The organism is Cohnella sp. (assembly GCF_041641335.1).
Classification (GTDB): Bacteria; Bacillota; Bacilli; order Paenibacillales; family Paenibacillaceae; genus Cohnella.
This window is the reverse complement of the sequence record NZ_JBEPYQ010000045.1, coordinates 1-49,658: the sequence shown is the minus strand read 5'-3', so window position 1 is coordinate 49,658 and position 49,658 is coordinate 1. Positions and strand designations below refer to the sequence as shown.

The window sequence follows — 49,658 nt, the reverse complement described above, 5'->3', positions numbered from 1 at the left end:
ACTCAGGGATCCTTCGTCAGGGGAAGAATCCGAAGGAAGGGCTGCACACTTCCAAACGACTGGAACAATTGCATCGCAATCGTCACCGCCGCATTAAAGACCTGTTCCACAAGGCGAGTTATCGGATCGTTCAACTGGCTGCTGCGCAGAACATTGGCGTCATCATCATCGGACACAATGAAGGATGGAAGCAGGAGGCGGATTTGGGCCAACGAAACAACCAATCCTTCTGCCATATTCCCCATCACCTGCTCAAATCCATGATCCGATATAAAGCTGCTGACCGGGGGATTAAGGTTCAATTCACGGAAGAAGCGTACACCTCGAAAGCCAGTTTTTTGGATCATGATCCGCTTCCTTCCCATGGACCCGATGAGCCTAAACAACCCCTCTTCTCTGGCAGACGGGTCCATCGCGGCTTGTATAGGAGCTCAAAGGGATGGATCAATGCCGATGTGAACGGGGCGGCGAACATTTTGCGCAAAGTAATCCCAAATGTTACGGCAGATGGGATAGCGGGGTTGGACGGTACCCAGTCCGTCAACGTGTCAACTCCACTGGTGTTAAGCATTCGGTAGGGTGTACGAATGAGACACCAGAAACCCCCACTTCAACCGGAGCGTCAGCGATGGTAAGTGGCGGGAGTATTCATCCGTCAGCACCTGGAGCTTGCACCGCCTGCTCGGCCCCCTTCGCTGGACGTCGTGGGACGCCGAGGCCGGCGAGCACCGCATGCACGAACAGCCGCAGCCGCAAGTTCATTCGCTTCTGGAACTGCCCGGCGAAGCGGCGCGCAGAGGGTATGCCGCGGTGGAAGTATGCCACTTTCATTTCCCGTCCGTCGAAGCTTCTTATCTGGCGCAGCTGCGCCAAGCCTTCGCCGAAGCCGGCGTGTCCCTCGATACGCTGCTGCTCGACTACGGAGACCCGTCGACGACCGACGGGATCCGGCAAGCCGCCGACGCCAAATTGTTCCTTGAATGGATCGACATCGCCTCGCAATGCGGCGCGAAGCGAATTCGCATCGTCGCGGGAGAAGCGCAACCAACCGACGAGCAAGCGATCCTCAGATCCGCGCAAGCGCTGCGGGAGCTGGCCGAGTATGCGTCCGCCCGGGGAGTGCAAGTCGTTACGGAAAACTTCAAGACGTTGACCTCCACCGGCGAGAGCAGCGTTAAGCTGCTGGACTCGGCGGGCGACGGCGTCGGCATGATTACCGACTTCGGCAACTACAAGGGCAAAGCCAAGTACGGCGAGATCGCGATGACCGCGCCGCGCAGTTCGTCCGTGCATGTCAAACCCGCCTACGACGAGGACGGCCTACCCGACGAAGCCGAACTGATTCGCTGCCTCGATGCCGTCCGGGAGACGGGCTACGATGGGGCGTTCGTCCTGATCTACGACGGTCCCGGAGACATGTGGGAAGGGCTCGAGCGGGTGAAGCGAATCGTCGCGCCATACGTATAAAAGGAATAAGAGCCCCTGCGCCGAACGTTTCCGGCGCGAGGGCTCTTCCTTATTCGACGACGATCTTGACTGCGCTCGTCTGGCCCGGATAGGATTGGTTGACCAGTCCCGTCGTCCAGGCTTTCGCTTCTTTGCCCACGAGCGAGTCGTCGATCTCGAGAGCGGTCTTGCCGTCCTCGGCCAACAGCTTCCCGTCCGCGGTCAAGCTGACCCAATAAGCTTCGGGATCGTCCGTGTTGCCGTTTTTCTTGTTTTCGTTTACGATCAACACCCGTTTTCCGTCGACGGACTCGATTTTGCCTACGACGGCAGGCTCGCCCTCGCAGCATTCCCGAACGGAGATTTCCACCGGAAACGCTTCGCCGGCCAATTCGAACAGACTCTCCTTGAAAGCTTCGATCCGCTCCTCCGTCGGCGCTCTCTCGAACTCCCCGTAAGGACGGACTTCCATATGGACGGCATCCTCGGTCGAATAGACGAATTGCAGCTCCAGAGCATGCTTCTCTCGCAATTCTTCCCATTGTCCGGTCAGCCGGTCCTGGATCGCTTGCAAACCTGTCGATGAGGGCGACGGAACGGCTGAAGGCATCGACGAGGGCGCAGCAACTGGAGAGGGGGACGGCGAGACAGATGGCGAAATGGACGGAGCAGCCGCGGGACCGACGTTCGAGGCTCGAGCCCCGCAACCGCTAATCAGCGCGGCCAGCAGCAAAATGACGATTTTTTTCATAGGGCAATGACCTCCGCGGTTCGTGAATCCTTTTCCAATTCAAACGGAAAACAGGATGCAAAGGTTGCACCCTGTTCGGCAGAGAACGATGTTATTTCGAGGCTTGGACGGATGAGAGCTTTCGTTCTCCCCCCGCATAGAAGACAATAGCGCTTACCGAGACGACCGCCATCGTCAGGAACAGCACCGTGCCGTTATAGCCGCTCAACAGCATGCCGCCGACCCATGGACCGAGAAAATGACCCAGGCTGGAAAACGATTGAGCTCCGTAATAAGCCCCTCTCATGCCGTCCGGGGCGATCCGGTCCGTAAGCATGTTCCCCGCGGGGAACGTCAGCATTTCTCCGAAAGTGAACACGATCATCGAGAGAATAAACGTTGCCCAGCTGCCGGACAAGCCGAATCCGACGTTGCCGAGCGCATAGAAGACGATTCCGACCGCCAACACCGTTAACGGCTTCAGCTTGTCCGCCCATTTGGAAAAAGGGACCTGCAAGGCAACGACCGTCAATGCGTTAACGCTCATCATGACCGCGAACAAGGCGACCCCGTCGGCAAATTTGTCCCCGACGTACTGGGACAGCGTTACCGTCATCTGCGAATAGCCGATCGCGATTACGACACCCCCGAGCAAATAATAACGCAGCACGACATCTCGCATGACGACGTTCCACACTGACGCGAACGTATTGACCGCTTTATTTTCCCCTTCGATTGTGCGAATTCCGAACTTGTTCAGCAGCAAATACAAGGACAACGTATACGCCCAGTAGATGCAGCCCGTAATGAAAAAGGGAAGCGTGCTATCGAGAGCCGCGAACAGCGCTCCGAGCAGAGGTCCCACGGCAACCCCGATATTAATGGCGAGATAGCGCAGGGAAAACACCTTAAACCGCTTCTCCTTGTCTGTCAAATCCGCCATCAGCGCCTGGGAGACCGGTTCGTAGAAAGAACGGCACAAGCCGTTGAGCAAGCTTAGCAGGAAAAACAGAGCCACGCGGTCGGTCATCGCGAATCCCAGAAACACGACTCCCCATCCCGCCAGCGCTCCGAGCAATATTTTCCTTCTACCGAACAGATCGGACAAGGCGCCGCCGACGAAGCCGCCCGCCATGCCCGCCAACGATCCCGCCCCGATGATGGCCCCAATCATCACCGCGCCGACGTCCGTATGCTTCGCCAAATAAATCGCTAGAAAAGGCAGACTCATCGAAGAGGCCAGACGGGCGAGAATCGTGCCCAGCAGCAGGGAATGAACGATGGGATGGTAGGCCCGGCCGAATTCCGTCAAGCTTGTCTTCCATTTGTATCTCATCGTCTGCCACCCCATGCTGCATTCGTATTGCACTTTTTTGTTCCATACTGCGAAACACAGTTTCAAAATAAAAGTCATTTAGAATGCTATTATCCTACCTAACTTTCAAGGCTATTGCTACTTTTATTTTTTGCAGGATAATAAGAAAAAGTTAAACCGTATTTATATCGCGTCTTTTGATAAAATCAGCTCGATCCGCCTGGCTTCCCCGGCAAGATCGAAGCGGATAAAAGCTAACCGCCCCTTGATCAGCTTGACTTCCGCGTCTTCCGCGCAGCTCTCGACCGCGTAGCCCGCCAGGTCTTCCCAATAAACCAATCCGTAGGGGATCGGCTTCCATTGGCCGACATCGAAAACGATGCGAATCCGCTCTTCCGCTCTCTCGAACTCGCGGACGAACACGGGAGGGAGACGCTCCTCCCGGAAATCGTCGGCCATGTTTCCCTTGCCGACATAGCTTAGCAGCCGGTGCGGCCTGCACTCCCCCTCGACGAAGGCAAGCTGGCACTCGCGGTCGTAGTAGAGGAACGTCGTCGGCCAAGGCCCCACCCCCGTGCCGCCTAGCGTCAGCGTATACTCGTTCGTCTTAGGTCGAACCTTCGTGTCGTGCGTCAGCATATAAGCGGGCGCGGTAGCCTCGTTGCGTTCGCGGTACAGCTCGACGGCCTTGGGCAGCGTCGCAAGCGTGATCGGATAGCCGGAAATATAGGCGAAGAACAAGTCGAGCATGCCCGCGCACGCTTCGACGTCGGCGGCCGGAAACACGGAGAACCGCTCGGTGAACTCCATCTCGTGAGCCTCTTGCTGCTGAAGGAAATACACCCGCTCGTTGTGGTCCGTATTGTACAAATAGTCGTCGAACAGGTTTTTCCAATAATCGATGTTGTCCGCCGCGCACAATCCGGCCCGCAGCACGTCGTTCGGATCGGTAGAATAGACGACGGGACTTCCCGAATGATAGGTCGCGTTAAGATCCCGCGCCGTCCATTCGCACGCGACGATCTTCCCCCGGCCGGGATGAGGCGCCTTGAACCGGCTGCCGTCCACGTACCAGGAGCCCCAAGGGACGCCTTTGTGCGTAATGCCGTCCCACCAGACCTGTTCCCAGCAGTAGCCCCACATCCCCTGAAAATCGAGCTCTTCCAGCGCTTCAATGACCTCGTTGTAGATTTTGCCGCGAGCGGCGATCTTGGTCCTCGCCCACGGGAACGCCTCCTCGACGATGCGCCAATCCCGTTCCAGCGCCTGCTTAAACTTCTCCTTGGAAGCCCCGCAATCCTCGATGAAAAACGGGGTTTGCAGGATGACGTCGTCCCCGTAACGGTCGTGCCACTCGCGAATCCTCCCGGCAAGCACGGGCACCGAGCCGCCGTTCACGATCCAGGTGACCGGCACGCCGTGTTTGTGCGCGATTGCAGCCGTCCGGTCGACGCCTTCGACGGCCGTTCCTTTGCCCCATGGCGTATCGTAATGCGAAGCGTAGCTAACGAAGGTGTAAATCAGGTTTTCCGGCTTCATGGCCGAGCGCTCCTCTCGCTGCGCGACGAACTATTTCCTGTTCTCCGCCCACCAGGCGTCGATCTGACTCTGCAGCTCGGCTTGAACCTTTTCGATGCCGGCCGCTTTCAGCTTGCCGTTTCTTTCCTCGAGCAGCTTGGCCGGGTTTTTGACCGCGCCGGTGTAGATCGACTTGTACTCCGTCACGACCGCCGTCATCTGCGTCAGCTCGTTTTTCACGTTCGAGTCGTCGAAGACGAAGCCCATGAGCGGAAAACGTTTCGCCTCGTTATTGAACTTCTCCCAGCTTTCGTACAGGTCGTCCGGCTGGCCGGGCTTCAAGTAATTGATGAGCTGGTTGCCGATGACCCAGAACAAGGCGGTGCGGCCGTATCCGGAATCGGCGATCGGCTCGATCCGATTTTCTCCAACCTTGACGTAATGCTTGCCTTCGATGCCGTTGACGAGCAGGTTCACCACATATGGATCGGTGTGCAAAGCATTGAGCACCATCATCGCGCGTTCCGGATCTTTGGACGTTCTCGAGATGGAGAACATCGAGCCTGCCGCCAAGTCCGTCGTTACGATCGGTTCTTCTATGACTTGCGACACGTAGTCGAACTGATCATTCGAGCCGTTCTTGAATTCGATATCGGCTCCGGGCTTCCACGTGGCATTCTGCATCCAGATTTTCCCTTGCTTTTGCAGGTCGCTGACGAGCGTCGTGCTCGTGCCGGCGTCAGAATTGATATACCCTTTTTCGTAGAGAGCCCGGAACAGCTCCACTTCTTCCACGTTAATGGCCGCGATCTCGGGGTCCAGCACCGACTTCACCGTCATCTCGCTCGTCGCCGTATAGTCGAGCAGGAACATCGGCTGCTTGGCCAGCGTCGGCCCGATCGGGCGGTAGTTGCTGCGCGTCTCGTACATCATGAAGCCCGGGGTGTAGTTGCCCGAGCCCCCGTCGACGTAATACGGGATGAAGTCGGGTTCTTCGTTCTTTATTTTCTGCAGCCACGGCTCCAGATCGGCCGTCTTGCGAATCGTCTCGATCGGAATTTGATATTTGTCCACGACGTCCTTGCGGAAAGTGTACGCTTTGCCCTGCGTAATCTCTTTGTTGGTCGGCACGGCGTACAGCTTGCCTTTCATGCGCGGAGCTTCCAGATAGAGCGGATTCAGCCGTTCCTTGATGCCCTGGCCGTGCTTTTCCAGCAGATCGTCCAGCTCCAGGAACGCGCCTTTCGAGACGTTGCCGAAGAAATTCAACCAGGACGCGGTGAACACGAGATCCATTTTCTCGCCGGTGTTCATCATCAGCTCGGTACGGTTCTTGTAATCGCTGGAGGCGATCGGCATCAGCTTGACCGTGGCGTTGATCTTCTCCTTGAAAAATTCGTTCAGCTTCTCCTCGACCAGAGCATCGTCCGCCTGCGGCGTACCGAAGTAGACGATCGACACCTCGTACGGCTCCAGCTTCTGCGCGGACGGCTCCGAGGACGCCTCGGAAGACGACTTCGGAGAAGCGCTGCCCGAGGCCGAATCGCTTGCCGACGGGGAAGCCGCCTCTTTGCTTCCGCCCGCGCAGGCTTGAAGGACGAGCATCATGACCAGAATAACTGCGAGCAACACCTCATGCGACTTTCTTTGTCTCATTGCGCGTAACCCTCCTGATAGGTTCATTATATAGAACGTCTTCCGGCCCCGATAGAGACGAGGCCTTCGGCCGTTGCTACCGAAGCTTGGCGTCATCCTTTCACGGCGCCGATCGTCAGCCCTTTGACGAAATATTTCTGGAAGAACGGGTAGACGACCAAAATCGGTCCCATGCCGACGACGGCCATCGCCATCTGCAGCGACTCGTTCGGCAGATGGCGGAGCAGCTCGGGATTTTGCGCCGCAAGCTGCACGTTGTCGCGCAAATATTGGATGTCGTTCAAGACGCGGATCATCAGCGATTGAACGGGATACTTATCCTCCGACCGAATGAACAGCAGCGCGTTGAACCAATCGTTCCAATACAGAATCGTGCCGAACAAGGCCATCGTCGCCAAAACCGGAAGCGACAAGGGCAGGACGATACGGGTGAAAATAAGCATTTCTCCGGCCCCGTCGATTCTCGCCGATTCGATCAGAGCGGGATGGATCGTCGTCTGGAAGAACGTCCTCATAATGATGACGTTAAACGGCACGATGAGCAGGGGCAGGATCAAGGCCATGTAGGAATCAAGCAAGCCGAGCCCCTGGGTGAACACCATGTATTTGCTGACGATTCCTCCGTTGAACAGCATCGTGAAAAACAGAATGAACGTCAGCGCCTTGCGAAGCGGGTAGTCCTGCCGGGATATCGGGTAGGCGTACAGCGCCATCATGAGCACGCTCGCCGCCGTTCCCCCTGCCGTGATTCCGAAGCTGACGGCGTAGGCCCTGGCAATCGTCGCGAAATCCTTGAACAAGCTCTCGTAGGCAATCAAGGACCACTTCTCCGGCATGAAGCTGTAGCCCCTGCTCAGCAAAGAGTCGTTATGGGTGAAGGAAACGAGGAATACGAGCAGCACGGGCAGGACGCAAGCCAGGGACAGAAGGAGGAACCCTCCGTTCAAGACGGCGTTCGTGAGCGGGGAGATCGTATTCTCGCGGCGGGCGGGTCGGAGCATCCTCATCTTGTTCTCACCTCGAGTCGCATTCTAGAATAGGGACTGCTCTTTATTGATTTTGCGAACCGCGGAGTTCGTCATCAGCACCATCGCGAAGCCGAGCACGGATTGGACGAGCGCCGCGGCGGAAGACATCCCGATATCGTTCAGTTCCCTCAGCACGCGGAAGACGTAGGTGTCAACGGTGTCGGTCACGGGATAGAGCGCCCCGGAATTGAGCGGCACCTGATAGAACAGTCCGAAGTCGGAATTGAACACCTGTCCCATATTGAGGATCGTAATGATAATGATGACCGGTTGAATCGTCGGCAGCGTGATGTGGAAAATCTGCCGCCGCTTGGAAGCCCCGTCGATCACCGCGGCCTCGTAATATTCGGGATCGATGCCGGCGATCGCGGCGATATAGATAACGGCGCCGATCCCGACGCTTCTCCAGGCGTTGACCAGGGTCAGAATGTAAGGCCAATAGCCTTTCTCCGCGTACCAGTAAACCTTCTCCTCGCCCAGCCAATCGATGATCGAGTTGTTCAGAAACCCCTTGTCCGGATTAAGAAAAGCGTAAACCAAATAGCTGACGACCACGGTGGACAAAAAATAGGGCATAATCAAAAACGTCTGATAGCTCTTGGCCAGCCAGCGCCTTCGAATCTCGTTGATGGCGACGGCGATCCCGACGGACAGCAGCAGGTTGACGACCATAAAGACGAGGCTGTACGCTACGGTATTCCGGGTGATTCTCCACAGCGAGCCCGACGTAAACAGAAACGTGAAATTGTCGAAGCCGACCCACGGGCTTCCCCAGATGCCGTCGATATAATTGATGTTCTTGAAAGCGATAAACACGCCGAACATCGGCAAATAGTTGTTCAGGAGCAGCACGACGAGAGGGGGGACGACCATGATCGTCAAGTACCGGTATTTCCACAGCAGCTTCATTCTCCCGCTCAAGGGATTCACTTCCTTTCCGTTGCTCCCAGTATAGAAGGACGCCCCGTTCAAGACGATGATCTATTTCCGGCTGAGTGTGACGTAAACTGAGACGGTTCCGCATCCGGCAAAAAGGAAGAGACCCCCGCCTCGGCGAGAGCCTCTTCCTTCTTGCGTCCATTCGTTTACTTAAGTTCCTCGAAGCCGCCATCCCGCTCCGCCCCCGGCAGGTTAAGGATCGCCCGGACGCCTCCGCCTTCCCGCCGTTCGTACCGCAGCCCGTACCCTTCTCCGAAATGCAGCCGCACCCGCTGGTGGACGTTGCGGATGCCGTAGCCCTTCTCGCCCTCCTCGCCCCTCGCGATCCGGTTCAGCCGTTCGACGTCTACCGGAACAAAGCCGTTGTCCGCCACGATCATCCGGATTTCCCCGTCCTGCCGGCGGACGGAGATCGCGACTTCCCCTTCTCCGTCCATGCCGCTCACGCCGTGGAAAATCGCGTTCTCGACGAGCGGCTGCAAAATCACCTTGGGCGTCAAATACGATCGCACGCCCTCTTCGACGTCCCAGCGAACCTCGAACGCATTCGGGTACCGCATCGTCTGCAGCCGGCTGTACGCCCCGACATGCTCGAGCTCTTCGCCGATCGTAATGATCGTCTTTCCTTTGCTCAGCCCGATTCTCAGCAGCTTCGACAAATCCTTGACCCTATTTCCAACGTCTTCGTTGCCGTTCTCCAACGCGTACCAGTAGATGGAATCCAGCGTATTGTACAGCAAATGCGGCGTAATCTGGGAGTGAAGCGTGGCTAGCTCGTTCTCCTTCTGCTTGAGCTCCATCAGATAGTTTTCCTCGAACAGATGGTCCAGCCTCCGGGTCATTTTCAGGAAAGCCCCGTACAAAATGCCGAATTCGTCCGAGCGGAGCAGCTCCCCTCCGCCGATATCCAGCTTTTTGCCCGGCTCGTAGATCTTCGTGATCGAGACGAGACGGGCGAGCGGCTTGACGATCATGCGCACCAGAACCAGCACGAAGATAAGCACGAACGCTAAATAAATGGCGGACAGAACCATGATCAGCCATTGAAACACCGTCTGGTTGCCCGTGATCGAATCGGCCGGCATTTGGTACACGAGCAGCGTATCGAACGCAGCCCTGCGCGAGAACGCGAACAGCCAGCGCTTGCCTTCCCGGGTGTCGAAGAAGTACCCTTCCGCCTCCTTCTCCAGCCGCTCGGGGATTTCGTTCATCAGCGGCTCCGAAAAGCCGGTGCTCATCAACAGCTCATTCAGTTCGTTATACAGGAAAGTGCCCGCGCGATCGGGCAGCCGCACCGACACGAGGTCGCGGGTCAGCAGCACCTTCAAATTCGATACGACCAGGAAACCGACGATCTCGTCGTATTTCTGCGGATTCAGGATGCTTCTCGTAAAGCGCACGTCGGTCGTCCCGTCGCTTTCTTGAAGGAGCCGGAACGTTCCGGCTCCCTTCGACTCCGCCGCGTGATCGATCCAGTCGGGAACCGCCCGGCCGTCCGGATCGAGATACTTGAAGCCCCTCTGCTTCCCGGAGAGGTCGATCGGCGTGTCGACTCCTTTGAGATTCCGCATATACAGCGAATAATCGGTTCCGTCCGAGGACCAGCCTTCCAGAATTTTGTCCGCTTCCCGGATGTCTCCGAGCGTCTCGATATCCGACCAGAACGACAGACCCTCCACGCCGAATAAATGATTGTTTAAAAAAGTCGTCGACTTGCCGTTGACCGCCGCCAGCGTCTTCTCGATCGTCATATGGTTTTGCCTGACGAGCTGCAGCGTCGTCCTGCCCCACTCGTCCTTCATCGAGTCCGAAGCCTTGTAGGCCGAGATCCACCCGACGACCAGGAAGGGACCGACGATGAACAGAAGGAACGCCAGCGTCACTTTGTATTTAAGCTTCAGCCCGCTCCCCCCTGACCTTCCTTGCGATATTCGGCGGGGCTGACGCCCGCGTAACGCTTGAACATTCTGCCGAAATGCTCAGGGGATTCGTATCCGACCTCGTAGGCCACTTCGTATCGTTTTTTATCCGTCGTCGCGAGCAGGTGCTTGGCTTCTTCGATTCGGAGCTCGGTGACGTAATCCCATAGATTCTTGTTCATTTCCTGTTTGAACAGATAGCCGAGATAAGCCGAGCTGAAATGCACTGCGCTGGCGATATCCTGAATTTTAAGCGCCGGATTGCGAAAGTTCGCGCGGACGTATCCCGTGATTTTCGCCAGAATCGTCCTGTCCCGCTCTTTGACCAGCAGCCTGACGCGCTCGGCCGTTTCCTGAATGTATTTCTCCAGCCGGCTCAGCCGGCGCTTGCCGGACGTCTCCCGAAAGTAAACGTCCGGATCGAACCGCTGCAGCGATATGCCGTTCGCGTGTCCGTATTCGAGCATTAAGCCGTACAACCGGTAGACCAGCATGCCGAAGTAGCTGTTGAACAGCTCCTCCGAATCCTCCAGCTCCGACAACGGACGGACGATCGACTCCGTCTCCACCGGCAAAGGCCGTTCCAGACCGATCTTCAGCCCCTGAACGTACTCGTCCACCTTGGCGACCCAATCCACGATGCCGAGCGTTTCCTGAGATTGGACGTCCTCATAGTAGAATACCGTGTTGGCCGGATGAAAGCTTCTCCGCTCCGCCGCCCTGCCCGCTTCCTCCATCAGCTTGGGAAGCATGAGCAGATTCGCGTGCAGCGTGCTCATTCCGACCGTCGTTTCCACGTTCAAATACTGCTTAAGGTTCGTATGGATCATCTGCCCGATCAGATGCAGCTGCGACTTGACGTCGAGGCGTTGGCCGGACAGCTCTTGTTCGCTTAATTGAATGATGGCGATGAGCTCGTTGCCAAACCCGTTAAAAATCAACCCGTTCCAGTCCGCCAAGCTTTCCTCCATAATATTGATGGAGGCGTACTTCAACAGCTTGCGGTCCTGCAGCGCAATTTCCCGGCGGCTGAATCCGGCGCGGCTAAGATCGAGGCGGATGGACACGACTCCGAAATATCCGCCTTCCGCCTGGCTGCCGAGCTTGGCGATCAGGTCCTCGTAATCCTTCTTCGTCAAATCTCCTTCCGTCACCAGCTCCAGCAGCAGCTCGTTGCGGCTGACCCCGGATCCTTCCTCCCGATCCCGCTGGAGCTGCGACAGCTCCAGGGACTTGCGGCCGATCTCCTCTTTCTCGCGCAGCACCCGGCCGACGATGCTCAGCAGATCTTCCTTCTCGACCGGCTTCACCAAGTAATCCTTGGCCCCCAGGCTGAGCGATCTCTTGGCAAAATCGAACTTCTCATGGGCCGAGATAACGATGACGGGAAGACCGGGCTGCTCCATATAGACGGTCTCCATCAGCTCGATCCCGTTCATCCGGCTCATCTGAATGTCCGTAATGACCAGGTCGAAAGCGTCCATTCGCAAATAATCGATCGCCTCGAACCCGTTCAACGCGGTCTCCACGGAAGCAATATTCAGATCCGAAGAGAGCAGGAAGCTTCTGATTCCCGCGCTCGCCCGCGGCTCGTCGTCCACGACCAATATTTTGTACATTTCGCGTCCCCCGCTTCGCGATAGCATGGATGTCCCATCACCAGCTTAAAGCATCGGACGGACTTTGGCGATGATCTATCGTAAAGGGAGTGTGACGTTTTCCAGCCCCTCGCGAACGACCGGCTCTTCCCGTTTCTTCTTCATCCCGCTTCCTCCCCTACGAAAAAAGCACCCGACAAAGCCACACGCATGGTGTTGGACTTTGTGAGGTGCTTCCTCGACTAGTCGGCTCCTTAATAGACCGAGAGATTATCGAACTCCGCGTTCACCGTGTCTCCCACCAGACAGGCTTCGCCCGTTAGGATGATCTTGATGTCGGTATTCCAGGTTACCGGCGTGCTTGCGCGCTCGACGCCGTCGATATAGAATTTCACGGTGCTGCCGTCATGAACCATTTTCATCCGGTGATTGCCGCGATCGCCGTCGTTCCATACCAGACTATCGCTGCCTCCGTCCTTGTTAAATACCCACCTGTTAAACTCGCCGCTCTGGGCAAAATGGATGTATTGCGATGGGCCGGCATATAGCCAGACGGCGCTGCGGTATCCGGTACCCGATCCGTCGAGCGCCACCCGGTCGACCTCCACGGTCAGCGGCTTTTCGGGAGTCGCCCGGAAAGTCGGGACGCTGCGAAGCGACTTGCCGGCCCAGGTCGCGATATCGGTCGTACCGGAGAGCTTCAGCTTGCCGTCCGCTACGGAAGCCGTTAACGCTGAGGCCGATGTGGAACGAAGCCCCTGATTGACGACCGTCCACTTGCTCGTATCCACCGCATTACCGGAAAAATCGTCCTGCATGGAGGTCGAAAGCGGGCTGGCAAACGCCTCCCGGGAATTGCCGATTTCGCCGACCGCGTTCTCCGCGGACACGACATAATAATAGCGCGTAGAAGGATTCACGTCGTCGTCTGTATAAGACGTCCCGGTCAAGCCGGCCGCGATCACCGTGTAGGGGCCGCCTGCGGTTGTGCTCCGTTTAACGGAATAACCCGTTGCGCCCACCGAGGGCAGCCAGTTCAGCACGATCTTGTCCTCTTCGCCCGATGCGGTCAAGCCCGCCGCCTCGAAACGAACCACCGCGTAGCTGTACACATCGGGATCTACGTTGCTGGTTGCCTTGATAATCGCCTGCCGCATCGCCGGCATGGTTGACGGAGCCTGATACACGCCGCCGTTGCTGATCGTTCCATATGCCGGACCGCCCAGAATCGACCACTTCACGCCGCCGATTCCGTTCAAGACGCAGGCCTTGAACTTGATTTTTTCTCCCCATGTCACCGACTGGTCCGCAGACAGGATCTCAATCTGCGGCTGGTCCGAAACCGTCGTATACACGGCGACGCTGTTCGCGGGAAGCAGATCGTCGTTGAACTGACTCCCAACCTGCTCCCATCGCTTATCGGCGGGAATGAGGTTCGCATTTGCCGAAGGCTTCAGATCCTCGGAATAGATATGGCGATTCACCCTTTTGTTGACCGCGGACGTAAAGTTGATCGTCACATTCTTATCTACAGTCTTGCTGCTGTTCACGACAAATACGGAATAGTTCCCGTCCGGCAAGCGCACCGAAGTGACATGAAGATCCGGATCGGCGGACTGCGTGGACAGCACTTCGGAGTGAGCTTCGATAAACCGCGAGAACAGGCCAAATGCATAGTAGGACGGGTTCGGCGTTGCCGTGATCGGCATCCAGCGATACAGCCCGTAAGCGTTATTGTCCAGAAAATCAAGCGGCTCCGGCAATCGCTGATCCGCGAAACGCCAATACAGGAGCGCCGACGCATGGTTCCGCATGCCCGACACCATCAGATCCGCTACGCTTACGCCGTATTGATAGGTCTTCCGGCTAACAGGGTCCGCGATGCCCGCAAACTCCGTGATCATGAAAGGCTTCCCGGTCGGATTCACGAACCCCAGCCGGTCCGACAACCAGTTCGGCAGCGTGGCGTAATCCTGTCCGTAGGCGTGTCCGTCATAAATATCGAGCACGCCGTTCATCTGCTGGACCGCGTACTGGATCCAGTTCGCGGCTCCGGACTCGTCGGGCCCGATCAGTTTGACCTGCGAGCGGATGCCGTCGGACGTAAGCCGGTTGTGGATCGCCTGGTACATATCCCGGTAATAGTTCGGCTTGCTTACGTTCGCGGGCGTTGCGAAGCTCGCGAGGTTGGGCTCGTTGTAAGACATGACATACTTGATGTTGTCATACCCCTTGGTATGGATCAGGTGCTGCAGCGAAGCCGATACCCACTCGCCCCACTCGGCCAGATCGGTCGGAGCGCTGAGCTCAGGCCTCGGCAGTCCCGGAAATCCGAGCCAGCTCTGGTTCTCCTCCGTCATGACAAGGCCCGCGATCAGCATCACGTCGATATTCTGCGACTTCAGGTAGTCCAGCACCTCGTATACCGCCTGCATCTTGGCGCTGTTCGTCTGCATGCCCGCCCAGTTGATGACGGCTGGATCGCTGTTGTCGTTCGCGGGCTCCATCCAGTCCATCTGGTACCAAACGCGTACAATATCGGGCTTCAGCTTGGCGATCCGGTGCTTCTCCAATTCCCACCAGTTGTCGTTAAACCCGTCTCCCAGGCTTTCTTCCATGAGCGCAAACGGATCGTATTCGGCGCCGATTCCGAGAAAATCCGGATTGATGACGTCCGCCTGGTCAACGGTAATTGAAGCGGCAACCGCCTGCGCCTTGGATTGCTCCGGCATAACGTACGTCAGCGACACAAGTAGCAGCGTGCACAGCAGAATCCGAACCGACTTCAAGCTCTTTTGCATAAATCTCGCTCCCTTCGAAAATGTAAATTTCATTCGCACTCCCTTGTTATGCAGAACGAATCGATGCCTGACTTGCCGTTCACCACCTCCTTCCAGGATGCAGCCGACCGGGGAAACACCTTCATCGTACCGCCAGCGATAGATAACGGAACTTGTTGATTTGTTGCTACAACACTACCAAGCCTTTGCTGCTATCCCGATACTCCTGCGGCGAACGTCCGGTCTTCTTCCGGAACAGGCGCGTAAAATACGGGGCCGATTCCAGACCCACCTCCGCCGCGATCTCGTGAATTTTTTTGTCCGTTGTCTTCAGCAGCAGCTTCGCTTTCCTGATCCGGGTTTCGTTGATATATTCGAGCAATCCCTTACCGGTGATCTGCTTATAGATTCTGGAAAAATAAGGAGGGCTCAGGCACACAAACTCCGCGAATTTGGTCAGGGACAGCTCCTCATGCAGATACTGATCGATATAACGGTGTACCTTCACGATCAATTCGTGTCCGTGCTCCGTCTGCATACGACTGTTGCGGTCCGCAATCCGGACTCCAAGGCTGCCGAAATAGTCGATCGTTTCCCGCCACCCGGCGTGTAGATCCGGTTTGTACAGCTTCTCGGTCTGAAACCCTTCTCCGACTGCGTCAATCAGTTCGCGCTTGTTCATGTAGGTCAGGAAGAACGCGGAAAGGTGCAAAAACAGCTCCAGACCGAGCCACCTGCCCGATTCTCCCGCGAATAGCGGCTCCTCCGTCTGGAACAACTTGTTGTATAAGCTCAAAAACCCCGCGGCGTCCCCATTATCCATATAGGCTTCCAGTAGATCCAGCTTATAGACGGTGGAGCGGACGCGTCCGGTCTCCATCATCAGCTGGCTGGATTTATGTCCCTCCCGGGGAATGCTGACCCGCATATTTCAACCTCCTTGCAGCTCCGGCTGTTCCGGCATCTTCATCCAACAGTCTAGCTTGCGCCCCTATCTTTCGACCTCTCCTGCTTGAACGATCGATATCATCTTAACGGTTTTACGGGTAAACCGACATGAACGATTTCAATATCCAGTTGAAAAAAAGAACTTCATATTTTTCAAATTCATATGCATATCGTTCAAGTTGAATCTGGGGGGCGGACCGTATAATTTTCTGGAATGACGAGGGGGAGATGATCGATGAGAACACTGCGCTTCACAGCTTTCATGATCGTACTGTGCATGCTGCTGCCCGCCTGCACGAGTTCAGACATGAGCAAATCTGAAACTAAGGAGGCCATTGAAGTCATGCCATCGAACAACCAACCGGCCGATGAGAGCATCGATACCGGCGGACTCACTCCGCTCACGATCGATGCCGGCATCGAGGTGTATCCTTTTAAGCCGGAGATGCTGGGCTCCAACGTGGGGATCTGGACCCATTCGACTTATTATCCGACATTGGATCCGAGACTGCTGAACATGGTAAAAGAAGCAGGGCTGAACGTACTGCGCTATCCGGCTGGCGGCGAAGCCGACATCACCGGTTTCGACCGGACCGACACCAGCGAGTGGCATCGCGGCGAAGCCCCCTACACCAGAACGATGAGGGCGGATCATCTCGACGCTTTCATACGCCTGTGCAAGGAAGCCGGCGCGGAACCGCTTATCGGCGTCAATGCCAAGATCGATAATCCCGAGATGGCGGCTGACATCGTCAGATACTTGAACAAGGAGCATGACTACAAGGTCAAGTATTTCGAAATCGGGAATGAACCGCAGTATTGGAAAACCTCCAGCGGAATCGACTATGCCGATCGATTGGCAAGGTATGCGCAAGCGATGAAGGCTGTCGACCCCTCGATCACGATCATCACGGCAGGTCCAGCACTGCCGGTATCCATTAAAGAATGGCTTACCCCCGTACTGGAGCACGCAGGAAATGAAGTGGATGTCGTGAATTTGCATTATTATCCGTTATACGACGGGGTGAAAGACCCCAATCACGGGCAGTATCCCTCGATTGAGAATTTGCTCACCTTCGACTACGGCGAGGATGCCAGCATCTGGGATCAGGTCGGTTCCATCAAATACGTAGACCGCTTCGTAAAGTCAAATCCCGATAGTTTGGTTCATCTCAGAGACCGGTATACGCCGGATGCCTTGATCGGATTGACAGAGATCTCGCCCGTCGCCGGCGGCAACGCAGAGCCCGGCGTGTCCGATACGATGGCCAATGCGTTATGGTTCGGCGATGTTATCGGACGCATGGCTTACAACGGGGTTGATCTGCTGACTCAATTCCTGCTGCTGTCGGAACCGCAAAAATATGCAATGGCGGATAACCGCTTCAACATCCGTCCCGTCTGGTATACTTACGTGATGTATAATCGCTTCTTCGGCGATCAGCTTGTCCAGACCGCATCTGGCGACGACCAGAACTTGACGATCTGGGCCAGTACAAGGGAAGGCGAGAACAAGCTATACGTCATGGTGATAAATAAGAATACAAAAGAGGCCAAGCAGGCCACCCTTAAGTTCAACGATTTCACTCCTGCTTCAACTGCAAAAAGGTGGGAGATGACCAGCTCATCGGCAAGCGGAAAAGCGGCGGGCATTAATGGAGTTTCCGCAGACTCGCAACTAAATCTGCCGAATATCGAAGGCGTCGAAGTCCAACAAGTCGGCCCAACCTTCCACTACACGTTCCCGCCGCATTCGATTACGAGCTTCGAATTTACGAAACAATGACAGGTGCTTGATCAAGAAAGAGCAGTCCCCCGCGTCTTGGCAGACATGGGGACTGCTCTTCTTGCTGTTTCGGTTCGTTATCGGGTCCAGTCGCTTCTATTAACCCACAATTCCCGTGCGTTCAATGCTCTCTACGAACAGACGCTGCACGAAGAAATACATGATAATCAGCGGCAGAATCGCCAGCATCAATCCGGTGCTGACGAGCATCGCATGATAGAACGGATCGTTCGCTTCATCGTAGCCGAGTCCCATGCCTTGCGTCACATACCTGCCGACCTCGGAGCTCAGGCTAAGAAGCTCATTGGACAAAATTTGCATGCCGGGAAGATAGCTGGATACGAAGAACGTATCATTCCATTGCCACACGAAGCTGAACAACGCCACCGTGACGATAGCCGGGACCGCGCTAGGCAGGATGATGCCGGTGAAGGTCTTAAAGACGCTCGCTCCGTCTACGAAGGCCGCTTCCTCCAAGTCCTTCGGCATATTCATGAAGAACTGCCGGAAGATATAAATATATAAGCCGGACTTCAACCCATTCGCAGTAATGCCTGTCAGGATAAAAGGCCAATAGGTGTTTAACAGGTTCAACCCTTTTTCGGCGCCGAATAGCTGCATGATTCCAAGAAAATCAAAGCTCTGAAACGACAAATACATGGGCAAGACAATCGTTTGCGGCGGGATTAGAATCGTTGCGACAACGCCGGCGAAGAGCAGGCTGCTCTTTTTGGATTGCCATTTGGCAAACCCGTATCCGGCCAGCGAACAGGCGACCAGCTGCAAGATCATCGTTATGGCCGAGAGACCGAACGTATTGAGCAGCGTCTGCCAATAATCCATGATTCCGATTACGTGCGCAACGTTATCCAGCGTGAATTTCTCCGGCACCAGCAAGACGACGGGATTATAAATATCGTCTTTATGTTTAACCGCCGTTATGGCTTTAAGCAAGATCGGATAGATGACGACGAAGATCAATCCGATCAGCAAAACCGCGCGGGTTATCGACCAGGCAGAGTGTTTGCCTTTTGCGATCAACGCTTGGGAGTTCATGTGTCCATCCTCCGATAAAGAGTCAGTTATTATAAAACACCTTGCGGGAAATCAGCTTCATGCTTGCAGCAAGAATAAGGGCAATCAGCAAGAAGTAAATCCAGGACATCGCCGAGCTGAGACCGAAATTAATGCTTTCGAAGCCAATTTTCTTGATCAACTCCGTCACTTCGTTATTCATGAAGGAATCGATGATCGAGTAGACGACGACGATCGGGATGAGCGGGCTCACGAGCGGAAACGTAATCTTCCAGAAGATCTCGTATCCGGTTGCCCCTTCGATTTTCGAAGCTTCATAGAGAGAATGAGGGATAGACTGCAAACCCGCCAGGAAAATCAAGATTTGCACGCCCGACTTGCTAATGATCGCATAAATGCGATCGACGGCTTCGGTCAAATACTCGACGAATCGGGCCGGGAACCCGCTTTCCATCATCATCAGCTCGAGATTCACGCTTTGCAGCAGCTGAAAGCCGTCGGACTCTTGACCCCCGGACATGAGACTCGACATCATGCTGTTGCTTTCGATATCGGCTATGATATTAGAGGCCAGAATGACGGGAAGAAAGAACACGGCGCGAGCGAAAGCACGGCCGTGAAACTTCTGATTGAGCAACGTCGAGAGGAATAAGCTAAAAATAATAATCAACGGCACATTCACGACCATATCGACCGCCGCTTCGGTGATTAACCGATTGAATGACTCATGAACCGTAAATGCATAATTGAAATTATCAAACCCAACCCCCGTCAAGGTGTACCCGTTGTTCGTGACGTCCAGCTTATGAAAGCTGAATTGCAGCGAGGTGATCAAGGGGGTGACGAAGAAAAACAAAAACCCGATGAACCATGGCATGATAAACAAGATCGCCAGGTTGCGTTTCTTCTGTTCGAAAGTCAGCGGTTTTCGCTTATTCATGCCCTTTCACCTCCTGCGTAGTAGCCGCGCGCTTGGACCGTAATCCCGTCCACCTGCACATCATAGTCATTGTAGTTCACGATGATTGTCGTACCGTCCTCATATTCGCTCTTGCGAACGCCGTGTATGACGACCTCGTGCTTCGTCATCGCAAGATTCGCGACAGGCTTTAACGCGGCGTTCGCTTCGTGGTAAGCGGCGACCGCTTCATGGAGCCAGGTCTTGTAGTGTACAGAGAACAATCCGTTGTAATCCGTCTCTTTCACGAGAATGTTATCCCCGAAGATCCAGGCAAAATGAAGATTCGAGCCGTATTCGATATTTTTTAACACATAATCGCGGAGATCCGTGGTTTGCACCAGGTTATAGGGAGCGCCTGCGTAGTCGATGTATCCGTGCAGTACCATCTGATAGAACGGCACGTCTTCGTCCGTAATATTGCATCCGCTGTCCGACATGGGCGCATTCACGATATCATCCGCATACGCGAACAGGTAAGCATGACCTCCGTCCACCATCAGCTCCGTATCCGTCATCGCATTTTTGATTTTCCGCGCTTGATCCGCGACAACCCTCTCCGTTTGCGTTCGATCGACTTGCGAGCCTTTGCGGTAATCCCCATACAGGATGTCCCCCAGATCGGCCAAGCTCAGTCCGGATATCGGAAGCTTGCCATACTCGGCGAGGAAGCGATCAACGACCGCAGGAACGACTTGCGGCGCAAGCAGATGATAGGCTTGCTCCGTCCGGTCGCGCATTCCTAGTGCAGGATTGTACGGGTGGACGGCCGACGGCGTACGGTTCAGATTGCGAACGGCCGCTTTCGCCGGACTATAGGTAAAGGAACTTTGCGCATACAATCGGAGCAACGATACGTCGGGATAGAGCGTGATCCCGTGGTCCTCGGCATATCGATTCAGCTTCTCCAAGCCTTTCATTCCTCCGAGGGACTTCTCCGGAGACACCTTCGATGGCAGCGCATGTTCGATGCCTCCGTTAAACCAGCCCGAATAACGGAGTTTAATCGGGGTTACCCCGCCCTCTATCAGTTGTTCCAAGATCGTTTGCGCCTGTTCGAACGTTGTTAATGGACGCATCGTTTCGTAAGGAATTCCAAGGAAATGCTTCTTCGTCGGTATGGCTCCTATCAGATCCAGATAGAACGGCCTGGGCTCATCCGCATTTTTCTTGGCGAGGTTGCCCTGCTCAACCAAATAGCGGCGATACTCTGCCGCCATTCCGCTGTAATCGGCTTGATCGCCGCTAAGAAACTTGTAACGGACGACAAAGTCGGACGCGGTCCTTTCATCTTGATAGACGGGAATTTCGCGAAATTTCGCTCCGGACTCCACGCGAACATTTTCTTGCGACAGTACCTTAAACTCGGAATAGACGTTATTGAACGAGCTTAGAATCCCGCTGGAAGCCGCACGAATCCGCGCAACCGCTTCACCGCTCTCGATGATCGCAAGCGCGGCTTCATTATTTTTCCGTATCCCGAATACCGGCATGCGAATCTTTTCCTTCACCGTATAGCTGCGCTTCTCTTTAACCGCGAGATCCTCGCCGTACACAGGTTGCGAATAGGGCACGGCGCCGCTCTTCGGACGATTCATATAGATCAAGCTGCCGGAACCGTCCGGCACGAACAAGTAACCTTCATCCTCCGGTCCCCCGGCACCGAAGTATTCAAGCACCGAGACTTGCAGCAGAGGCGTTGTCTCGGAATACTCCAATTGATCGCCGGGAACCCGAACTACAAGCGATTCGCCGTCCAGTACGTACTCGATCGCCACGGTGAATCGGTCGGCGTCCACCGGGGGAACGTCGACATGGTTGTCCGAGTTGTCCTTCGCCAAATCCTCTTCCGTGTACCCGGACAACTCGAACGCATCGAGCACCTTGTTCAGCACCGTACCGTTCAGCGTTGTATCTATACGAGCGTATACGTTCGTCTCGGGATCCAGCATAAACGTGTTGATGAAATAGCGGCGATAGGCTTGCCCCGCTTTCTCCTTGATTCGATCCAAGCGCTCTTGGCTGATTTTCTGCGGTATGCGATCGACCTTCGCTGTCGGCTTGCCCAGATGATAAGCGACGCGCAATCCGCCGTCGATGATTTCCGAAGAGAAGTTGCCATGGGCGACACTATCCGCCGATGCCGTGAACTTCGTCGGCTGTTTCCCCGTGTTGATGTAGCTGATGGCAATCGGCGAACGCATGGCGTGCTTGTTCGCGGGAGTCGCTTGGCTGTCCTCTTCCAGCCCCGGCGGATTGGAATACCAGACATATCCCGTTCTTTCGTTGCGTACGGCGATTCCCGTGGTCGCTTCGTCCATGTACAAGGACAGCTTACCGTTCGTGACAATGCCCGTCATTCCATCCAGATCGGCTTGGGGCTTGGAGTAGCTCGCTCCCTTGCCGAGCATGATCTCGTTAGCCGCCGTAACCGGGATTGCCGTCTTTTGGGGCTGGAAGCCCCAGATGACGGTTGCAACAGAGCCAAGGAGGATCACAGCGACACCGATGAAGATGACACTTTTTTTCACCTGTTACTCCTCCTAGTTACGGAATAATAATTCCTGATAGATCGTGTAGAAGAAAGCGTACATCTGCTGGACGAGACTGAAGAACAGCAAGCCCAGAAAGAGCAGAAAACCCATACAAACGAGAGTCAGGAAGATCGTGGCCAGCGTCTTCTTCACCGTAAATTGATGGACGGTCATCGTCCCGACGAATAATAGAAAAGCGGACCAAACCATCGCCAGCGAGTTGAAGAATACATAAAAAACGCTCTCTTCCAACGTAACCAAATTGCTCAGGATCGTGTTCGGGAGATAGATGATGAATATCGGCGCCAAAGCGTATGCGCTCACCATCATGATCTCGGTGAATTTTCCTTCCCCGTCCATTAATGTCGTAAGCGCCCAATTGGCTATACACCACAATAGGAACGGCAGCAGTAAATACACAAGCTGATTCAGACTGTTAAACGTCGCCGGATTGGAAGAATTCACAATAAAACCGCCATACTGCTCCTGGATCACGATGCTGATGAATACGAGACAGAATAAGATGGCCGCTATTTTCAAGTTGCCTTTCCCGTCGTATTTCAAATCCCAGTAACCGGAGAAGGGCCGTACGATCAGGCGAAACGGAAACAACAGAAGCTCCTTAGACATGCTGCGCTTTCCCCCTTCTCTTTCTAACTGCCTGGAAGACGACGAAGCCCGCGACAAGCATAATCCCCATCGTCAACAGATTCCCCAATTGATCGCGCAGCACATCCTTGCGATATCTTTGGAACGCTTTGGAATAGTACGCGCGATCCTTGCCCAGCTTCGCATAGGACGCCGCCTCTTTATTCAAGCCTTGGCGCAGCAACGCTTTACTGATGCCAATATAGGCAATGTCGTAATTGGCGTCGTAATCGATTACTTTTCTCCACCGTTCGGCGGATTCAACATCGTTGCCCTGGAAATGGAGCCTCACCGCCTCGTTGATCAGCGCCCCGATCGGAGTAGTCTTGAATGCGGTCAAGCGATTCGTCCCTCTATCGAGCACGACCAGATGATCGCCCAAATGATCGATCGCCGTCGGCAAAGAGAATGTCCCTGCCTGGTCGCCCATCTTGCCGAAGACATAGAGCAAGTTCCCATCCCAGTCATAAGTGAAAATCTTGCCCCTCTTGCCGTCCAACGCGCTGTACATCCCGCTGTCCGTAACCGCAATATCCGCGAACAAAGACGGTCCTCTCACTTCCCCGATGTTCGCGTAGGCAATATCCCCCATCGGAATCCAATATCCTTGTCGCCGCAATACATCGATCCCGGTCGGATTCAGACGCCGGATCGGCGTCTGCGAGTTCGCATCCGAATTCGTCGTGTAAATGAACCCCCGCTCGTCGATGTCGGCGCTCGTATATTCCGTCGGTACGAACAGCTTCATCCGATTCCGCTGCTCCTGTGTCGCTGCTATCTTCCAGAAGTAATCGATCGGATTGAACCGCACCTTGTTGGCGCCGACGAAGCCGGAGAAGTGTCCATCCGCGTCAAATTCCATGATCCCGTCGAACGTCCCCTGCGATACAACGTACACGCGCTCCGCTTTATCCACCACGACCTTCGCCGGACGGAAGACGAATTTGTCGACGAGGATCTCCGATTGAGGGGCATCGATAATCTTCACGAGTTGATCGTCGGCATCCAGCTGTACGACTCGGGCATTGTTCATATCGGCGATATATTTTTCCCGAGCTTCGGTTACGAAGATGCCGTAAGGCGCACTGAAGGTGCCCCGAACCTCTCCATCGCGAAATTCCGCGATCTCCCGAACGAATTCGTATCGGTCATTCAATACGACAATCCGGTTGTTGCCCGTATCTGCGATGTAGATGTGACGATCTGCCGATATATACAGATCGCGCGGCTGGTTAAAGCTGTCGATTCCGATCGAGTAACCGTCGACGATTCGATCCGGATAATAAGCGACTGGCGACGGGACTGTCTCTCCCCAGAAGGAGTAGTTATATCCTTCATACGGCGCTGCATGTGCTGCATGAGCCGACGGAGTCATTGAGGCCAATAGGGACAGCGTCATAACGACTGAGAATGCGAGCTTGAGCATGCCGGAATGTCCTTTCATGTCTTCACTCCTTCATCCCAGAGCTGGCCATCGTCTCAATGATGTTGCTCTGAGAAATCATAAAGACTGTGATCGGTACCGACATCATGAGCAAGGCAACGAAAGCTCCCGGACCAGCCCGCACGATGCCGCCCGCGAGAATCTGGCTCAATGCGTAGTTCATCGTCTTCAGCTCTTCGCTGTAGATGAATGAACCTCCATCGGTACCCCACAGCGCTTGGAACAGCAAAATGACGAGCGTCAGCCAAGCCGGTTTAACGAGCGGCATGACGATTTGCCAGAAGATTCGATATTCGCTCGCTCCGTCGATCTTCGCCGCTTCCAGCAACGCTTCGGGAATTTGCTCCATGAACTGCTTCATGAGATAGAGGCCCAATGAGGCTGCGAGCGCGGGAACAATGATCGCCGCGTACGTATCGATCCAACCTAACCACGACATGATGACATAATTCGGAACGGCCGTAACGTGCGGCGAGAACATCAAGGACAGGACAACGATCGTAAACAGCGCTCTCGAGCCCGGAAACTTGTGCTTGGCCAGAGGATAAGCGGCAGCGGAAGCCAGAATCACGTGACCGACCGTGCCAATTGCGGTAATGAACAGTGTATTAAACACATATCGCGAGAACGGCACCCACGAATCCGCCATCAGGTTGAACAGATCGAAGAAATTATCCATCGTCGGATTCCGCACGAAAAATTTCGGCGGGAACAAAAACAATTCGTCTAACGGTTTGAAAGCATTGTTGATCGTATAAATGAGAGGAATCGCCATGAAGGCGCCGAAAAAGCCCAGGAAAAGGAATAAAACAAGATCGCCCGTCCAAGAACGATTCAAGCGTTTCTTTGCAGTTGCCGACATCGCGCTCACTTGCTACTCCCCCACTTTCCTTAACAGTTTCTGCACGATCATATTCGATCCGACCATAATCACGAACAGGATCGTTGCGATGGCAGAAGCATAGCCCATTTCGAACCGGATCGAACCGTAATCCATCAGATGGGTAACGACGGTGTGCGCGGCATAATTGACGCTCGGGAAGCCGGCCAGAGCGACCGACACCTCCGCGATCGCGAACGATGAGGTAATCTGGATCACCGCACCGAACAGCAGCTGCGGACGCATGGCCGGCAGCGTGATATGCCAGAGCTCCTGCCAACGGTTGCGAACGCCGTCCACGGCGCCGGCTTCGAATAAAGTGCGATCGATCGATTGCAAACCGGCGATAAACGCCAGGAAGCTGACACCCAGGCTTAACCAGAGTTGGACGATCATGACGATCCACAGCACGTAGCGTTCATCCTGCAGCCACTGGATCGGCTCCAGGATAAATCCGAGCTTCGTCAAAAATCCGTTCACGTAGCCGTAGCTGTCGCCCGAGAACATGATCAACCAGATGAAGAAAATGTTGCCCGAGATCGAAGGCGCGTAGAAGATGAGCGTCATTAAGGTGCGCAGCTTCGCCGGCAGTTCATTAACCAGCCATGCAAAAACGAAACAAGCGATATAACTGACCGGACCTGTAATGAATGCGAACAGAAACGTATTCTTGATCGCGATGAAGAAAACTTCATCTTCGAGAAACAGGCGGGTGTAATTGCTCCAGCCCACCCATTTGGGAAACTCGAGCAAATTGAAATAAGTGAAACTAACGACTAGCGAGAGCGCCACAGGCAATACCGTAAAGAGAAAGAAAAGCAGCATATACGGTCCCATCAATGCGTAGGAATGCCGGTAATTCCATATGCTTCTGAGCAGGGGAGACAATCGCGTACTCTGTTTCTGTACGCGCGCCACCCGATTAACGGTTGTCTGCTGCACGCGTCGACACCTCCGTCCCTTCCGTTAAGCCAAATTCCCTGCGCTTGATCTGAATTTCGTTATGGATGACCAGTACGTGGTCATGCAGCGCTTCACGCGGATTCTCGCCCAGGTTGACTACCTTGCGGAAGGCGTTATCCAGATGCCGTCCGGTAAAATAACCTCCCGGCACCTCCGGCAAGCCGCGCACCCACTGCCACTGTTCCTCGAGGTTGCGATAATCCTTCACCGGCCATGGCAGCTCTCGCAGCGCTTCAATATTGGCTGTCGGATACCGAGCGGCCGCTCCCATCAAACTCTCCATCTCGCGCCCGAACCGAACCTGCGTATCCTTGTCCGTCCACCATTTCATGAATTCCCACGCGGCTTCTTTATTTTTCGCATGCTGCAGCATCATCACCGAAGTACCCGAGCTCGCTGCCTCGCGCCGGACTTGTCCATCCTCCGCAAGGGTGCCCGGAACAACGGCAAAGTCCCACAGGCCGCGGATTTCCGGCGCTGCAACGGTTAACAGATTGTACATGCTGTACGGGGCGATTCCGATCGGCATCTCTCCCAGCCGGAAGCGGTTCATGAAATCGTAGGTCAGCGGGAACTTATAGCTCGTGTAGAAATCTGTCCAGCGCCCGAACGCCTGCATCGAGATTTCGCTATCGAGGTCGCTCCTCTCCCCGTCATTCGCATAATACTGGCCGCCCGTCTGGAACAAGAGCATCGAGAATGTATCGTTCGGCACCATGGTGGCAGCCTGGTCCTGGATCGGCAAACCGAATTGCATGTAACGCTTTTGCAGCTCGGGGATCATCTCGTATACGTCGTCCCAGGTGTCGGGTATCTCTAATCCCAGCTCTTCAAGCACATCTTTCCGATAGAACAGCATGCTGAACAACTGTTGTTCGGGAAGCGCATAGACGCCTCCGTTGAACCGGAACGGAACCATGGCGCTATCCCGGAATCGTCCGGCTACTTCCTCGTAGTCCGGAAATTGGCTTAAGTCATATGCAGCGTTGCGCATCGCATAGTTGACCGGGTCGGAGATGCCGATCTCCATCGCGACGTCAGGCCCTTGTCCTGCCAAGGTAGCGGACAACAGCGAACCTATGTTGACGAGCTTCAGATCTACATGGATGCCCGTTTGCGCCGTGAACGTGTCGTCGATCATCTCCTTCATGACTTGAGCTTGGTCGCGCCCGGTACCGATCCAGACGGTCACCGACTGCTGATCGGCTTCTTCCGCATTGCCGATCGTATTGTAATCCTCGATGAAGGAATAGAAGAACTTGCCTATCTCGTGTCTCATGCCTGCGACAACCGAGTGGTTTGCCTTCGGCAGCTTGACATCCGGCGCAGCGACAATCATGTAATCCAATTGGAGGGGCATCTCGCGAACCGCCAACAACCAAGTCCCCAGAGACCCGATATTGATCTTGAACTGATCGAGACGTCCGGCGATCGTATGCGGCTGCTTCACCATATGATCCAGTTGACGAGACATGGTATAGAGGATCGCCGTCTTATCGCTCTTCTCTCCAGTAATCGCGCGAAGCTCTTCCGCCGCGGAGTACAAGATGTCTCGTTGCATCTCGAACGTCTCGATCAAGTTCGGTATTCGACGTTCCAATTGGTAATCGCGGAACGCATCCGGCGTCGCCGACGTAATCATCAAGATTTGACGATAAGCGGAATTCAAGGTCAATACGCTCGATTCCACGGTATTGATGAGCGGCGATATTTCGCCAAGGCTCGCTTCCAGCCGAATCGTATGTTTCCCTTTCGTCAGAGGGAACAGGAAGGGTTCGCCCCTCTCGCCAAGCACGTCCAACTGATAATCGGCGTCATAGTAAAATTTCAGATTCTCCATTTCCTTGAACGGTATTCGTCCATCCAGATACAGCTTCCGACTCGAATATACGCCGCGCATCAAGCTTTGCTTGACCTTCAGCGCGATCTTGTACAATCCGTCCTCAGGCACATCCATTTCCCATTCGAGCCACTGTCCCGGCATCCGCCAATTCAATCCGCCGATCGCATTCATCCGAATCTTGGAAACGCTATAGGGCTCCAGCGATGGAGACGTATGATCCGGGATCGGATACAACGTCGGCGAGGACTTATATAAAGCATGCTCCCCTTGCACCTTAATCAGAACATCAGACGGAGAAGAGAAGCGGCCATAGCCTGCTTTCACATCTGCGTAGGCGGGAATGTCCGGAGACTGGTACACTTGCAAATAATCGATCGCCATCGGTTCTCGCATGGCTACCAGCGTGAGCGTGTTCGTACCTTGCGGAAAATAGAATAAAAACGGTTCATCCGAGAGACCGTTAGCATCTTTGAGCAGCGTCTCCTGCCAGGTATGGAACTCGATCTGGCTTGGACGCAATTCATTATCGCGATTATCCCGTTCGAACTCGGCCGCGTTGTTCATCCATACACGATCAAAAATGAGGGATTCGGCTCCTTGAAAAGGAATTTCACCATTGATCTTAAGCGCCCTCTCAATCGCCGAGCTTTTGCCTGGCACCGTATAATACCGTATGCCGATCTGATATAACCCGGCTTCCTTCACCTCGAAGGTCCAGGTTACTTGTCCCGTCTCCTGAGTCGTTAAGGCAATGCTCGAATCGTCGCCAAGTTTATCAACAACCGATACCTCTCCTTCCGCCGAGCTATAATGTTCCGCTTCAATGCGAATGGATCGATCGGGACGCTGCGCAGCCTTGTGTCTGTTGAGAAAGTTGTGATAGCTGTTCTCCGTGAAAGTCTGCAGGCTCTCCAACTGTACCGGATTGCCCGACGGACCGTCGGCCGCATGATCGCTGGAGAACCACCAGACGAGCAAGGCGACAAGTGCGATCCCGATTATAAATCCACGGAATCTGGACAAAACACCCCTCATCGTGCAAACCACCTTCATTCAGCATGTAATCGTCAAGGGCGAAGGAAAACCGGCAACAGAGCACCCCCTGTTGCCGGTCCGTCATTATTTCTTGAAAGCTTCGTCCAAACCGGTTTGCATGATCTGGCGCTGGGACTCGGCAACCGTCGCAGGCGCAATCCCTTCCAATAGAAGCTGATCCAAGAAGTTATAGACATTCCAACCGGGAATATATTCGGCATAGCTCAGGACATAATGGGTCGGCTCCATAAGCTGCCTTGCTTCGGCAATATCTTCTTCGTAAGCGAAGAACTTCTCCAGCGTGTTCTGAGCGGGATAATCCTCAGGAATTTTCAAATCGTCGGGAAGCTCATACATCTTCTGGAGCAGGTACAGCACTTTATCCGGATCTTGCACGCCTACAGGCACAGTCCACAATTGCGGAGGAGAAGACATCGTCTTCGGCCCGTTACCGGACGGCCCTACCGGGAAGTGGACAAAGCCGAAGTCAACGGCCCCTGTTAGTCGCAAGCTGGCAATATCATCCGAATTAGCGGCGGCGATCAGAATCTCTCCCGCATTAAAGTGAGTCTTCATAGATTCGTTATTCACGTCATTGATCAGAGAGTAAGGAAGAAGCTCTTGCAGGAAAGTAGTCGCTTCAATCGTCTTCGGATCGGACATCATTTCCTTCTTGGCTTCATAATCTACGTAGTTTCCGCCATTGGAAGCGATGATGATGTTGCCTGCGAACAGCTTCGTACCGCCGAATCCGTGAATTCCCGCTTGCTTATCCGTCGCTTTCTGCACGATTTCACGGAACGTATCCCAATTCCACTTGCCTTCTTTTACATATTCGTGCAGGTCCTTGATTCCATATTCCTGGAGCAGCGTTCTGTTATAGACAAGCCCGATGAAATCCACCCTGGGCGCATGGTAGGCATAGAGATGGCCGTCGATGGTTGCAAACCCTTTCAACAGCGGATCAAAAGCATCGCCTGCGGGGCCGTTCGTATCGATATGCTTATCGAGCGGTTCGATGACATTGCCGGTTATCCAACCCGGGAAGGCCCAGCGGGAATCGATATATACCGCGTCGCCGAGAGGCTCATTCGCCAGTACGGACGACGGCAAGTTATTATACATATTGCCTCGGGTTTCCACGACGTTTTCGATTTTCACATTGTACTTCTTCTCGAGCTCGGGAATTTTCACATCCCGCATATACGTTTGTTCCGGAGTTTCCTCACTGAAGGGATCCACTTGATGTACGTATTTAACGGTGCGGCCACCAAGATCGAACTCCATTTCCCATTGCTGCGCTGCCGGCGGCTCATCTTCTTCCGTTGCTTTCGGCGGTTCGCTGGCCGCCTGTTCGCCGCCGTTATTCCCGTCGCCCCCGCTTTGTGCCGACGGGCTTGCTTCAGGCTTGTTGTTGTTGTCCCCAGACCCGCCGCTGCATGCCGCTGCGACGAGCATCATGGCAATAAGCAACAGAAGCGTCAAACGACTCTTAGCTAAGCTCATAGATAATCCCCCTGGAATCGTATTAGGCCTTACCCTCGTAAGAATCTTATCGCGCTGTCTCGGAGGCCTAAATGATGAATCCTTAGATTTGCTTGAAATTTATTGATTCGGCGCTTATTCGGGGTTGAAGGATTTACAGGCCTTATTGAAAAAAATGGCGAAAGCAAGATTGAGGTTCAAGCAGAATGACAAATCGAATCTTTCATTGCTATACTTGAACCAGAATCGACTGTGAAATCATTGCTTTCAAGGGGGAGGAGGGAGAATGTACAAGGTCATCATCGTTGAAGACGAAATGTTGGTTCGCATAGGGTTGAAGAGTTCCGTGGATTGGGTGAAATTCAATATGGAGGTTGCAGCCGATCTTGCGAATGGTCAAGCTGCATGGGATTACTGCATGCAAGAAGGTTTTCCGGATTTAATCATTACGGACATTAGAATGCCCTTTATGGATGGGATTGAGCTCATTCGAAATATCCGCAAGCATAATAAATCGACCCGTATCGTCGTGCTGTCTTGTCTGGAAGAGTTTGAGCTTGTGAGACAAGCTATGGCTCTTGGCGTCTCCAATTACATCCTTAAGCTGACGATGACGGAGGAGGAAATCTCCGCTGTACTGGACGCTATGCGCATGGAGCTGGATGCGCAGACCGCTTCTTCCCATCCTCCGGATCGCCTGCAACGAAAAACTCAAATCAATATGGAACTCATTAAGGAAAAGTACATGAAGGATTTTTTGTTGTACGGGATCTATTCGGCCGAAGAGTTCGAACAATTCGCGATTCAGAGCAAAATTCGGCTCTCGCCGGTCCGAATGGTCGTCTGCACGATGGAAATAGATCGCTATTTCGAGCTGAAGCAGAAATTCCAGGACGAAAACGGGCATCTGGTTAAAGTGTCTCTCTTAAATATTTTGCAAGAGATGACCGCTTCCAAGAGACGCGGCGAAGTTACGCACCTGGATGAAACCCACTACCTGCTTCTGTTCAGCTTTGACGATTTCATTTCCGAACAGGCCATTATACAAGAAGTTCATTCCACCCTTACGGCAATGCAAGAAATCATTTACGCCTTGTTCAAGGGATCTGTATCCTTCGGGATCAGCGGCGTTCAGAGCGGCTACCGCGCCTTGCGGAAGCTCTATTTTGAATCCAGACGCGCCTTGGAACGGAAGTTCTTTATTGGACCCGGAGGCCTGCATGCCAGCCACGACCCTGTAGATTTAAGCCAAATATACGAGCAGGCGGAACGGATTCGCAACTATCGGCCCATGCGGGATATGCTGAGCTCGTTGAAGGAAAATGAATATGACGAATATATTGACACCCTTGTAAGCGCATTCCCTCGAAGCCATAAAACCACTCGAATTATTTTGTATCAATTTATTCAATGGATTAATACGAACTTGTACGCCCGTCTCCAAAACGAGAAAACGCTGTTGTTCAACATTACGGAATCCCTGGAGCGCTGCGAGACCCTGCCGGAAATGCTGGAACAAGTCCAGGAGTACCTGGGCAGCGTTGTGGAACAGTCGAAAACAAGCCTTCATATGAGCGGAGAAATCTCTAAAGCGATTCAGTTCATCAAGCAAAACTATGATCAAAATATCAGCTTGCAGCAAGTCGCGGATTATGTAGGCCTGAGCTTCGGTTATTTGAGCAACTTATTTAAGAAAGAACTGCAGATTACTTTCATCGAGTACTTGAATTGTTATAGAATCGAACAGGCCAAGGAGCTGCTAACGCGCACCCATATGAAATCGTATGATGTTGCGGTTCAAGTAGGGTTCTCCCCGGAGTACACGTACTTCAGCAAAGTATTCAAAAAAGTGACGGGATTGAATCCCAATGAATATCGTAGACTGGCGCTGGCTGGGACGAGAGGCGAGAAATGAAGCTTACAGGTCGATTTCAGCAATTAGGCACGCAGTTAATCATTTTCTATATGGTCATTAGTTTAGTCGTGTTGTCCGGTTCCTCTTATTTCATCTATTCGTTCATGCTGGGCCACATTAAGGAAAATAACGAGACCCTCTTGCTGCAGCAGTTCCAGCAGCTGGATCATAATATAGACGGCATCATCGAGGATGTGGATTCTTTGTCCAAACTGTTCCTGATGGATGCCGGCGTTCAGCGATTTCTCAATTATCAGCCAGAGGATGGCGAGTTCGAATATTTGCAAATGAAGAATGACTTGCATAAGGTCATCGAGTCGTACGTCAGCAACTATGATTTCCTGGATTCTCTCTACATCATAGGAGACGTCCAAGGGGCGGTCGGCGGAACGAACCGAACGACACTGGTTCATACCGCAGGAAATTGGCTGGAGAATTTCGTCTCATCCGGCTTCTATTTGAATGCGCTTCAACGATTTCCCGAAATGGTAGTCCAGGGCGGAATTCATAAGACGTACTTCAATCCCTACATCCCGGCAAGCAGCGACAGCACGGTGTTAAGCATGATTCGCGGGGTTAGACCTCTCTACTCCTCCGAAACGAATGCGGTTCTTGTTCTGAACGTGGACGAGCCGTATTTATCCTCGTTGTATTCCACGGCTTTGCAAGAAAATGAAGGTAAAATGTATATTGTCGATCGCGAAGGAATTGTCATCTCCAGCAGCGTAAAGAGCGATATCGGAACAACCAGTCCCTACTATTCGCGCCAAATCGATGATCGGAAATACGGCAGTTACGACGGGGGTGGGAATGCTCCCGTGCAAGTCGTCTTTTTCAAGCTCAGGTATGCCGATTGGTATATGATGAAAGAAATTCCACTGAATCAGTTCTCGGAGCAAATCAACTCCGCCCAGACCCGGTTGGTGTTCGTCATTGTGATTAGCCTGATCGTCATCTTCATCGTCACCTATTTCTGGCTTAAGAAGATGATCGGACCTCTTCGCGTCCTGGCCCACAAGATGATGGACGTTAGCCGGGGAGAACTGGGCGTTACGTTCACCAAAATTCCCAATAACGAGTTCGGCATGGTCATACGTCGATTTAATGAGATGTCCTTAAGTATTGTGGAACTGCTGAGAAATACGAATGAAATGCAAGAGAAACGGCGGGAGCTCGAGATCGAAGCCTTGCAAAATCAGATCAACCCGCACTTCTTGTATAATACGTTGAATATGATCCGCTGGATGGCCGCGAGTATTAAAGCGGACCAGATTGTAAACAGCGTTGTAGCGCTTGGGAATATTTTGCGCCCTGCTTTTATAAGCAAGGATTCGATGTGTACTTTGCGGGATGAGCTTAGTTATCTGGAGAACTATATCCAAATTATTAATTGGCGGTTCAGGAATAGCGTCAATTTCATCATTGAAGTGGATGAAGCTTATTTGGATCATAGAGTCCCTAGATTCATCTTGCAGCCCATCATTGAAAATTCTATCAAATTCGGCATGCAGGATGAGGAGCGGGAGATTCTGATTCACATTGAAGTGTTCGAGGAAGCGGAACATCTGATCCTCATGGTGACGGACTCGGGCATAGGCATTGATCCCGTGAAGATCGAACAATTAAACAACCGGATGAAACACGGGGATGCGCATGCTGACTTGCAGAGCTCCGGAAACGGGATTGGCTTGTATAACGTTAATAAGCGCATTCAATTAAACTATGGATCTCCATACGGGCTCCGACTGGTTGCGCAACCAGAGGGGACCCGGGTGATCGTGCAGCTCCCGAAGCAAAGCTGATTCGTTATGGATTCCGCATTTTGTTCAAGTTATTCCGTAAAATGTTCATACTGGCGAGCTGTCTGTTGAACTTATCATCAAGTAGACAAGATTCATTAGTCTGGAGGGGCCACATGAAGGAGAAGAAGATCTTCAAGCAGGCGGTCGCGATGCTAGTCCTCTTGTCCATGGTGTCAGCGGCATGCTCGAGCGAAGGAATGACGAAGAATCATCAGTCAAGCCGCGAAGAAGCGGTTACGCTGAAATTGCTGGTCATTGAAACCGGGATCAAGTGGAATGTCTACCCGGATCATGCAGTGGCCCAAGAGATCGCGAAGAAAGTAGGGGTAAAGCTCGAATTCGTCGAGTCCGACGACGCCAATTTCAATGTTCTGCTTGCTGGCGGCGACTTGCCCGACATCATCAGGGCAGAACCGGCTAAATATGGGAAGCAGTTAATTGAAGGCGGCCTGATCGTTCCTATGGACGATCTGCTTCAAGACTATGGTCATGATATTATGACCAATGTTCCAACTGTGATTGAATATAGCCGGGAATCTTGGAGCGAAGGACGGAATAAGCTGTTCTTCTTGCCGCCGCAGGTTCAATCCGAGCCAAGTCGGACCTATCCGCCGCTGACAGTCGGTCCGACGATGCGTTGGGATTACTACAAGGAGATCGGGGCGCCGGAATTCAATACGCCCGACCAACTGCTGGATGTCCTGGAGCAAATCATTCATAACCATCCGGAGACGGAAGACGGGAAGAAAATATACGGCGTCTCCATGTGGCAGGATTGGGGACTGTTCCCTTACACAGTGCCTTTTGCATGGTATACCATGCAAGCAACCAACAATAGTGAACTCATGGCCAGAAAGCTGGGTGAAACCCAGTATCGCAACATCCTGACGGACGAGAATTCGACCTATTGGGTCGCCGCAGACTTTTACAACAAGGCCAATCGAAGAGGGCTGCTGGACCCCGACGCGCTGACAATGAAGCATAACGATTATCTGGCCAAAGCATCTGCAGGACAGATCCTGGTAGGCCCTGCTACTTGGGCGATGGGGGATTTCAATTCCAATCACGCAAAGGATGGCAAAGGATATATTGTGCTGCCAACGGGCAAGCGAGCATGGAGCGGAGGCGTGAACCCGTTAGGCTGGTCGGGGAAAAGCTACGCCATATCCAAAGCGTCTAGGCATCCTGAAAAGGCCATGGAGTTGCTGAACTATCTGTATTCGTATGAAGGAGCAAGAACCATGTACAGCGGCGTAGAAGGCGTTCATTGGGAGATGGCAAGCGGAAAGCCGCAGATTAAGGAAGAAACCTACGAGCTGCGTAAGGCCGGAAGCGTCGAGTGGGAGAAAACAGGGCTCGCCATGGATCTGAACCTGATTGGACTTGGCGGGGCTGTGCGGGATCCGAAGACGAACACGCCGCTTGATCTGTTCATGACGAATGAAGCTCTGGCCAGGAGCAACTCGGAGCTGGAACAGGATTTCAGCGATTTTTACGGCGGGCTGCATCCGGGCGACGTATTAAGCAAGCGGGTCGCCGCCGGGGAACTGGAAGATTCCAATACGACGAATAAAGGACTGACAACGGAGCAGCTGCTTCTGGAAGCAAAGGTCGGGCTGCCTGCCATTCCGAAAGGACTCATGAAAATCGAAGCGGAAGTGAAGGAGCTCGCAACCCGATACGGCGTGTTATTGATTCTTGCAGAAACGGACAATGCGTTTAATCAAGTCAAAGCGGAGGCGCTCAAGGCGTTCAAGGATGCCGGCGTTGATCAAATTACGGAGTTCTATACGAGGGACTACGCTGCCCGACGAGAAGCGGTAGGAGCTATGCCTGCTAAACTGAACGAATAAGCAGCCGGCCGAATGGTTGATCAAAGGGAGACAGGAATGAAGGGGACGTTAGACAGGTGACTGACGTACGACGACGCCAAGATAATACGGAACCGGGCTCAGCGAATGAGCCTCAGCATTTGCACGACCAGCCTTCCGTCCCCGGCAAGCTTCTTCTCCCGGCTGCGAAGCTGGGACGAGCCGTCCCCGTCGAGAAAGATGCCGTCCGCCAGATTTCCCTCCCCGATCCGCTCGACGATCGCCTCGCGAAAAGCGGCCAGCGTTCCTCTCGTCGCACTCACGACAAGATACAGATTCCCCTCCGCATCGTAGACGGCCGCCGACCGCAAGCTGGCTTGATCGAGCAGAGGCGCCGCCTCTTCGGTCGCCTGTCGCTGCCAGTCTTCGTCCCGGCCCAAGCTCATGCTGATCCCCCCTTGCGCCCAGAAATTCGTACGATCCGTCACCTCGATCTCCCGGGCTTGGCGGACGATCTGCACGCTTAACCGATCCACAGCGCCGTCCCACACCAGCGTCCCTCTTGCATATTTCGCGTTGGAGCCGCCGGACCCGTAATGCCCCGATTCGCCGTGTACCGGCTCGTCGTTCACGACAGCTACGCTAAGCAAGGCATCTTCGTAGAAGAAGCCTCCGTTGATTCCGTAATAAGGTGCCGCCGAGACGTTGTTGCGGACGGTCAGAGGCTCCACGTTGGACGGCCTCGTCCGCAAGTAGTGCAATTCCATCCCGTTGGAGGCCGTCGCCGTCCCGTACTCGTACTCCCGGGGCATGTCCGCTTCATCGTTGCGCGTTCCTCCCATGCTCCCAGCCATGAACAAGACGGCCATGACGATGGCCGCCAGCCCCAACGCCGCGATTCCGGCGATTCCGATTTTGATTTTCTTTGCGGTTTGCATGATGATCTATACCCTCGTTTGTGCGAATTGTCGGTTGTATTGGCAGGAGTTCGATGGCGTTGGCAGCATCTGCAATCCGGCTTACTCCCCTGTCACGCGTATGTTGTCAAAAATGTCTTTAAGCTTAAAAGAAACGCAAGGCAGCTTGTCCGAGGAAACTCGATCGTCTTCTTCGTACAACTCCTTCAGATCGTACCGCTCGCCGTCCAGCCGATATTGCTCCAACGTCCGCGCTTCGGGATCGACAAGCCAGTATTCCGGCACCTGGTGCTTGGCATAAGCCGCCGCCTTCACGACTTTGTCCCGCTTGCGCGTACTTGGGGAGAGAATCTCGACGACCAGATCGGGCGCCCCCTCCACTCCATGCTTCTTGACGATTTCCAATCGGTTGCGATGAATCATGATAATGTCCGGCTGAAGCACCGTGGTTCTGCTTAAGATGACATCAAACGGAGCGTAATAGATTTCATACTCCGAGCGGCAGCTTTGCAAAACCAGGAATAACTCCCTGCTCACCCCCTGATGAATCGCCATTGGCCCCGGAGACATCATCTCCAATACGCCGTCGATGATCTCGTACCGATTGCCGTCATCCGGCATCGCCGCATAGTCGTCGTACGTCACCGGCTCCTCGCGAACGACCGGCTCTTCGTCCCGTTTCTTCTTCATCCCGCTCCCCCAATCCATTAAGTCGGCAACCCCAACCGATCAACTTCGTTAAAAATCTCTCCCAGCACAAAGGAGACGCACGGCAGCTTATCCGAGGAAACCCGATCTTCTTCTTCGTATGTCTGCGCCAATTCGTAACGCTCGCCGTCCAGCCGATATTGCTCCAACGTCCGCGCTTCGGGATCGACAAGCCAATATTCCGGCACCTGGTGCTTAGCATAAGCCGCCGCCTTCACGACTTTGTCCCGTTTGCGCGTACTTGGGGAAAGAATCTCCACGACCAGATCGGGCGCCCCCTCCACTCCATGCTTCTTGACGATTTCCAATCGACTGCGATGAATCATGATAATATCCGGTTGAAGCACAGTGGTTCTGCTCAGGATGACATCAAAAGGAGCCAAAAACATGACATACTCCGAGCGGCAGCTCTGTAAAAACAGAAATAGTTCTCCGCTCACCCCCTGATGAACCGTCATCGGCCCCGGAGACATCATCTCCAATACGCCGTCGATGATCTCGTACCGATTGCCGTCATCCGGCATCGCCGCATAGTCCTCGTACGTCACTGGCCCCTCGCGAACAATCGGATCTTCGTCCCGTTTCTTCTTCATCGCGCTTGCGCTCCTTCCCCACTAGTTAAGTCGGAAAATGCAATCCATCAACCTCGTTAAAGATCTCTCCCAGCACAAAAGAAACGCAAGGCAGATTGTCCGAAGAAACCCGATCTTCTTCTTCGTACGTCTGCGCCAATTCGTAATGCTCGCCGTCCAGCCGATATTGCTCCAACGTCCGCGCTTCGGGATCGACAAGCCAGTATTCCGATACTTGATGCTTGGCGTAAGCAGCCGCCTTCACGACTTTGTCCCGTTTGCGCGTGCTTGGGGAAAGAATCTCGACGACCAGATCCGGTGCTCCCTCGACTCCGTGCGGCTTCACAATCTCGATTCGGCTGCGATGAATCATTAAGATGTCCGGTTGGAGTACGGTAGTTCTGCTTAGGATGACATCAAAAGGAGCCGCAAAGATGACATACTCTGAGCGGCAGCTCTGCATAAACAGAAACTTCAACTCTCCGCTCACCGCCTGATGAATCGTCATCGGCCCCGGAGACATCATCTCCAATACGCCGTCGATGATCTCGTACCGATTGCCGTCGTCCGGCATCGCCGCATAGTCGTCGTACGTCACCGGCCCCTCGCGAACGACCGGCTCTTCGTTCCGTTTCTTCTTCATCGCGCTTCCTCCCCCGCTACGACAAAAGCACCCGACAAAGCCACACGTATTGTGTTGGACTTTGTGAGGTGCTTCCTCGACTACTGTTCCTTTTATTATGTTAAAAATGCAGGAATTTGTCAAATCCTGCAGCCTCCGCTATCCGTACACCCGAATCTCCGCCAACTCCGCCCGTTCGCCGCCGTTGGTGGAGCGCACGACGAGGCGAACGCGGTCTGTCTCGGCCGCTTCGTCCAAGCGGTGGACTCGCTTGCGCTTGCGGTTGTCCCGGCCAACGGCAACCGTCTGCCAGCGGTCGTCGACCCACGCCTCCAGCTCGTAATCTTTGACCAGCTCCGGAATGACGGGGAAAGGCGTCTCATGATGGTGCAAGTTGATTAGATCCTCGTTCACGTCGTCGTTAAACGTCAGGTGAATCTCCGACACCCGCGTCCGCCTCGACAGCGCGACTTCGAGCCACTCTTCCCGGCCCGCCTCCATTCGCTCCGACACCCACATGTGCGGGCCGCCGTAGGGGCGCGCATAGCCGTCGATCGCCTTGTCTGCCGAATACGCTCCCGTATCGACAGAGAAGCAGAACGGCTGACGAACGAGCCGCCGCATATTCCATTCTACGACCGGTTGGTCCGGCCGATGGTCTTCGAGATCCGGGGAGACGTCCGGCAGCGTCTTGCGTTCGAACGCCAGCACGCCCGTCAGCGGAACGACCGACTTGAACAGGCTGACAACCTCGTTCGCCCGCACGATCACGAAGACATTCGCGGCTTCGTCCAAGCCCGTCTGAGCGAACGGGATATCGATCCATTGCCGCTCGCCGGAGAGAACCGGCACGACTACCCGCTCCAGCAGAGCGGCCGGCACGTAGTTTTCCGGACGTCCCGTCCCCCACAGCTCGACCGTCAGCTCCGTATTTTCCATAGCCGACAGCAGCAGCTCGATCCGGCCCTTCGGTCCGTCGACCGGGAACAGTAGTCCGACGTCGATGCCTAGCGGGTATGCCTCCGAAGGCCGGTCCAGCCGAATCCGCTTCAGGGCGCTCGAAGCGCTCGCCCTTCCTCCCAGCGCCGCATCGCCGGCGTCCTCGTTCTTAAGCCCGATGATGGAGCTGTCGCTCCTGAGCATCGTCTGCTGAAGCTCGGCCAGATGCCGCTCCCTCAGCTCCCGCGGTGTAATCCCCTTTCGCACGGATAGCGCCGCGCCAACTCCTGCCGCTTCCCCCATGACCGCGCACGTCGCCATTACCCGGGTCGTGCCGAAGGCGACGTGGGTCGCGCTGACATTTCTTCCGGCGAACAGCAGGTTGCTCACGTTCTTGGAATACAGGCTCCCAAACGGAATATGGTAGATGCCGTCCGGGTGGAGATGCTTCGAACCGCTCTCCGAAGCGTACATCCCTTGCGGCGGATGCAAGTCGATCGACCAGCCGCCGAAGGCGACTCGGTCTTCGAACGGCCGCTGCGCCAGCACATCGTTCTGCGTCAGCACCGTATCGCCGATAAACCGGCGATACTCGCGTTTGCCCGGAAGCGAGCCGACCCACTCCAGCGTCATCGTCTCCGCGTCGAAAGTCCCGGAATTTTTGATATAATCCCAAATTCCATAGATGACGGACCACAGCTCGTCGCGGATGCGCTCGTTCTCGTGCACCGTGTCCAGCTCGCCGCCCCACTCGATCCACCAGTAATGGCAGCCCGAATCGCCGCTGCGAATGACCCGCTTAATCGGAATCGACGTCGTCGTAATGTCCTTGGCGAACGACGGGGGAACGAAGCGGACCGGCTTGCCCGTATCCTTCGTATAGAACAGCAGCGTGCTGCCGAGCGTAATGTCGTCCGCGATCTCCGGCGCCCAATCTTCGCCGTATTCGTGGCGCGCCTCCCGTCCGAGTCGATAGACCGCCCCCGCCAGGAAGCCGACCAAGCCGTCGCCCGTGCAATCGAGAAACGCCTCGCTTTCGAAGCGGATCAGCCGCTCCGAGCCCATCATCCACCCGGTCGCGCTGCGGATGACGCGGTTGTCCCTATCACCGTCCGCTTCGACCTCGCGCACGTCCGTGTTCATGTACAGCGTCACGTTAGGTTCGGCCCGTACGGCTTCAAGGAGCGTCAAATCCCACAGGTACGGATTGCCCTCCGGATTCCGATATTGATTTTCGACAAACAGTTCTCCCATAATGCCCGTCTCGCGAGCGTACCGGTTTACGCCGTGGCTTGTCGCCCCGCATACCCAGACGCGCACCTCCGAGCTGGAGTTGCCCCCGAGCACGGGGCGATTGTGGACGAGCGATACCGTCATGCCTTGCCTGGCCGCCGCTATAGCCGCGCTGATTCCGGCCAACCCGCCGCCGACGACCGTAATGTCCGTTTTCACCGTTTCGCGTTTCATTGGAATACCTCCGTCTCGTAAACCCTCGTTTCTCCAACCTCGTACCGTTTCTCCCGTTTCTCCAACCTCGTATCGTTTCTCCCGTTTCTCCAACCTCGTACCGTTTCTCCGTTTCGCCAATTCCCGTACCCTCAGCCCTTAACGGCCGAGCTCGCGATGCCCTGGATAATATATTTCTGGCCGAGCAGGAAGATCGCGATCATCGGCACGATCGCCGCGGACGAAGCCGCCATCATCCCGTTGTAGTCGACGTTGTTTTCGAGAATGAAATTTTGCAGGCCAAGCGGAATCGTGTACAGCTTCGGGCTCGTCAGGAACACGAGCGCATTCTCGTAATCGTTCCAGTGCCACGAGAAATCGATGATCGCGAACGTGGCCAGCGCCGGCTTGGCCAAAGGCAGAATCAACCGGAAGAAAATCTTGAAATGCCCTGCGCCGTCCAGGAACGCCGACTCCGTAATCTCCCGCGGCACGCCCATGAAAAACTGCCGAAGCATAAACACTCCGAAGATCGAGAACATGCCCGGCAAAATGAGCGCCCAGTGCGTGTTGTAGATGTTCATCCAGTTGAACATGATGAATTTCGGCACGAAGATGACCTGCGGCGGTATCATCATCATCGACAGATACACAAGGAACAGCGCGTTGCGGCCCTTGAACTCGACTCTGGCAAACCCGTAAGCCGCGAAGGCGGACAGGAACACGGCGCCTGCCGTGCTGATCAGCGATACTTTCAGCGAATTCATATAATAGGGAACGAAGTTATAGTTGCCCGTCCAGATTCGCTTGTGATTGCTCCAATCCAGCTTCGAGGGAAGCCAGCGGGAGAACACCTCGCTTGCGCTCTGGAACGACGTGCTGATCATCCACAAGAAAGGAACGATCATGAACGCGCCGGCGACGAGCATCAGGACGGTGACGAGCAAGCGGCTTTTCGACAAGCCGGCCGTTGGGTTCATCCGCAATTCTCCTTTCTAATAGTGGACCCAGCGCTTCTGGCCGATCCATTGCACGATCGTGATGACCAGGATGACGGCAAACAAAAACCAGGACACCGTCGACGCGTAGCCCATCTCGTAATAGCTGAACGCCGTCTTGTACACGTAGAGCGACAGAATCGTCGTGCTCCCGCTCGGGCCTCCCTGCGTAATCGCCTGAATGATCGCGAACGACTTCATCGTCATGATCAGCCCGGTCACGAGCAGCAGGAACGTCGTCGGACTGACGAGCGGCCAGACGATCTTCCACGTAATCGTGCCCTTGCCCGCGCCGTCGATCGTCGCCGCTTCCATCTGTTCCGCCGACACCTCCTGAAGCGCGGCCAAGTAGATAATCATGTTGTAGCCGAGCATGAACCACACTTGAACGATATCGATGGCGTACATCGCCGTATCCGAATCGGCGAACCAGCCGGGAGGAGAAGCGATGCCGATCCATCTGAGCGCCTCGTTGATCGGTCCGTGCGAAGGCTGGAACAGCAGCATCCAGACGAACGCGACGGCGACGCCGCTCGAGATGTACGGGAGGAAAAACATCCCCCGCAGCAGCCCCTTCAAGTACACGCTGCGATTCAGCACCAGCGCGACCAGGAACGCGAGGACAAGAGAAACCGGGACGGAGAGCAGAAAAATCGCGGTATGCTGGATCGCCCGGTAGAACTGATCGTCTTGGAACATTCGCTTCAGGTTGTCGAGACCCGTGAACGAGACGTTCGGGTTGGCAAATTGGTAGTTGGTGAACATCAGTCCGAACGAGAACAGCGCAGGGATGATGAAGAAGAGCAGAATGCCGACCATGTTCGGCAGAATGAAAGCGTACCCCGCCCATTGCTGCTTGCGCATCCAGCTATGCCGTTTCACGGAATCGCCGCCTTTCTAGATTGCTTTATAGATACGACGAAGAGAAGAAGGAAGCCGTCGTCCCTTCTTCTCTTCGCGGGGCAAGCTATTTACTTGATGAATTCCTCGTGCCGCTTCGCCATGTTGGCGAGCGTCGTATCGAGATCCTGCTTGTTCAGGAAGTACTTCTCGTACTCTTCCTTGCGGGCGTCGATCACCTGCTGCGGGATGCTCAGCTGGAACGATTCGAAGCTGCCGAACACGACCTTGTTCAAGGAGTCGACGTCGTACATGTTCTCCACGCCTTGGAGCAGCAGCTTGATCGCCTCGTCGCTGGATACGCTCTTGGAGGAAGGCAGGCGTCCTCCGCTCGCCATCGGCAGCATGCCTCCGTCGGCGTACCACTTGGCGAATTTCCATGCCGCGTCCTGGTTTTTCGACTTGGCGTTGACCGAGAGCGCGTCGCCGAGTCCGCCCGGGTATTTGAAGTCCTTCTGATCGGCGGTTACGCGCGGAACGGTGGCGAACGCGATCTGGAAGTCGTGCGGGAATTCGGCCAGGTTGTTCGCGTTGCGGAAAATAAACTCCCCTGCGCTCAGCATCGCCGCTTCGCCCTTCAGGAACATCGTGTCGACCGGCATTTTGCTCGTCAGCTGTTCGCCGTATTCGGGCGTCGACTTATCGACGAACATCATGTCGTGCAGCGTCTGAAGATGGCTTTTCCACAGCTCGTTATTAAAATTGGACTTGCCTTCGGCGTTCGTGTCGCCCAGGCCGGCGATCGTGCCGTCGAGCGTCGCCGTATAGCTGGAATCGTGCTGGAGCAGGCCGTAGACGTTGTCCTTCTTCAGCTTGGCGGCGTACGCCTTGAGGTCGTCCCACGTCCAATCCAGCGGAGGAATCGGCAGACCGGCATCGTCCAGCATCTGCTTGTTCAGCCAGATGAACGACATGTTCTTCTTCGTCGGCATGCCGTAGTACTTGCCGTCGATCTTCCACAGCGCGGCGTCGGGGCCCATCTGCGCGTCGATGTCGTAGTCCGTCTTCGCGCTCAGATCGAGAGCGACTCCGGCGTCCACGCGCTTCTGCAGCCGCGTCAGCGAGTAGCTGATGAACAAGTCGGCGTCCTGTCCCGTCATCAGCGCCGTATCCAGCTTCAGATTGCCGCCGTCGTCGTTGACATAGCGCAGGTACTCCACCTCGATGTCCGGGTTTTCCGAGTTCCACGCGTCGATGACCGCTTGCGGTCCGGCTTCAGCCGGAACGGCGCCCCACAGCGTCAGCTTCGTCTTGCTTCCCGAGCTTCCCGAATTGCCCGAGCTTTCCGAGCTGCCGGAAGGCGAGGAAGCTCCGCCCTCCTTCGCGTCCCCGTTGCCTCCGCAGCCAGCCAGCAGTCCCGCCGTCAAGACGACGCTCATCGACGCCATCCACCATTTGCTTTTTCTCATTCGTATATCCCCCTTTTAGTGCGTGTTCAAAAAGTCGACTTTTCAGGACCGAGGCTGGTCGTTCGCCTTACGGCGAACTGCTCGCCCATGCATCCGGGAAGGTTGGATGAAGCCTAGGGATTGAGGAACGGTCGTAAAGCGTAGGAAAAACCTACGTGAGCACCGGAAAGCCCGGCTGAATTCAAGATTCGATGTCGAATCCGCTCCCTGCTTGACTTCGTCATCAAAAGTTGACTTTTTGAACATCTCCTTATGCAGGTTGTCTTGCTCTACGTCTTTCACTTTATCACCGCTCGGCGCGTTGGGGGATGAACGGGCTTTGGGCATTCATAGAACGGATTTTGGATGTTGCTTGCGGAACTCGCTTGGCGTCGTCCCGCACCAGCGCTTGAAAATCTTGATAAAATAGTTGTCGTTCTCGAAGCCGACCTGCCGGCCGATCTCGCTGACCGTGCGGTCCGTCTCCGCGAGCAGCATTTTCGCAGCTTGAATGCGCCGGTTCTGGACGTAGTGGGTCAGCGTCGAGCCGGTCTTCTTCTTGAACAAGTCGCTGACGTAGCTGGCGTCCATCCGAATGAACTCTGCCAGCCCCTTCAGCGTGATTTCCTCCGCGTAGCGCTCCTCGATGTAGGCGATAATCCGGTTCAGCTCGGGATGGTCCGTCGGCCCCGTCTGTCCGGTCCCCGGAAACCACTTGTCGACTTTGCGCAGCTTCTCGCGCTGCTCCAGCTCCCGCACGACTTTGTCCATCGCCTGCTTCAGCTCCCGCACGTCCAGGGACAGCTTAAGCAGATAACCCGAGGCCCCGTGCTCGAGCGCCTGCCTGGCGTATTCGAACTCGCTCATCGCGGTCAGCATGACGAAGCGGCAGTCGAAGCCTTCTTCCCGAGCCGCCTTAAGCAGCTTCACCCCGTCCATAACCGGCATGATAATATCGGTCATCACGACGTCCGGGCGCAGCTCGCGGATCAGGTCCAGCGCTTCCTTGCCGTCGCCGGCTTCTCCGACGATCTCCATCGGCAGCCCGGCTTTGGCGAACAGCTTGCGTATGCTGGCCCGCGCGGGCTGCTCATCCTCGACGATCAACGTCCTCCACATGGCCGATCTCCTCCTCTTTCGCGTACGGCTTCGCCAGAAGCAAGGGCATGTTCAGCATGGCTCGCGTCCCTTGTTCCAGCGGCTCCAGCGTCAGCCCCGCGCTCTGATTTTTGAACATCAGCTCAAGCGTTTCCCGAATGTTGCGCACGCCGACGCTCTTGCGCTTGCGTTCCGTTCTCTTCTTGGCAGCGGCCTCCAGTCCGATCCCGTCGTCGACGACTTCCAGGACCAGCTGCGAATGGCGGGTCGAAGCCCTCACCGTAATCCGGCCGCTCTCCGGCGACTGTCCGAATCCGTGCAGCAAGGCATTTTCCATGAGCGGCTGCAGGCAAAATTTCGGAATGAGCGCATAACGCAGCTCGTCGTCCACCTCGTAACTCACCGTTATGCCATGGCCGAACCGCGCCCGCTGAATGCTCATATACGAGTCGATCAGCACGATCTCGTCCTTCAGCAGAATGAGATCGACCTCCGTGTTCAGCGTCGTCTCCAATATTTTCCCCAAAGCTACGCAAATGTCGTAAATATCGTCATCGTCCTTGTCCAAAGCGATGCTCTTGATCGTGTTCAGCGTATTCAGCAGAAAATGGGGATTCATCTGCGCCAGCAGCACCTGGAACTTCACGATCTGCTTCTGCCGCTCCTCCAGCTTAAGCCGCTCCAGCAGCTCGTTGATATTGTCAATCATCGAATTGAAGCTGCGGGTCAGCGCCAGCACTTCTCCCCTTCCGTTCTCCGGCAGCTTCACCTTCAGGTTCGACTTGACGATCCCCTCCATCTTCCGCTGGAACAGCTTCAAAGGAACGGTGATCGTGGACGAGATCAGATAGGTCAGCATCACGAGCAAGAGCAGAATCGCGCCGAAGCCGGCGAAGAAGCGCTGTCTCTGCTTGTCCACTTCCCTGAACAGCTGGGATAGCGGCACCTTCTTCACCAGGTACCCGTCGATCTCCTGGATTCTGCTGTACGTATAGAGCGTCTTCGTCTTGTCGTCGGTCAGGGAGGAGGAAGACAGCTCCTCCGGGGAGGCTAAAATGCGCGAGAGAATCGCACCGTTGATCTCTTCGTCCTTCAGCGACCGCACCATCGTCTTGCCGGAGGAATCGAGCAGGAAATAGGCGCCTTCCTCCTGGCGACCCTTGGTCGCGCGGCCGAACCATCCCTCGTAATCGATGCTGAAGCGCCCGTAGGCGTAAGTCTTCAGATTGTCGTCACGCAGAACCTGGTACAGGCTCAGCATCCGGCGGCTCGTCGACCACTCGCGGATGACATAGTTCGTATCGGCGGGATTCCACACGTATCTGTCCCCGCCTTTTCGCTGTAGCTCCTCGACCCAAGGCTCGGATCGGATCGCCTCGTAATTCAGCGCGTCTTTGGGCAGAAACGACGTGTAAACGTTGCCATGAAAATCAACCAGCGTATAGTACACGGTTGCCCCCGTCAGGAAAAAGCTGTTTTCGATTGCGGCGAACTTGTTCTCGACCGCTTTTTTTCGGTTGATCGTGTCCAACTGCTCCGGATTTTTCATCACCGATCGCAAATACGTGTCCTGCTCCAGCATCATCCCCGTCTTCATGACGAGGCTCATCAGATCGACGAGGCCGGTCTGGATGCCTTGGAGCTGTTCCATGTTTTTGGCCGACGCGTTCTCCTGCAACAGCCGTTCCGTGTCCTTGAAGTTGGAGGCGACCAGCAGGGCGATCGGCGCCAGCACGAACAGGAGCACGGCCAGCAGGATCCGGTTCTTGAACGTGCCCGGCGTTAATCTTCGCAACCATCGCGTCATCTTCGGTGCCTCCCGTAAGCGCTCGGATCGTATTGATCGTTATGTTAATGGAAAACCAGCCTCAGGTCCAGCCTCCTTCGGTTTCTCCGGGATACCGGAGAACGGCGCCTCGCGGTGATGAGGGTTGATCAGCACCTCTTTCACGTGCATGCTTAGTCCGCTTCGGACATTCGGAGCAATCGTCCGACAACGACGGCGGCCTGAGCTCGTTTCACAGCCTCAACCGGCGCGAACGTTCCGTCCGGCATGCCTTGCAGAAGTCCGAGACGGCTTGCTTCGTCGACTGCCTGTCGTGCCCATACGCTGATGGAGGAGACGTCCTTGTAGGCCGAAGCAATTGCAGATCCGTTCATCGGCTCGACTTCCTTATGCATATAGCGATAAGCCCGAAGCAGCATTACGACCATCTGTTGCCTGGTCACGATTCCATCCGGTTCAAACCGTCCTCCGCCGACGCCTTGAACCAGTCCCGCATCCGTAGCGGCCCGAATCGCTTCGGCTTGCCAAGCTTGCTCCGGCACGTCTCGGAATCCGCTCGGCACGCCTCCGGGAGCATGCTCGATGCCAAGCGCCCTGACCAGCATGGCGGCAAATTGAGCCCGGGTAACGGAAAGCTCCGGGGCAAAACGCCGGTCGTCCATGCCGGTTACAATTTGCCGCGCCGTCAGCAGTTCGATATCTTTGGCCGCCCAATGCCCTGTTCCGACGTCTTCAAAAGGCTTGCCGTACGACATAACCGCATAGTTGCCGAACTGCTTCAGCCTAAAATGGATCTCGTCTCCGCGCACGTAACCTCCGGCGTAGGTCCATTTGTCCTCCTCTTCGTCGTATCGATATACACCCAGCTTATGGGCTTCCGATGCCTTGACCGCTTCCGCCGGCCATTTAAACGCAATCGATATGGAAACATCGGGGCGAAGAATGCGTTCGATGCGGGGAAGGCTGGCGGCGGCGCTCCGAACGGCCGCTTCAAGCGAGAAGCTGTACATTACGCCCGTTTCCTTGTAGCCGGCATCTGCCGCTAACCTCGCCTCTGCTTGCTGCCGGTCCAGCTTGACCGCAGTTAGCGTATAGGACGTTCGATCGAGGTCGGCAAGGTACGAAGCAAGCGGCACGGCGCCTGGCGGAAGCCGCAGCGACAGCTGCGGCAATTCGAGATGAAGCGCCTTGCCGGTCTCGACAAGCCGAGCGAGGTCGGCCGCCGAAAGCTCCAGCTGCAGCCGATGCAGCGTCGATGCCGGCCGACCGAAGGTCAGGAGCATCGTTCCCCCTGCATCAACCTGCAACTTAGACCATCCTCTGCGCGCCAACTCCTCATTGTAAGAGTTTATTGCGGCGTTCAGCGCGGCCATCCGCTCCGCCATCGCAATCGGCTTCAGCCGAACGGCCGCCGCGTCGCCGCTCCCAACGGCCGTTGTCTCATAGGCAACCGATGACAGATGCCGAATAGCGTTCGTCAATGCCAGGTACAGCCGTTCTTTGTCTCTTGCAAATTGCGAAGCCGATATGGACCGAATCAGGTTAACGCCCCATTGTCTGATTTCGTTCGGCCCCTTCCCCGTCAGATCGAACGTCCGAAGCGGATCGTCCTCGAATCCGGCAGTGCCGCCTCCGCCATAGCCTCCTGGAACGTCGCCTCCGCCAGGTACTCCGCCTTGCGGATCGATAACAATGCGCAGGTCTTCACCGGTACCCGCCGTTATCCTTCGAGGCACGGAATTGACCAGTTTGACGTCGCTTAGCGCAATGGCGGCCTGACCGGCGGTCATCGCGGTAAAGCTTGCCGTGGCAATCGTCAAGCTTTCGCTGTGCGCGGGCGGCAGCGTTTGCCGCGTCATGGCCAGCGTAGCCTGGCCAGCGCCGTTGTCAATGTCTTTCACCCAAGCATGAAAGCCGCCGCCCGGAACGATATCTCCGTTGGAAGCCAGCCGAAGCTTGGATGAATCGTACTCCAGCTTCAACTCCACGCCAAACAGGTCATCGACGGATTTGACTTCGATGCGCACGTTGACCCGACCTCCGGCTGCTATTTTAGTCCCCGCGGATCCGCTGTCGGCCGTCAGCTCCACCTTCGGCATGCTTTCTGCCGAGGCCCCCGCCGGCGTCAGCAGCATCAGGCATATCAGCAACGCCAAAGCGACAGTCATTTTTTTCCTTTTCCCCATGTCAACTACCTCCGGTTACCGCGAAGTCCGATACGACAGGCTCAAGCTGCCGTTCAGCGTTACTGCCCGTTTTTCAACAGAT

At 54.9% G+C, this 49,658-nt stretch carries 36 protein-coding genes; 6 read left to right on the top strand and 30 right to left on the bottom strand.

The annotated features are described in order from the left end of the window. Positions 1-578 (top strand): IS200/IS605 family accessory protein TnpB-related protein (locus ACESLM_RS16020; RefSeq protein ID WP_372632585.1); only part of this gene is annotated, 578 nt, incomplete at its 5' end. A gap of 91 nt (positions 579-669) precedes the next feature. Next, positions 670-1,467: a sugar phosphate isomerase/epimerase family protein gene (locus ACESLM_RS16015; protein ID WP_372632584.1), complete on the top strand. Its 798-nt coding sequence runs from the start codon at positions 670-672 to the stop codon at positions 1,465-1,467. A gap of 49 nt (positions 1,468-1,516) precedes the next feature. Here ACESLM_RS16015 and ACESLM_RS16010 read toward each other — a convergent pair whose 3' ends face one another. From ACESLM_RS16010 to ACESLM_RS15965, 10 genes are all read right to left on the bottom strand, one after another. Further along, positions 1,517-2,197 carry a hypothetical protein gene (locus tag ACESLM_RS16010; RefSeq protein WP_372632583.1) on the bottom strand — a complete coding sequence of 227 codons (681 nt, stop codon included), beginning with the start codon at positions 2,195-2,197 and terminating at the stop codon, positions 1,517-1,519. Between the two features lie 91 nt (positions 2,198-2,288). Continuing rightward, the gene (locus ACESLM_RS16005) at positions 2,289-3,512 is read right to left on the bottom strand and encodes an MDR family MFS transporter (protein ID WP_372632582.1); all 1,224 of its coding nucleotides are present in this window, start codon (positions 3,510-3,512) and stop codon (positions 2,289-2,291) included. A 162-nt stretch (positions 3,513-3,674) separates the two neighbouring features. Continuing rightward, entirely contained in the window at positions 3,675-5,030 is a 1,356-nt protein-coding gene (locus ACESLM_RS16000; RefSeq protein WP_372632581.1) for a hypothetical protein, read from the bottom strand. Positions 5,031-5,060: 30 nt separating this feature from the next. Then, on the bottom strand, positions 5,061-6,665 hold the full coding sequence (locus ACESLM_RS15995) for an ABC transporter substrate-binding protein (protein ID WP_372632580.1): 1,605 nt from the start codon (positions 6,663-6,665) through the stop codon (positions 5,061-5,063). A 92-nt stretch (positions 6,666-6,757) separates the two neighbouring features. After that, positions 6,758-7,672 (bottom strand): carbohydrate ABC transporter permease, encoded by a 915-nt coding sequence (locus tag ACESLM_RS15990; protein ID WP_372632579.1) that lies wholly within the window; start codon positions 7,670-7,672, stop codon positions 6,758-6,760. A 24-nt stretch (positions 7,673-7,696) separates the two neighbouring features. Beyond that, on the bottom strand, positions 7,697-8,623 hold the full coding sequence (locus ACESLM_RS15985; protein WP_372632578.1) for an ABC transporter permease: 927 nt from the start codon (positions 8,621-8,623) through the stop codon (positions 7,697-7,699). A gap of 155 nt (positions 8,624-8,778) precedes the next feature. Then, the gene (locus tag ACESLM_RS15980; RefSeq protein WP_372632577.1) at positions 8,779-10,515 is read right to left on the bottom strand and encodes a sensor histidine kinase; all 1,737 of its coding nucleotides are present in this window, start codon (positions 10,513-10,515) and stop codon (positions 8,779-8,781) included. 14 nt (positions 10,516-10,529) lie between these two features. Then, positions 10,530-12,170: a response regulator transcription factor gene (locus ACESLM_RS15975; RefSeq protein ID WP_372632576.1), complete on the bottom strand. Its 1,641-nt coding sequence runs from the start codon at positions 12,168-12,170 to the stop codon at positions 10,530-10,532. A 233-nt stretch (positions 12,171-12,403) separates the two neighbouring features. Beyond that, complete coding sequence (locus tag ACESLM_RS15970) at positions 12,404-14,950, bottom strand: glycosyl hydrolase (protein ID WP_372632575.1); 2,547 nt, start codon at positions 14,948-14,950, stop codon at positions 12,404-12,406. Between the two features lie 166 nt (positions 14,951-15,116). Further along, positions 15,117-15,857, bottom strand: coding sequence for an AraC family transcriptional regulator (locus ACESLM_RS15965; protein ID WP_372632574.1), 741 nt, complete (start codon positions 15,855-15,857; stop codon positions 15,117-15,119). Between the two features lie 255 nt (positions 15,858-16,112). Here ACESLM_RS15965 and ACESLM_RS15960 point away from each other — a divergent pair, with 255 nt between their 5' ends. Beyond that, entirely contained in the window at positions 16,113-17,663 is a 1,551-nt protein-coding gene (locus ACESLM_RS15960; protein ID WP_372632573.1) for a hypothetical protein, read from the top strand. Positions 17,664-17,762: 99 nt separating this feature from the next. On the opposite strand, the gene ACESLM_RS15955 is transcribed toward ACESLM_RS15960, so the two are convergent. The 9 genes from ACESLM_RS15955 to ACESLM_RS15915 all read right to left on the bottom strand — a co-directional run bounded on the left by ACESLM_RS15955 (position 17,763) and on the right by ACESLM_RS15915 (position 30,509). Further along, positions 17,763-18,719, bottom strand: coding sequence for a carbohydrate ABC transporter permease (locus tag ACESLM_RS15955; RefSeq protein WP_372632572.1), 957 nt, complete (start codon positions 18,717-18,719; stop codon positions 17,763-17,765). A gap of 22 nt (positions 18,720-18,741) precedes the next feature. Then, complete coding sequence (locus ACESLM_RS15950; RefSeq protein WP_372632571.1) at positions 18,742-19,638, bottom strand: carbohydrate ABC transporter permease; 897 nt, start codon at positions 19,636-19,638, stop codon at positions 18,742-18,744. Continuing rightward, a complete protein-coding gene (locus ACESLM_RS15945) occupies positions 19,635-22,187 on the bottom strand; it encodes a DUF5696 domain-containing protein (RefSeq protein ID WP_372632570.1) in 2,553 nt (850 codons plus the stop codon). The genes ACESLM_RS15950 and ACESLM_RS15945 overlap by 4 nt, the downstream gene beginning before the upstream one ends. A gap of 12 nt (positions 22,188-22,199) precedes the next feature. After that, a complete protein-coding gene (locus ACESLM_RS15940) occupies positions 22,200-22,820 on the bottom strand; it encodes a Yip1 family protein (protein WP_372632569.1) in 621 nt (206 codons plus the stop codon). Next, on the bottom strand, positions 22,813-24,282 hold the full coding sequence (locus tag ACESLM_RS15935; protein WP_372632568.1) for an NHL repeat-containing protein: 1,470 nt from the start codon (positions 24,280-24,282) through the stop codon (positions 22,813-22,815). Before ACESLM_RS15935 ends, ACESLM_RS15940 begins: the two co-directional genes overlap by 8 nt. 4 nt (positions 24,283-24,286) lie before the next feature. Next, the gene (locus ACESLM_RS15930; protein ID WP_372632588.1) at positions 24,287-25,144 is read right to left on the bottom strand and encodes a carbohydrate ABC transporter permease; all 858 of its coding nucleotides are present in this window, start codon (positions 25,142-25,144) and stop codon (positions 24,287-24,289) included. Between the two features lie 12 nt (positions 25,145-25,156). Further along, complete coding sequence (locus tag ACESLM_RS15925) at positions 25,157-26,050, bottom strand: carbohydrate ABC transporter permease (RefSeq protein ID WP_372632586.1); 894 nt, start codon at positions 26,048-26,050, stop codon at positions 25,157-25,159. Between the two features lie 34 nt (positions 26,051-26,084). Beyond that, positions 26,085-29,003 carry an extracellular solute-binding protein gene (locus ACESLM_RS15920; RefSeq protein ID WP_372632567.1) on the bottom strand — a complete coding sequence of 973 codons (2,919 nt, stop codon included), beginning with the start codon at positions 29,001-29,003 and terminating at the stop codon, positions 26,085-26,087. Between the two features lie 84 nt (positions 29,004-29,087). Next, a complete protein-coding gene (locus ACESLM_RS15915; RefSeq protein WP_372632566.1) occupies positions 29,088-30,509 on the bottom strand; it encodes an ABC transporter substrate-binding protein in 1,422 nt (473 codons plus the stop codon). Positions 30,510-30,774: 265 nt separating this feature from the next. Between ACESLM_RS15915 and ACESLM_RS15910 the strand changes: the two genes are divergently transcribed. Genes ACESLM_RS15910 through ACESLM_RS15900 form a run of 3 tightly spaced genes read left to right on the top strand, consistent with a single transcriptional unit; the run spans position 30,775 to position 36,058 of the window. Continuing rightward, positions 30,775-32,403: a response regulator gene (locus ACESLM_RS15910; RefSeq protein ID WP_372632565.1), complete on the top strand. Its 1,629-nt coding sequence runs from the start codon at positions 30,775-30,777 to the stop codon at positions 32,401-32,403. Beyond that, on the top strand, positions 32,400-34,205 hold the full coding sequence (locus ACESLM_RS15905; protein ID WP_372632564.1) for a cache domain-containing sensor histidine kinase: 1,806 nt from the start codon (positions 32,400-32,402) through the stop codon (positions 34,203-34,205). The genes ACESLM_RS15910 and ACESLM_RS15905 overlap by 4 nt, the downstream gene beginning before the upstream one ends. A 20-nt stretch (positions 34,206-34,225) precedes the next feature. Next, positions 34,226-36,058, top strand: a complete 1,833-nt coding sequence (locus tag ACESLM_RS15900) for an extracellular solute-binding protein (protein WP_372632563.1) — start codon at positions 34,226-34,228, stop codon at positions 36,056-36,058. Between the two features lie 98 nt (positions 36,059-36,156). Here the strand turns inward: ACESLM_RS15900 and ACESLM_RS15895 are convergent, their stop codons facing one another. From ACESLM_RS15895 to ACESLM_RS15845, 11 genes are all read right to left on the bottom strand, one after another. Then, a complete protein-coding gene (locus ACESLM_RS15895; protein WP_372632562.1) occupies positions 36,157-36,954 on the bottom strand; it encodes a hypothetical protein in 798 nt (265 codons plus the stop codon). Positions 36,955-37,035: 81 nt separating this feature from the next. Further along, a complete protein-coding gene (locus ACESLM_RS15890) occupies positions 37,036-37,623 on the bottom strand; it encodes a Uma2 family endonuclease (RefSeq protein ID WP_372632561.1) in 588 nt (195 codons plus the stop codon). A gap of 17 nt (positions 37,624-37,640) precedes the next feature. Next, a complete protein-coding gene (locus ACESLM_RS15885; protein ID WP_372632560.1) occupies positions 37,641-38,234 on the bottom strand; it encodes a Uma2 family endonuclease in 594 nt (197 codons plus the stop codon). Positions 38,235-38,259: 25 nt separating this feature from the next. Next, positions 38,260-38,856: a Uma2 family endonuclease gene (locus ACESLM_RS15880; RefSeq protein WP_372632559.1), complete on the bottom strand. Its 597-nt coding sequence runs from the start codon at positions 38,854-38,856 to the stop codon at positions 38,260-38,262. Between the two features lie 138 nt (positions 38,857-38,994). Continuing rightward, positions 38,995-41,241, bottom strand: a complete 2,247-nt coding sequence (locus ACESLM_RS15875; RefSeq protein WP_372632558.1) for an FAD-dependent oxidoreductase — start codon at positions 41,239-41,241, stop codon at positions 38,995-38,997. A 131-nt stretch (positions 41,242-41,372) separates the two neighbouring features. Beyond that, a complete protein-coding gene (locus ACESLM_RS15870; protein ID WP_372632557.1) occupies positions 41,373-42,200 on the bottom strand; it encodes a carbohydrate ABC transporter permease in 828 nt (275 codons plus the stop codon). A gap of 15 nt (positions 42,201-42,215) precedes the next feature. Next, on the bottom strand, positions 42,216-43,100 hold the full coding sequence (locus ACESLM_RS15865) for a carbohydrate ABC transporter permease (RefSeq protein WP_372632556.1): 885 nt from the start codon (positions 43,098-43,100) through the stop codon (positions 42,216-42,218). Positions 43,101-43,189: 89 nt separating this feature from the next. After that, complete coding sequence (locus tag ACESLM_RS15860) at positions 43,190-44,527, bottom strand: ABC transporter substrate-binding protein (protein WP_372632555.1); 1,338 nt, start codon at positions 44,525-44,527, stop codon at positions 43,190-43,192. 327 nt (positions 44,528-44,854) lie between these two features. Beyond that, the gene (locus ACESLM_RS15855) at positions 44,855-45,625 is read right to left on the bottom strand and encodes a response regulator transcription factor (RefSeq protein ID WP_372632554.1); all 771 of its coding nucleotides are present in this window, start codon (positions 45,623-45,625) and stop codon (positions 44,855-44,857) included. Beyond that, complete coding sequence (locus tag ACESLM_RS15850; RefSeq protein WP_372632553.1) at positions 45,597-47,411, bottom strand: cache domain-containing sensor histidine kinase; 1,815 nt, start codon at positions 47,409-47,411, stop codon at positions 45,597-45,599. Before ACESLM_RS15850 ends, ACESLM_RS15855 begins: the two co-directional genes overlap by 29 nt. Positions 47,412-47,563: 152 nt before the next feature. Further along, the gene (locus ACESLM_RS15845; protein ID WP_372632552.1) at positions 47,564-49,576 is read right to left on the bottom strand and encodes an S-layer homology domain-containing protein; all 2,013 of its coding nucleotides are present in this window, start codon (positions 49,574-49,576) and stop codon (positions 47,564-47,566) included. Positions 49,577-49,658: the final 82 nt, after the last annotated feature.

Coding starts and splice junctions, on each gene's coding strand:
- ACESLM_RS15935 (WP_372632568.1), bottom strand. CDS start 24,282: ATGAAAGGACATTCCGGCATGCTCAAGCTCGCATTCTCAGTCGTTATG.
- ACESLM_RS16000 (WP_372632581.1), bottom strand. CDS start 5,030: ATGAAGCCGGAAAACCTGATTTACACCTTCGTTAGCTACGCTTCGCAT.
- ACESLM_RS15860 (WP_372632555.1), bottom strand. CDS start 44,527: ATGAGAAAAAGCAAATGGTGGATGGCGTCGATGAGCGTCGTCTTGACG.
- ACESLM_RS15910 (WP_372632565.1), top strand. CDS start 30,775: ATGTACAAGGTCATCATCGTTGAAGACGAAATGTTGGTTCGCATAGGG.
- ACESLM_RS15885 (WP_372632560.1), bottom strand. CDS start 38,234: ATGAAGAAGAAACGGGACGAAGATCCGATTGTTCGCGAGGGGCCAGTG.
- ACESLM_RS15975 (WP_372632576.1), bottom strand. CDS start 12,170: ATGTACAAAATATTGGTCGTGGACGACGAGCCGCGGGCGAGCGCGGGA.
- ACESLM_RS16005 (WP_372632582.1), bottom strand. CDS start 3,512: ATGAGATACAAATGGAAGACAAGCTTGACGGAATTCGGCCGGGCCTAC.
- ACESLM_RS15960 (WP_372632573.1), top strand. CDS start 16,113: ATGAGAACACTGCGCTTCACAGCTTTCATGATCGTACTGTGCATGCTG.
- ACESLM_RS15845 (WP_372632552.1), bottom strand. CDS start 49,576: ATGGGGAAAAGGAAAAAAATGACTGTCGCTTTGGCGTTGCTGATATGC.
- ACESLM_RS15855 (WP_372632554.1), bottom strand. CDS start 45,625: ATGTGGAGGACGTTGATCGTCGAGGATGAGCAGCCCGCGCGGGCCAGC.
- ACESLM_RS15870 (WP_372632557.1), bottom strand. CDS start 42,200: ATGAACCCAACGGCCGGCTTGTCGAAAAGCCGCTTGCTCGTCACCGTC.
- ACESLM_RS15930 (WP_372632588.1), bottom strand. CDS start 25,144: ATGTCGGCAACTGCAAAGAAACGCTTGAATCGTTCTTGGACGGGCGAT.
- ACESLM_RS15920 (WP_372632567.1), bottom strand. CDS start 29,003: ATGAGGGGTGTTTTGTCCAGATTCCGTGGATTTATAATCGGGATCGCA.
- ACESLM_RS15965 (WP_372632574.1), bottom strand. CDS start 15,857: ATGCGGGTCAGCATTCCCCGGGAGGGACATAAATCCAGCCAGCTGATG.
- ACESLM_RS15990 (WP_372632579.1), bottom strand. CDS start 7,672: ATGAGGATGCTCCGACCCGCCCGCCGCGAGAATACGATCTCCCCGCTC.
- ACESLM_RS15890 (WP_372632561.1), bottom strand. CDS start 37,623: ATGAAGAAGAAACGGGACGAAGAGCCGGTCGTTCGCGAGGAGCCGGTG.
- ACESLM_RS15850 (WP_372632553.1), bottom strand. CDS start 47,411: ATGACGCGATGGTTGCGAAGATTAACGCCGGGCACGTTCAAGAACCGG.
- ACESLM_RS15895 (WP_372632562.1), bottom strand. CDS start 36,954: ATGCAAACCGCAAAGAAAATCAAAATCGGAATCGCCGGAATCGCGGCG.
- ACESLM_RS15940 (WP_372632569.1), bottom strand. CDS start 22,820: ATGTCTAAGGAGCTTCTGTTGTTTCCGTTTCGCCTGATCGTACGGCCC.
- ACESLM_RS15905 (WP_372632564.1), top strand. CDS start 32,400: ATGAAGCTTACAGGTCGATTTCAGCAATTAGGCACGCAGTTAATCATT.
- ACESLM_RS15915 (WP_372632566.1), bottom strand. CDS start 30,509: ATGAGCTTAGCTAAGAGTCGTTTGACGCTTCTGTTGCTTATTGCCATG.
- ACESLM_RS15950 (WP_372632571.1), bottom strand. CDS start 19,638: ATGAATAAGCGAAAACCGCTGACTTTCGAACAGAAGAAACGCAACCTG.
- ACESLM_RS15995 (WP_372632580.1), bottom strand. CDS start 6,665: ATGAGACAAAGAAAGTCGCATGAGGTGTTGCTCGCAGTTATTCTGGTC.
- ACESLM_RS15875 (WP_372632558.1), bottom strand. CDS start 41,241: ATGAAACGCGAAACGGTGAAAACGGACATTACGGTCGTCGGCGGCGGG.
- ACESLM_RS16010 (WP_372632583.1), bottom strand. CDS start 2,197: ATGAAAAAAATCGTCATTTTGCTGCTGGCCGCGCTGATTAGCGGTTGC.
- ACESLM_RS15880 (WP_372632559.1), bottom strand. CDS start 38,856: ATGAAGAAGAAACGGAACGAAGAGCCGGTCGTTCGCGAGGGGCCGGTG.
- ACESLM_RS15955 (WP_372632572.1), bottom strand. CDS start 18,719: ATGAACTCCCAAGCGTTGATCGCAAAAGGCAAACACTCTGCCTGGTCG.
- ACESLM_RS15970 (WP_372632575.1), bottom strand. CDS start 14,950: ATGCAAAAGAGCTTGAAGTCGGTTCGGATTCTGCTGTGCACGCTGCTA.